We start from the raw sequence: 55319 nt of genomic DNA on the forward strand, positions 1-55319 counted from the left end.
TAGAAGTTCCTTCGGGGCCCGGGTGCCAGTACGGCACCCGGGCCCCTCACGCGTTCCACCAGTCCCAAGAGAGAGGTGCAGATGACGGCAGACGACTCGTACGGACGTCTCGACGACGACGACTACCCCGCCTACACCATGGGCCGGGCCGCCGAGATGATCGGCACCACCCCCGCCTTCCTCCGCGCTCTGGGAGAAGCGCGCCTGATCACCCCGCTGCGCTCCGAGGGCGGCCACCGCCGCTACTCCCGCTACCAGCTGCGCATCGCCGCCCGCGCCCGGGAACTCGTCGACCAGGGAACCCCCATCGAGGCCGCCTGTCGCATCATCGTCCTGGAGGACCAGCTCGAAGAGGCCCGGCGCATCAACGCCGAACACCGCCGCGCCGCCGAAGCGGCCGGCCCGCCGGCCGCGGCCTGAGACGGCGCCGCGCCCGCCGGATGCCGGCGGGCATCGTCTGTTCGGGCCGTTCTCGAATGTGTCGTCGTTTCCTGTGGTGACAGCATGTGCGGGCGTGTACCGTCTGCGTCAGCTGTCGTGGTTCGGAAGTCCCCTTTGCCCACGCCTCGGCGTGGGCTTTTTGCTGTGCTGTGCCGCAGGAACCAGGGCGATCACCTCCGTCTCCCGCACCGTGCGGGAGACGTTCATCGACTGGAAGGCACCAGACATGGCTACCGGAACTGTGAAGTGGTTCAACGCGGAGAAGGGCTTCGGCTTCATCGCCCAGGACGGGGGCGGCCCGGACGTCTTCGCCCACTACTCCGCCATCAACGCCTCGGGCTTCCGCGAGCTCCAGGAAGGCCAGAGCGTCACCTTCGACGTCGCCCAGGGCCCGAAGGGCCCCCAGGCGGAGAACATCACCCCCGCCTGACCCCCTCCGGCCCCGGGAGCGAAGAACCCGGCGGCAGGGCACGGAGCGAACGCGTTCAGGACCGTGCGGACATCGGCCGCACGGTCCTGAACCGTTGTCCAGTGCCGCATCAGGCAACGTTCGCCCTGTTGTGACGCGCCGTTCGGATGCTGATCCGGACGGCGCGGTGCCGCCCGTCGGGCGCCACCGGGTCCCCCTGATCCGGTGGCCGCCTTCCTGCGCCCTACCGCCGTCCCGCCCCGTCCGCTTGCCGCTCGGCCCACCGCTCCAGTCCTTCCAGCACGCACTGGAGCCCGAAGGCCCACACCGCGTCCGGGTTGTAGGCGCCGGCGGCCTCGCCCACTCGTCCGGCGAGCGGATAGCGTTCGGCGTCGATCACCCGGGCGAGTAGCGGCCCGGCCTCGGCCCACCAGTCGTTGTCGCTCTGCCGGCTGTTCAGCTCGGCCGCGTCGGCGGCCGCCCGGGCGGTGGAGTGGACGAAGCCCAGGAGGTGGGTGAGGGCGGTGTCCCGTTCGGCGTCGGGCAGGCCGATGCCCTCGAAGGCCGCCAGCTCGTGCTCGTACTTGCCGATCACGCCGGGACCCAGGGGTGGGCGGGTGACGGACATCTCGGGGATCCAGGGGTGGCGCACCAGCAGGGCCCTGTTGTCCCGGGCGACCCGGGTGACTCGGTCCCGCCACGGCTCGTCCGGGCCGAACGGCGTCAGCTCCATCCGCCCGTACGCATCGTCCAGCATGAGGTCGAGCAGTTCGGCCTTGCCCGGGACGTAGGTGTAGACGGTCATCGGCGTCACCCCGAGCCGCTGGGCCAGGGCGCGCATGGTCAGGGCGTCCAGGCCCTCCGCGTCGGCCAGTTCGACCGCCGCGCCGACCACCGCGTCGACGGTCAGTCCTTGGCGGGGGCCGCGCCGCCCGGCCGGCGGCTCCGGCGTGCCGGCCGCGCGCCACAGCAGCTCCAGCGTGCGGACGGGGTCCCCACCCCCGCTGCGGTTCTTCGTCACAGCCCCTCCAGCCCTCGGCAATGTTGCGCCACGACTCTGTACGACGTACAGAGTACAATGTATGGAGAAAGCTCGAGAGCCGCCCCCAGCGAGGAGTTCCGTGCAGATCACCGACACCGCCATATGTCTGACCGTCGACGACGTTCCCGCCTCCGCTTCGTTTCTGACCAGGCACTTCGGCTACACCGAGGCCATGGCCGCCGACGGCTTCGCCTCCCTCGGCCACCCCGACGCGCCCCACGTGGTCTTCCACCGGCGCGGTCTCGAAGTGCTCCCCGAGGGCTTCCGCGACCGGCCCGCGGACGGGGTGATCCTCGCCTTCGTCGTGAGCGACCTGCGCAAGGAGTACGAGCGACTGCGCGCCGAAGGGGTCACCATCACCCTGGAGCCGCGCGAGGAGCCGTGGGGCGAGCGGCTGTTCATGGTCGCCGACCCCAACGGGGTCGCCATCGAGCTGGTCGAATGGGCCAAGGGGAACGGGGACGAGAGTGCGAACGCGGTCCCGTAGGGCCGGAACCTGACTCGGAGGACCAGGGTGTGTCTCTTTGGTCGATTGGTCAGTTGACCGGACGTGTCTGTCCGGTTGGTGATCACTGATGCGATGTGGGACCGGATCGAGCCGCTGATGCCGGCCGATCCGGTCCGCGGGCGGCGATGGGCAGACCACCGCCGAACCCTTGAAGCCATCGCGTGGAAGTACCGCACCTGCTCACCCTGGCGTGACCTGCCGGACGAGCTCGGCTCGTTCCGGACCGCTCACAAACGGCTGCTCAGATGGGCTGCGGACGGCACCTGGAAACGAATTCTTGCCGCGCTTCTGGCAGCGGCCGACGACGTTGACAACATTGGCTGGACCGTGTCGGTGGACTCCACCGTCTACCGAGCGCACCAGCACGCTGCCGGAGCCAGGAAAAAGGGGCTCCAGACCAGGCCGAACCCGAAGACCACGCGCTGGGACGCTCCCGAGGCGGACTGAGCACGAAAGTCCACCTTGCCAGCGACAGCCATGCGCGGCCGCTGGCCGTCCGCGTCACCGCGGGTCAGGCAGGTGACGCGCCGGCCTTTGAGGCCGTCATGGCCGACATTCGCGTTCCGCGACGTGGGCCTGGAAGGCCGAGGAGCCGACCGGATGCTGTCCTGGCCGACCGCGCGTATTCATCCCGCGCGATCAGGAACCACCTTCGCCGACGCGGAATACGTGCCGTCATCCCTCAGCCCGCCGACCAGGTCGGTCACCGCCTTCGTCGCGGCAGGGCCGGCGGCCGACCGCCCGCTTTCGACGCCGAGACGTACAAGCAGCGCAACGCGGTCGAGCGATGCATCAACCGCCTCAAACAATGGCGCGGCCTGGCCATGCGAACCGACAAGCTCGCGATCGCCTACGAGGGCGCACCCCACCTCGCAGCCATCTTGATCTGGACGCGAGCACAGGTGCGGGTCAGCGGGAGCTGTGCGCTGCCTGGAGCGTCTCCCATTCCAGGGCGGGGGACTCGTAGCCCCAGCGCTTCAGGTACCCGTCTGTCCCGTGTTCGGATAGAAGCTTCTCAATCATGGCCATGAAAGCCCCGACAAATTCCTCTGTTGGTAGCCGACCTGCCCAGACCAGTTTCGCGTCCGACCACCAGGACGAGGGTTCGTTCAAGTCCGCGAACTCCACAATCTGAACGAAGACCTCCTTCTCTGTCTGGTTGAAGAAGACTCTCGTCCCGCTTGGCTCGTCGAAGAACGTCACGAAGGTCGCACTGCACCCACGGAGTAGATCCCGGACACCGTTCATGAACGTGGCCAGGACCTCGGGTCCTACATAGGAGGCGTGCACCTTCTGTTCCGCAGCGTTCACTGACCATGACCAGGTGGCCCACCCGGACCCGCCGAGCTTCCATTGCATGCTCTGGCCGTGCGCCAAAGAAACGTCGAATGGACTGTGAACCATGCCTTCCCCCTGCGCCAGGCGGTGCTGGCCCTGGAAATCGCCGAGCCAACCAGGACTCGATTACGAGCATGACGATGCCACAGACGGATCTGGACGATGCCACAGACGGATCTGAGAGACAGGCTCTAGGCGTGCCCGACCCCGTCCTCGGTTCCCGGGTCGGGCGGCGGTCCCTTCTCGAACCGCGCCGCGTCGCGGCGCAGGCGTCGGCCCGCCTCTCCGAGTTCCTTCCGGATCCTGGTCGCCACCTCGTCCATCGACTCCTCGGGCGGTACCTGGGAGCGGCCGGATTCGTCGTCCTCGTGATGCTGCTTCGCCACGTGACGGCGGCTGCCCCGGATTCCGGCGGCCACTCTTCGGGCGGCCGCCCGATCCGGGCCGTACGAGCGGTGCGAGAGCCGCGCGGTCAGCCGTCCGTGCCGTCGGCCGCGGCGTCGTCCCTAAGGAGGCCGTCCCTGAGTTCGCCGAGGATGCGCGTGAGCAGACGCGAGACGTGCATCTGGGAGAGGCCGATCCGGTGGCCTATCTCCGCCTGGGTGAGCTCCTCGCCGAAGCGGAGCTCCAGGATGCGCCGGTCGCGGTCGTCGAGGCGGGCGAGCAGCGGTCGCAGCGCCGTCAGCGACTCGATCAGCTCGTACGAGGGTTCCGCGCTGGCCAGGTGACGGGCGCCCGCTCCGGGCGCGGCGTCCTCGTCGCCGGCGGGGATGTCCAGGGACCGGGCCGCGTAGCCGTGGGCCGCGAGCTGGCCCTCGGAGACCTCCTCCTCCGTGAGGTGCAGCCGTGCGGCCAGTTCCGCCCGGGTGGGGCGGCGTCCGAGGCCCTGTTCCAGGGCGTCGGCGGCCTTCGCGAGGTCGATCCGCAGCTCCTGGAGCCGGCGGGGGACCCGTACGGCCCAGCTGGTGTCCCGGAAGAATCGTTTCATCTCGCCGACGATGGTGGGGAGGGCGAAGGCGGAGAAGTCGACGGTGCGGTCGGGATCGAAGCGGTCGATCGCCTTGATCAGGCCGATCGTGCCGACCTGGACGATGTCCTCCACGGACTCGGCGCGGTTCCGGAACCTCCGGGCGGCGAACTTGACCAGGCTGAGGTTCAGCTCGACCAGGGTGTTGCGGACGTACGCGTACTCCGGCGTCCCCTCCTCCAGGGCCCGGAGCCGGGAGAACAGCGCGACGGACAGGGTCCGGGCGTCGTCCGTGGAGACGGCTGTCGGACACGCGGGCTCGGGCAGCCCGCCGAGCGCCGCCCGGCGGGTGGCGGCCCCCGTGGTGTCGGGGGCGGGGCCGGCGGTGGTGAGCAGGGTGTCGGAGCGTTCTCCGGCGGTGGACATGAGGGCTCCTTCGACGGGGGCGATGGGCCTGCGTCGCGGCGGGCTGACCGGCGACGGGGTCCGTCGGTCGAGCGTCCTGAGAGAAGGATGCCCCTTTTGGGGTGATTTGACACGAATACTGGGGGAACTCGCAGAAATATGGCGCGCCCGTGTCGGCGCGCAGGGAACGGGAGGAGGTGCCCGCGATGGACGAGGCCCGGCTCTCGGCGCACGAGCGGCGCGTTCTGGCGGAGATCGAGGAGCAGCTGGATCAGGACGCGTCGCTCGCGCGCCGTCTGCGCACCATGCGACGGACCCCGCGCCTGCCCGCGCCCTCGTTCACCGGGGCCCGCCGCCACCTGCCCGCCCTCGGTGTCGTGGCGCTCGGCGTCATGACCCTCACCCTGTTCGTCCTCGCGGTCGACACCGAGGTGCCGGCGCTCATCTGGGCGTTCGCCTCCGTCTGGGTGCTGACCCTGGTCACGGCGCTGCTCCTGGGCCTCCGCTGGGCGAAGCGCCGGGCGGCGGAGGCGCGGACGGGCGAGTGAGGCGACGGGCTCCGGCCCGGAACCGCGGACCGCCGCCCCGGGCGACCCGGGGCGGCGGTGGTGCGACCTTCGGGGGTCACGGGCCCTCTCACCAGCGGTACCAGCGGCCGCCCCCGCTCCTCAGCAGGAAGCCGAGCACCCACACCACGAGCAGGGCGATGGCGATCCACCAGAGCACGTCGAGGGCGAACCCCGCGCCGAACAGCACCAGAATCACGAGGAGAAGGAGAAGAAGGGGAACCATGGCTGCACCTCCGCTGCCTGCGGGGCCCGGCCGGTAGGTCTCGGCACGGGAACTCGGTACACCGCGCTTTCCCTCATCCCCGCAGAACATGCGGGGTGATATGCGAGGTTTGAGGATATTGAGGCGGGTGAGGCGCAGAGACGGCGGGGGAAACAACGATTCCGGAGAGGAAGCGCATCGTGTCGTCCGACGGAAAGCTCGACGGAAAGAACGTCCTCGTCCTCACGACGAACTACGGGACGGAACAGGACGAACTGCAGAAGCCCGTGACCGTCCTGCGGGAGCACGGCGCCCGTGTCGTCGTCGCCGCACAGAAGGACGAGTCCGTCCGGACCCTCGTCTCCGACGAGAAGCCCGGGGCGGTCGTCCAGCCGGACACGACCCTGTCGGAGGCGACGGCGGACGGGTTCGACGCCGTGATCGTGCCCGGCGGCACCCTCAACGCCGACCAGTTGCGGAGCGACGACGAGGCGCGACGTCTCGTCTCCGCCTTCGCAGAGGCCGGCAAGCCCGTGGCCTCGATCTGTCACGGACCGTGGCTCCTCGTGGACAGCGGCCTGGTCAGGGACCGCGAACTGACCTCGTACCCGTCCCTCCGTCCCGACCTGGAGAACGCGGGCGGAACCTGGGTGGACCGGGAAGTCGTGGTCGACACCTCGGCGGGCCACGCCCTGATCACCTCCCGCAACCCGAACGACCTCGACGCCTTCACCGGGGCGATCGTCGACGCCCTCGGGGGAGCCGGGAAGGCGGCGTGAAGCCCCGGTGACGCGACGGACCCGGTGACGCGACGGACCCGGTGACGCGACGGACCGGGTGACACGACAGACCCGACGACCTGGCAGGTGATGGCCATGACCACCGCACGAGACATCATGACCCCGGAGGCGACCTGCGTCCGTTCCTCCGAGACCCTCGTCGACGCCGCACGGAAGATGGCCGAGCTCGGCGTCGGGGCGCTGCCGATCTGCGGTCCCGACGAGAAGCTGAAGGGCATGCTCACCGACCGCGACATCGTCGTGAAGTGCGTCGCCAAGGGCAAGGACCCGCAGCAGTGCACGGCCGGCGAGTTCGCCCAGGACGAGATCGTCACCGTCCGCGCGGACGACACCGCCGAACAGGTGATGAGGGTGATGAGCGAGCACCGGATCCGGCGGGTCCCCGTCATCGACGAGCACGTCCTGGTCGGCATCATCGCCCAGGCCGACGTCGCCCGCGTGATGCCCGAGCACCAGGTGGGCGACCTCGTCGAGACGGTGTCCGAGGAATCCTGAGCCAGGAGGACCGACCCGGCAGCGCGGGGCCCCGCCGCCGTGCCATGGACGGCGGCGGGGCCCCGCGCCGCGCCTGCCGAATCCGCGCCCGCGGCCCGGCGCGTCCCGGTCACGCGCCCACGGTCCCGGAGCGTCCCCGGTCACGCGCCGTCGCGGCGCGGCAGCACGTCCAACAGTTCGAGGAGGTACAGGAACGCCTCCGCCATCGGTGAGCCCGTCGTCTCCTCGCGCACCCGCCCCCAGTCGATCCGTTCGCGCAGCCCCCGTGCCACCGGCAGCAGCGGGCCGAAGTCGCAGTGGTGCTCGGAGAGCGCGAGGAGACGGCAGGCCATGAGGTCGGTCGGAGCCAGCACCGGCATGTGCACCGAGTCCACCGGCAGCGTCTGGGCACGGTCGAGGAGCTCCGCCGTGACCGGCCGCCCGGCGAGCGAGAAGATCAGGTCGATCTGCTCGCCGCCCGCGCGGGCCTTGACGAGCCAGTCCTCGGGCGGGTCGACGATCCGCACGCCGCGCTCCCGCAGGGCCTCCGTCACGACCTCGGCGTCCTCGCGCAGGATCGCGAAGTCCGTGTCGTGCTGGAGCCGGACCGGGATGCCGTGCGCGTACGCGGCGACACTGCCGACCAGGGCGAACGGACGGCCGGCCGCCTTCAGCACGGCCCCGACCTCCTTCGTCGTCTCCAGGATCGCCTGCGTGTGGTCGGGCGGCAGGGCGGGGGAGGGCGCGCGGGACGCGTCCGCGGGCGCGCCGTGCGGCGAGCCGTTCCCGGAGGACGCCGTTCCACCCGCCTCCGGGCGCACGGGCGGGCCTTCCATGAGATGCATGGCCAGCTCCTCTTCTCCCAGCTGATCGCGACGGCCCTCGCGGAGGGGATCAGCGTCTACCCAACCCGGGGAACCCCATCCGCGCATGGCCGCCCACCGGACCGGGCAGGCGCCTCGCACCCCCCGACGAGAGGACACCGATGACATCCGCCCGTCGTGCCCGGCACGCCCCCCACCCCGCCCCCGTCCTCCGCCCCCGGCGCGCGGGTCTCGCTCCGGGGACCTTCACGAAGGGCCCGGCGGTCATCCACGAACGCCGGCGGACACGGCCGCCGATGGCCGGCCGGACCGTCGTCGTCACCGGCGCGAGCGCCGGCGTCGGCCGCGCCGTCGCCCGCGCCTTCGGCGCACAGGGCGCGAGCGTCGCACTGCTCGCCCGTGGCCGCCGCGGTCTGGAGGCCGCGGCCGCCGAGGTGGAGGAGGCCGGCGGGCACGCCCTCGTGGTGCCGGTGGACATGGCCCTGCCCAGCCGGGTGGAGGAGGCCGCCGACCGCGTCGAGAAGGTCCTCGGGCCCATCGACGTCTGGGTGAACTCCGCCTTCACCTCGGTCTTCGCCCGCTTCCCCGACATCACCCCCGACGAGTACGCGCGGGTCACCTCCGTGACCTACCTCGGCTTCGTCAACGGCACGCGCGCCGCCCTCCGGCGCATGCGCCCTCGCGACTCCGGCGCCGTCGTCCAGGTCGGCTCCGCGCTCGGCGAGGCCTCCGTACCCCTCCAGTCGGCCTACTGCGGCGCCAAACACGCGATCAACGGCTTCACCGCCGCCGTCCGGATGGAGCTCCGGCACGAGCGCAGCGGCGTGGCCGTCACCGTCGTCCAGCTGCCCGCGGTCAACACCCCGCAGTTCTCCTGGGTCCTGTCCCGCCTGCCGCGCCGCCCGCGCCCCGTGGCGCCGGTCTACCAGCCGGAGGTGGCGGCCCGTGCCGTGGTGTACGCGGCCCGGCACCCGCGCCGCGCGGAGTACCGGGTGGGGGCCTCGACGGCCGGGACCGTCCTCGCCCACCGGTTCGCCCCCGCCCTCCTGGACCGCTACCTCGCCCGTACCGGGTACGACGCCCAGCAGACCGACGAGCGCGCGCGGCCGGCCGCCCCGCACAACCTGTGGGAGCCCCTCGACGGCCCCGACGGCCGGGACTACGGCGCCGACGGATCCTTCGGCGGGGAGGCCGCCGGCCGCTCGCCGTACACGGTGGCGGCACGGCACCCCCTCCTGCTGTCGGCGGCCGCCGGAGCGGCGGTGGTCACGGCCCGTGCGCTGCGCACCCGGGTCGTACGGACCTGAGGGCGACGGGCCCACCGGGCCGGGGCGGCCGTGGCCGCGGCACGCGTCCCAGGTCCGCACGACCGTCGAGGAGCGGGTCCCCGACGGTCGCGCGGATCCTCACGCCCCGTTCCCGGACGGCCGCGGCAGGGGCGCGCGCAGGGCGCTCTCGCCCCGCGACCAGGCGTCCACCACCCGGCCGCCGAGCCGGTCCTCCAGGAGGGAGGTCGCGGCGATGCCGAAGGCGACGTCGTCGGCGAGGTCCGGCTCGTCCTCGAGGAGGCCGCCGACGACCTCGTGGCGGACGACCTGCTCGTGGACGGCGTCGGCCTCCACGTGCTCCTCGTAGTACCGCTCCGCGGCCGGCCCGGCCCCGGTCCTGTGCAGCGCCGCGGCGATGCGGGCGGCGGCGGGCGACGACGTCGTCTCCACCACGGCGAAGTGCCCCACGAGCGCCCCGCGCAGCCTCCGGTGCAGACCGAACATCGTCATCAGGTTCGAGGCCGCGAGGAGCTCGGCGCCGGCCACGTCCACATGGCGTCCGTACGAGGGGTCGAGGCCCAGATCGGCCATGAGCTCCGCGTAGAGCCGGGAGTGCATCCGCTCGGGCCGCCCGCAGCCGTACTCGTCGTACTCGACGGCCACCATCGCCGCCTTGGCGCGGCCGCGCAGCCGGGGGATCACCCACAGGTGCGGATCGGCCTCCCGCAGCTGGTGCACGGAGCGCAGCGCGACGTACTCGCGCAGGTGCCACGGCTCGCCCGAGGAGGCCAGGAAGTGGGAGACGCCCGTGCCGTCGACCGGTTCCACGAGGAGGGCGGCCAGCGCCTCGTCGACGCCCGCGCGCTCGCGGCAGTCGTGGCGCAGCGCGCTCTCGAAGCGGTGCTCCATGAGGGCCCGGACCCTGAGCAGGCCGGGATCCCATTCCAGGGTGTCGGGGACGCCCGCGAAGCCCTGGTAGTGGAGCTCGTAGCAGAGGTGGAGGGCGAGCTGGAGGTCCTCCCCGTACGGGGAGGAACGCGCGATGTCCGCCGCCAGGGGCAGCCGGCCGCCCTCCAGCAGCCGGCTCCGGACCATGCGGGAGAGCTCGCCGCGGGCCTCGGGGACCTCGGGCCGCGCCGTGACGGTCGTCGGGAGCAGGGTCATGACGCCTCCGCCTCCCCGTCCGCGTCCCGCGCCGGACGCGGGGCGCCCCGGGCCGCCTTCGGCGCGCCGGTGCGGCTGCGGAGGCGCGGGCGGTGGCTGGTGTCGCAGAACGGTGCCCGCAGGCTCCGTCGGCAGGTGCACAAGGCCATGACGGGCCGGTCGCAGCGGATCACCGAACCGTCCGGCATGACGATCTCCGCGGGTCCCTCCACGAGCAGCGGACCCTCGGGGAGCGGACGGAACCGGGGCGGGGACGTCCGGGGCCGGGCGCCGCCCGGGTCGTCCGGACCGCCGTCCTCCGGGACCCTCACCCTCGGGGCGCCCTCGTTCGGGGAAGCAGACATCACACACACCACCCATCAGCTCGGATTGCGTCGGTACCGCGCGACTGCCCGGCTCCACGGCTTCGAATCACGACCGGCACGCCTCGCGTCACGACCGGGACGCCCGGATCACGACGAGCTGCTCCGTACGCGTCCCCGGCGCCACCAGGCCCCGGGCGGCGAACCAGTCTGCGCGGGCCGACATCACCGGCCCGAACGGCTCGGTGCGCCGCTCGACGACACGGGCCCGCAGCCCGGCCCGCCCGAGCGCGTCGAGCGTGGGGGCGACCCCGGAGAGCGAGGACTGGACGAGCAGCAGCACCCCGGAGGGCGTCAGGAGACGGGGCACCCGCGCGCAGATCCGGTCGAGGAGCAGCCGGCCGTCGGACCCGGCGTCCCAGCTCCGGCGGGCGCCGCGCGCGGGCGGCCGGGGATCCTCGCTCGGCACGTACGGCGGGTTCACGGTGACGAGGTCGAAGCGTTCCCGTCCCACCGGCCCGTCCAGGTCGCCGCGCAACGCCCGGATCCGGCAGCCGTGCAGCAGCGCGTTGAGCCGGGAGGAGGCGACCGCGGCGCGCGAGACGTCGACGGCGGTGGCCCGCGCGCCCCGCAGGGCGGCGGCGACCGCGACGATGCCCGTGCCCGTGCATAGGTCGAGCGAGCGGACGCCGGGCCGCAGTTCCTCGCGCCGCACCTGCTCCACCAGGAGCCCGGTGTCCGCCTGGGGCGCGTACACCCCGGGGAGCCGGCACACCCGGAGGCCGGCTGGCTGCTCCTCCGCGGGGACGGGGCGGCGTACGGAGACGGGAAAAACCATGAAATCAGCTCCTCATCGTGGCGTCGGCCAGCGCGTCGACCACCGCGCTGAACCGGCCGTGTCGTCGAAAGACATCGCGCTGACGGGCGGCGCCGCCGCCGTCCACGCGGATCCGCTCCCACTGCTCGCACACCCAGTCGGTGTCACCGGCGGCGTCGAGGCCCGGCCGGGCGAGGGTGATCAGGGCGTCGAGGAGTCTCGCGGCGGGCCGCTCCCCGCCACCGACCGGGTCGAGACCGGCGCCCGCGATGCCCTGGGAGGCGGCGAGCCGGTGGGCCCTGAGCAGGACCGGGCCGGGGACCACGGGCGCGGGGACGCCGGCGTCGACGCGGGGCAGCAGGGTGGCGGCGAGCCCGCGGACCAGGATCGCGAGCAGCACGACCGTGTCGAGTTCCGCGTTGGCGTCGGCGACCCGGATCTCCAGGGTCGGCACGTGCTCCGAGGGCCGGGCGTGCCAGTACACCATGCGGTTGTCGAGGAGCGTGCCCTCCCTGACCAGCCGGGCGACGTGGGCGAGGTACTGGGGCTCGTCGAGGACCGGGGTCGGGCCGACGGTCGGCCACCTCGCGTGCTCGACGGCGCGCCAGCTCTGGTAGCCGGTGTCGTGCCGGGCGGCGTAGGGCGAGTTCCCCGCCAGTGCCTGGAGCACGGGCAGCCACGGCCGCATGTGCTGGGCGAGGGCGAGGGCGCGCTCGCGGTCCAGCGTCCCGATGTGGACGTGGCAGCCGCAGACGAGCCCGTCGTCGCGCGCGACGCCGTCCGCGCGGGTGACCAGCGAGGCGAAGCGGCGGGCCATCAGCCGGTACCGCTCGGTGTCGGTCACCGTCAGCGGTTCCTCGGGCGGCAGCACGGGCGTGCCGCAGGCGACCGTCATGCAGTGCACCTCGCGCGCGGCCGCGCCCACCGTCGCGCGCAGCCGGGAGAGCTCGTCGCGCAGGTCCCGCCGGCTCGCCGTGGCCCGTGTGCAGATCTCGACCTGCGCGTTGAAGAACTCGGTCTGCACCTGCTCGCCGAGGACTCGGCTCGCCCGCCGGATGACCTCCGGCGCCCGGTTGACCGGGGCCCGGGTCGTCCGGTCGACCAAGACGAATTCCTCCTCGACACCCATCGTCAGGATCTTCATCTCGGGCTCCTCCTCGCCTCGGCGCGCGACTACCCGCCTCCGGGCCCGCCATGCCGCCGCCCGCCCCCCGCGGCCGTCCTGGCGGGAAGCCCACACGTCACGCGTGGCCGCCCGTCCGTGCGTGGCTGCCCGTCGCGCGTGGCCGCCCGTCCGTGCGTGGCCGCTGCGGCGCCGTCCCGTCTCCGTGCGCGGCCGTTCCGGCGCGGGACCGCGCGGAACCGTGCGCGCGGCCGTTGCGGCGCGGCGCCCGGCGGGCACCCGCCCGCGCGTCAGCAGTCACGCCCCGGCACCGACCGGGGCGTGCCGGGACCGCTGCCCGACGCCGGGGGCGGCACCCGGGTCCTCGCGACCGTGCACCCCTCGGCCGCGCTGCGCGCGCCGGACCGGCGGGAGACGTACGCGGGGCCGGCCGCCGACCTCCGCACCGTCGTGGACGCCCTCGGAGCGCATGACGCCCGCTCTGTGGAGCAGATTGGTTGAAATCGTGCTGATTCGGCCCCGCGGCAGCGGGCAGTCGCGGAGTGAGGGGTACGACCGGAAGGAGGCGGACCCCATGCGAGGGAACGCCGAGGGCGGAAGGACGGCACGGGACCGAGGACTCGACGACGAGGAGTTCCGGTCGCTGATGAGAGAGGCCCGCGCCGAGGCGCGGCGCCACTTCCTGGGCCGTCCGCCCCGGGCGGAGCCCGACTTCGCCCTCCGTACCCAGCACGCCGAGTTCGGGGCGGCCGCCCACTGAGGGGCGGTCCCGGTGCCCGGCCCGCGATGCCGTGACGATGTGAAGGAGGCCGCAGCATGAGCAAGGTCGAACAGACCATCGACGTGGACGTCCCGCTGCGGGACGTGTACGACCAGTGGACGCAGTTCGAGGAGTTCCCCCGCTTCATGGAGGGCGTCGAGGAGGTCCGGCAGACCGACGCCCGGCACTGTCACTGGCGGACCAAGATCGCCGGGGTCAGGCGGGAGTTCGACACCGAGATCGTCGACCAGCTCCCGGACCAGCGCATCGCCTGGCGTGCCACGGGAGGTGACGTCCGGCAGATGGGCGTCGTCAGCTTCCAGCCGCTGGACGAGGCGCACACCCGGGTGCGGCTCGCGATGGACGTGGAGCCCGAGGGCCTGGCGGAGAAGGCCGCCGACATGATGGGAGTGCTCGACCGCCGGGTCAAGGGCGACCTCAAGCGGTTCAAGGGCTTCATCGAGGAACACGGGGACGCGACCGGCGGCTGGCGCGGCCGGATCCGCCCCGGGGACGCCGGCACCACGCCGGGCGCGGGCACCGGATCCATGGGGACGGGGCGGTCCATGGGGACCGACCGGCCGATGGGGACCGACCCCACCACGGGGGCGGATCGGCCCATGGGCACCGACCCGTCCATGGGGGACCGGCCCATGGGTCCCGACCCGTCCATGGGAGACCGGTCCATGGGCGCCGACCCGTCCATGGGGGACCGGTCCGGTGGGACCGACCCGTCCATGGGAGACCCGTCCACGGGGACCGACCCCTCCATGGAGTCCACCCACAAGGGGCCCGACGCGATGAAGGAGCCGCCCGGGCCGGTGGAGACGCCCGGACGGACGCGCCCCACCCGGGAGACGGAGTCCTGGCCGCTGCCGCCGGACGACGAGCCGGGCATGCGCTGACGACCCCCCTCCCGCACCGCCACGGAGAAGGCCGGCTCCCCGGAGCCGGCCCTTTCCCGTTTCGCCCGGTTTCGGACCCCGTGGTCGCGGCAAGTCGCCCGACATGATGCGAATCGGGTACACGATGATGACCGAACAGGCAGGCCCCCGTGAGCTGGTCGGGCACGTGGTCGAGGCGGAACGGGCCGGATTCGAGTTCTCCGTGATCTCGGACCACTCCTTCCCCTGGCTCCCCGAGCAGGGACACGCCCCGTACGCGTGGAGCGTGCTGGGCGCGGCGGCCCAGGCGACCTCCGACATCCCGCTCATGACCCTGGTGACCTGCCCGACCTTCCGCTACCACCCCGCGGTGATCGCGCAGAAGGCCGCCACCCTGCAACTCCTGTCCGAGGGCCGCTTCCGGCTGGGCCTCGGCTCGGGCGAGAACCTCAACGAGCACATCGTCGGCAGGGGCTGGCCGTCGGCGCGCGTGCGCCTCGAAATGCTGGACGAGGCGGTGGAGATCATCCGCGCCCTGTTCGACGGGGAGTACGTGACCCGTCACGGCCGCCACTTCCAGGTCGACAACGCCAAGCTCTGGGACGTCCCGCCCACGCCCCCGCCCCTCGGCATCGCCGTCTCCGGGCCGCGGTCCTGCGCGCTCGCCGGACGCCACGCCGACCTGGTGGTCGCCACGGAGCCGAAGCGCGAACTCCTCGACGCCTTCGACGCCGAGGGCGGTGCCGGAAAGCCCCGCCTCGGACAGCTGCCCCTCTGCTACGACCCCGACCGCGACGCGGCCATCGCCCGCGCCCACGAGCAGTTCCGCTGGATGCTGGGAGGCTGGCGCCTCAACGCCGAACTCCCCCTGCCGACGGGCTTCGCACAGGCCTCCCAGCACACCCGCCCGGAGGACGTGGCGAAGAGCATCCCCTGCGGGGACGACGTGGACGCCGTCGTGGAGGCGGCCCGCGCCTACGCCGAGGCGGGGTTCACCGACCTCGCCCTCGTCCAGATCGGCGGCGACCACCAACTGCCCTTCCTCCGCTGGGCGGAGTCGACGCTGCTGCCCGCCCTCCGCGACCTGTAGGGAGCCCCCATGGACCGCGCCGCGCTCTTCGACGTCGACGGAACCCTCGTGGACACCAACCACCTGCACGTGGTGGCCTGGTGGGAAGCGCTCCGGCAGGGCGGCCACCAGGTGCCGACGCACGCCGTGCACCGGGCGATCGGACTGCCCGGCGAGCAGCTCGTCGAGCACCTGCTCGGCAGCTCCCGCGACCCGTCGGACGACGACCGGCTCAGCACCGCCCACGACACCCTCTACGCCACCTTCTTCGAGCGGCTCCAGGCCTTCGACAAGGCCGGCGACCTGCTCCGCGCCCTCGCGGGCGACGGATGGAAGGTCGTCCTCGTGACCTCGGCCAAGGACAGGGAACTGAGCGCCCTGCGCCGCGCCGTCGACGCCGACGAGGCCCTCACGGACACCGCCACCTCCGACGACGTCGAGGAGGGCAAACCCGCCCCCGACCCGATCGAACACGCCCTCTCGCTCGTCGGCGTCCCCGCCGACCGGGCCGTCTTCGTCGGCGACAGCGTCTGGGACATGAAGGCCGCCCGCCGCGCCGGAGTGGTGAGCGCCGGCCTGCTGTGCGGCGGCATCCCCCGCGCCGACCTCACCGAGGCGGGCGCCGCCGCCGTGTACGCCGACCCGGCCGACCTCCTCGCCCACCTCGACACCAGCCCCTTCAAGACCGTCCCGGCCGACGGCGCCCCCTCGGGCACCGGCGAGCCGTAGGGAGATGAACGCCATGACCGGACCGAGCAACCCGGACCCGGACCCCCGCCGCACCCCGGGCGTCGAGGCCGGCGGGGGAGTTCCCGCGGGCGAGACGCCGCCGGCCGAGTCCGGGACGGGGACGGGCACCGGTCCCCACAGGCCGCCCCGGCGCGGCTGGGCGACGGGCCCGCTCCTCGTCGTGTGGGTGCTGGTCATCGCGTGCGCCCTGTTCTTCCTCGTGTACGCGATCGTCCTCGCGGCCCGTTGAGACCGCGCCGGACCACCCGGCACGACCCACCTCCCCCCCCACCCGACCGACCGACACGATCCGTCCACCCGAAAGGAACCGTTCATGGCCCGCAACGAGCCCGACCCGCAGGCGGCCCGCGGCGACGACGTGTACCAGCCCGCCCACTCCGACGCGGGCAACCGACCCAGCGGCGAACTCGACCCCGAGAACGCGATCGTCACGGATCCCCTCGACGACCCGTCCGCCCCCGGCTACTCCCCGCCGGACCACCCCCGGGGCGTCGACCGGCACGGCACCACCCAGCGGGAGCAACAGGAGGGCGAGCCGCTCGACGAACGCCTGGCCCAGGAGGTGCCCGAGGCACGGCCGCCCGCCGCCGAAGGCGCCGTACCCGCGGAGGAGGCCGCCGTCCACGTGGAGACCGGGGCGGAGAGGACCGAGGAGGAAGCCGATGAATGAGCGTACGAACGAGCCCGTGGAAGCGCGCCTGAGCGAGGAGGAGCTGAGGGAGCATCCCGCCGACGACCCGGTGCACCCGCCGTCGGAGCGACCCGGCGGGGGCCGGTCCCGCCGCGAGCGGGGCCGTCAGGACGGGGACGACGTACGGGGACGGACCACCCCCTCCCAGGCCGAGGGCGAGCGCCTCCCGGACGACGACGGGGCGTGACCACCCGCGCCGCCCGCCGGCCCGCACCGCGCCGTTTGCCCGTCGAGGCGATGGGCAGCCGCCGCAGAGGAGTCGTACGACCCGTCCCGTCCCCGGGAGGAGCACTCGTGGACACCCCCGACCGTGGCAGCAGCGAGTCCGCCCCCCGCCTCGACGACGAGCGCAGGAAGGAGGCCGGGGACCGGGCCGGGTCCGGCCGTCCCACCCGCGTGGAGGAGCGGCACGACTCCCGGCCGCCCGTCGACGAGCCCGAACAAGGCCGGGAACGGAGCAGCGACAGCCGACCGCCTTCCGCGACCGCTTCCCACCCCCTGGGGGACACCATGGACCTCGACTTCCTCAAACCACTCCTGGAACGCCCCGGCCCCTGGGCCTCCGTCTTCGTCGAGACGAGCCGGGAGACCGAGGACGCGGCGCAGATCCAGAGACTGCGTGACCGCGCCGTCGCCCGGCAGCTCGTCGACGACGGTGCGGATCCGGCCACCGTCCGCGCGGTCGCCGAACGGCTCCGCGACGAGCCGGTCTCGGGGGCTCCCCCCGGCCGAGCCCTCTTCGCCGAGGCGGGGGAGGTCGTGCTCGACCTCCCCCTGACGAGGGCTCCGGCCGGCGTCGAGGCGACCTGGTCGGGCCTCCCGCACATCGCGCCGCTCCTGCACCTGCGGGGCGACGAACCGGCCTGCCACGTGGCCCTCATCGACCGCAACGGCGCCGACCTCGAACTGCGCGGCCCCCTCGGGGTGCAGGACGTGGGCCACGCGGAGGGGAAGACGTGGCAGGGCCGCGGCCACCGCGGCCTCCCCGCCGACCGGTACGAATGGCACTACAACAACAAGGTCGAGAACGCCTGGGAGGAGACCGCCGACATCATCGCCGCCGAACTCGTCCGGCGCTGCCCGCAGGACGGCTCCCTGCTGGTCCTGGCCGGGGACGCCCGCGAGCGGAAGGCGGTGCGTGACCGGCTTCCCCAGCACCTGCGGAGCCACACCGTCGAGGTGGACCACGGCAGCCGGGCGCCCGGAGCGTCCACCGAGGCCCTCGACCGGGAGATCGAGGAGGAGCGTTCCCGGTACGCACGGGAGCGGATCCGTGGCGCCCTCGACGATTTCCGCAAGGCGCGGGGACGTCCCGGTGAGCACCGCGCGGGGTCCGTGGACGGCGCTCCCGGCCCGGCGGCCGAAGGCGTTCCGGCGGTGCTGGAGGCCGTGCGCGAGCACAGGGTGGCCACCCTGCTGCTCGGCCTCGACGCCGCCGACGCGGGCCGTTCGGTCTGGGTCGGCCCCGGCGCGTACGACATCGCCCTGGGCCGTACCGAGGCCAGGAACTGGGGGTTCGGCCGGCCGAAGGAGGCGCGTGCCGACGACGCGCTGCTGCGCGCCTGCGTGGCCGCGGACTCGGAGGTCCTCGTCGTCCCCGAGGAGGTGAGGGGCCCGGCCGGCGGCCTCGGCGCGGTCCTGCGCTGGAGCACCTGACCCCCCGGCGAAAACGGACGGCGCCGCCCCCGACGACCGAGGGGCGGCGCCGTCCTGGCGGGCCTCGCGCCGTCCGCCTTGGCCCCGCCTCGCCCCGTCCGCCCTGACCCCGCCCCGCGCGTCCTGGCGGACCCCGTCCCCGCCCGCCCCGGCGAGCGCCGACCCGGCGAGCGCCGCCCCGGCACGGGCCGTCACGCTTCTTTCCCCGCCCGGTCCGTCGGACGCCCCCCGCAAGGCCCGGCGAACGCCGCCCCCCGCCCGCCCGGCGAACTCCGTCCCCCGCAGGCTCCGGAGATGTCCTCGGCCCGCCGGGCACGAGGTACGAGGCGCTCGGTCCACCGGGCGCAGAGCGGTCCGTCCCGCCGGTCGGGCCGCCCGCCCGACTGCGGGCGTCGGCCCCGGGTAGTCGCCCCGCGGGGCGACGGCCGAGAGGAGCCATCATGTCCGCGCGTTCGTACTGGATGGAGTCGGCGCCGCCCGCCACCGCCCGACCGCCCCTGGAGGGCGACCTCGCGGCCGACGCGGTCGTGGTGGGGGCCGGGGTCGTCGGGCTGTGCACCGCCCGCGAGCTGGCCCGTGCCGGGCGCGAGGTCGTCGTCCTCGAAGCGGGCCGGATCGCGGCCGGGGTCACCGGACGCACCACCGGCAAGCTGACCTCCCTGCACGGCCTGTGCTACGAGCGCCTGCGCGCGGACCGGGGGGAGGCGGCGGCCGCGGCGTACGCCGCGGCCCAGGAGGACGCCCTGCGACAGGTGCTGCGCTTCTGCGGGGAGCGGGGCGTCGACGCGGAGGTCGAGCGCCGGCCGGCGTACACGTACACCCTCGACGAGGCGCGCGCCGGGACGATCCGGGCGGAGGCGGCGGCCGCCGCCGGGGCGGGCCTCCGGGCCACGGCGGTGACCGGCACGGATCTGCCGTACCCGGTCGCCGCGGCCGTCCGGGTCGAGGACCAGGTGCAGTTCCACCCCCGCCGCTTCCTGCTGGCCCTGGCGGACGACCTGGTCGCCCTCGGCGGCCGTCTCCACGAGGACACCCGGGTCACCGGCCTGCGGGAGGGCGTCGACTGCCGCCTCGCCCTGGAGGGCGGCGGCACGGTGCACGCCCGGGACGTCGTCCTCGCCACCCATTTCCCGCTGCGCTGCCACACCACCCTCCTCGTCCGGCTCTCCGTGCGCCGCGAGCTGGTCGTCGCGGCCCCCGTGGAGGAACGCCACGCCCCGTACGGCATGTACCTGACCGACGAGCACGGCACCCGGTCGGTGCGGACCGCCCCGCCCCGCTCGGCGAGGGGCGGCGGCTGCTGATCGTCACGGGCGAACCGTTCACCCCCGGCGTCGGGCGCGTGACCGGCCGGTACGAGCGCCTGGAGGCCTGGGCGCGCGCCCGGCTGCCGGGCTTCGCCGAGGCGCCGACGGTCCGCCGGTGGTCGGCCCAGGACGTCCACACCACCGACGGGCTTCCGTGCGTCGGCCACGAGCACCCCGACACCCAGCACGTGTACGTCGCCACCGGATTCGGCGGCTGGGGCCTCAGCAACGGCGTCGCCGCGGGCCGTCTCCTCGCCGCGCAGCTGACGGGCGGCCCGTGCCCGCCCTGGACGGAGCTCTTCGACCCGCGCCGCCGGCTCCCCGCCCGCGAACTCCCCGGGATCGCCCGTCGGCAGGCCGCCGTGGCCCGCCGCTTCGCGAGCGGTCTGCGCAGCGGCCGGCGCTGTACCCACATGGGCTGCGAACTCGGCTTCGACGAGGTCGAGCAGACCTGGGAGTGCCCCTGCCACGGCTCGCGCTTCGCCTCCGACGGCACGCTCCTCCAGGGCCCGGCCACCCGCTCCCTGGGCGGCTGAGACCTCCACGCGTACGCGCGCGTCCGGGGCCTCCGGATGGGGGACGCCGCAGCCGCGCCCCGCCCGCAGCCGCGCCCCGCCCGTCCCGCGTCCGCGGCCGGGGCCTCCGACCGCGTACTCCCCGGCCATGACCGGCCCCTTCTCCGCGTACGCGCGCGTCCGGAGCCTCCGTCCGGCCCCACGCGCACGTGCCTCCGCCCGGCCCCACGCGCACGTGCCGCCACTCGGCCGTACGCGCGCGTGCCCCCGCGTCGGCGGGGGTACCGGACGGGGCATGATCCGACTGATCGAGGACCTGACGGAGGACCGCACCGCCGCCCTGCTGCTCCAGGGGTACGCCTGGCTGCCCGACGCGCGCCGCCGGGCGGGGAACGGCGCGGCCGTCCGGACCCGGCTGCTCGGCCGGACCGCCGTCGCCCTGCACGGGCCCGAGGCGGTGCGCTTCTTCTACGACGAGCGCCATGTGCGCCGCGCCGGCGCCCTGCCGGGACCGGTGCTCGACACGCTCTTCGGCCGGGGCGCCGTCCACACCCTGGACGGCGCCGAGCACCGCGCCCGCAAGGCGCTCTTCGTCGCCCGGCTGACCGATCCGGCGGCCGTCGCCTCCCTCGTCGAGCACGCCCGGGCCGCCTGGCGGGCGGTGTTCGCCGCCCCCGCCCGGAGCGAGGTCGTGCTCTTCGACGAGGCGGCACTCGTGCTCGCGCGGGCCGTCCGCGACTGGGCCGGGCTGCCGTACGACGACACGCAGGTCCGCGACCTGGCGCGGGACTGCGTCGCCATGGTCGACGGCTTCGCCACCCCGGGCCCGCGCCATCCGCGGGCCCGCCGCGCCCGCTCCCGCCAGGAGGCCCTCCTCGCCGACGCGGTCGGGAAGGCGAGGGCGACGGCGGTGTCCGCCGAGGACACGCCGTTCGGGGCCGTCGTCCGGCACCGAGGGGCCGACGGGGCTCCGCTCGACCCGCACACCGCTGCCGTGGAGCTCCTGAACATCGCCCGTCCGACGATCGCCGTCGCCTGGTTCGTGGCGTTCGCCGGACACGCGCTGCACCGGTGGCCCGACACCCGCAAGCGCCTCCGTGAGGACGGATCCGGCGCCTACGCGACGGCCTTCGCCCACGAGGTCCGCCGCTTCTACCCCTTCGTGCCGTTCGTCGGCGGCCTCGCCGCCCGCGACCTGGAGTGGCACGGGGAGCGGATCCCGGAGGGCGCGCTCGTCCTGCTCGACGTGTACGGCCAGAACCACGACCCGGCCCTCTGGCCGGACCCGTACCGCTTCGACCCCGAGCGCTTCCTCTCCCGGCCCCCGGACCCGGACGCCCTGATCCCGCAGGGCGGCGGCGACGCCCGTACCGGCCATCGCTGCCCCGGCGAGGACGTCACCGTCGCCGTCCTCGCGGCCCTGTCGGGCGCCCTGGCCCGGCAGGAGTGGTCGGTGCCCCCGCAGGACCTGCGGATCCCCCTCCGGCGGGTCCCCACCGCACCGCGCAGCGGCTTCCGGATCGCTCTCCGGCCGGTCTGACCGGGAGGTTTGCGCGGCCGCCCTCCGGGCACCGCACCTCGCATAACGGGGCGGACGCGCCGAGCCGAGGAGGACGTCATGGCCGTGACGAGACGCCTGACGGAGGCCGAGTGGCGCGCCGTGGAGGCGGAGGCGGCGCTCCGGCCCCGGGCGCCACGTCCCCCGGAGGGCACCGGGGAGCGGCTCGACGGACAACCGGAAGGCGCCCGGGAGCGGGGCGACGGACGGTGGCAGGAGGTCCTCCGGGAGACGCGGGTCGCCCGGACCGGCGTGCGGATCCTGTCCGGCCTCCTGTTCGGCCTCGCCTTCACGGCCGGCTTCCGCGACCTGGACGGCTTCGACCGCGGCCCGTACGTCGTCACCGTCGTCCTCGCCGCCTCCTCGACCGCCGCCCTGATCGCCCCGGTCTCCCTCCACCGCTGTCCCTCCGGGCTGCGGCTGAAGGAGGAGGCGGCGAGCGCCGCCGGGCGGCTCGTGGTCTGCGGCACGGTCCTCCTCGCCCTGACCGTCGCCTGCGTCCTCCTGCTCATCCTGAACGTGGTCCTCGGCGGCGCGCCGACCGCCGGGGTCGCCGTCGGCGCCGTGACGCTGTGGTTCGCGCTCGGCCGGTACGCCACCCCCTACCGGCTGCGGCCCGGGGCGCCGGCGCGGAACCAGGACGGAGGACGACGGTGAACGGCGGCGAGAGCGAGTACCGGATCGCCCGCTTCAGGGAGCGCCTCGCGCGCGAGGACGTGGCCGAACTCGGCGTCCGCGTCGAGGTGCGCGGCGCGAGCATCCTCCTGACGGGCACCCTCCCCACGGCCGACCGCCGCGACGAGATCCTCCGCCTCGCGAGCACCGAACTGGCCGGCATTCCCGTCCACGCGGACCTCCTGGTCGCCCGCGCCGACCCTCCCGACCGTCCCGAGGAACTGTCGTGACCCCCGGCGCCGAGCGGGACGGAGCCTTCGTCAGGGTGGCCGCCGTGGGCGACATCCACCTGAGCCCGGACTGCCGGGGCCTGCTGCGTCCCTCCTTCGAGACCCTGCCGCTCTGCGCGGACGTGCTCCTCCTCGCCGGCGACCTCACCCGGCACGGCACCGTCCCGGAGGCGGAGGTCGTCGCGGAGGAGGTGCGCGACCTCGGCGTCCCGGTGGTCGCCGTGCTCGGCAACCACGACTACCACTCGGAGCGGGAGGCCGACGTCACCCGGGTCCTCACCGATGCCGGGGTCACGGTCCTGGAGGGGGACCGGGTGGTCCTGCCGGTGGCGGGCCGCAAGGTCGGCGTCGCCGGGGCGAAGGGCTTCTGCGGGGGCTTCGCGGGCCGCAGTGCCGGGGAGTTCGGCGAGCGCGAGATGAAGGACTTCGTCCGTACCGCCCGCCGCGGCGCCGAGAGCCTGCACCGGGCGCTGGCCGACATGTCGGCCGACGGCTGCGCGGCCAGGATCGCCCTCACCCACTTCGCGCCCGTCCCCGACACGCTCGCCGGCGAGCCGGTCGAGATCTATCCCTTCCTGGGCAGTTACCTCCTCGCCGAGGCCATCGACGAGGCCGGTGCCGACCTCGCGGTGCACGGCCACGCCCACCTCGGCACCGAACACGGCATGACGGCCGGCGGGGTACGCGTGCGCAACGTGGCCCAGCCCGTCATCGGCCGGGCGTTCGCGCTCTACCACCTTCCGCTCGCCGCGAGCTGAGCGGCGGTCAGCGCCCCGCGCGGTCCGGCCCCCCCGCGGGTCCCGTCAGTTGGTCGGGATTCGGTGAAACCTTGCGGCTCCCCTTACCGTCCTCTCACCAGGGAGATGATCGGAAAACGGGGAGTGGGGGATTTCCATGGGGCAGGGCAAGTACACCGCGCACATAGCCGTGGTGGCTTCGGCGGTCGGACTGAGCCTGGCGGTGTGGGGCGCCGCGGCACTGATGGACAACGAGACCGCCGTGGGGATGGGGAAGGCACCGGCCTCGCAGGGGTCCGCGGGGCAGCCGGACCGGGTGCGGCCGCAGAAGGTGCCCGAGAGCATCGCGCACGCGGCCGAGGCGGGGGGCTCGGCGGTGAACATCACCATCGACGACGGGCCCGACCCGCGCTGGACGCCGCAGATGCTGGACATCCTCAGGGAGAACGGCGTCAAGGCCGTGTTCTGCATGGTCGGTCCGATGGCCAAGGACCATCCCGACATCGTCAAGAGGGTCGTGGCGGAGGGCCACCGGCTCTGCGACCACACCGTGTCCCACGACACGACGATGGACAAGAAGTCCGTCGCGTACCAGAAGCAGGAGATCTTCGACGCGAAGAAGATGATCGAGGACGCGGCCGGGGGAGCGGAGGTCGAGTACTACCGGGCGCCGGGCGGAGCGTTCACCCCGGACAGCCGGCGGCTCGCCGCCGCGGCGGGGATGCGGCCGCTCGGCTGGAACGTGGACACGAAGGACTTCGAGCAGCCGGGCACGGCCTCGATCGTCAACACCGTCAAGAACGAGCTGTCGAACGGGCCGACGATCCTCTTCCACGACGGCGGCGGCGACCGCGGCCAGACCGTCGCGGCCCTGCGGCAGGTGCTGCCGTGGCTCAAGGAGAACGGACACACCTTCAGCTTCCCCGTCCGCACGCGCCCTTGAGCCCCGGCGCGGAGGGGCCCCCGTTCGGGCGGTGAGGACGGCGGGAACGGTGAGAGCGGGGGGCGAGCCGTGACCGGCGGCGGGCCGGTCCGTTGTGAGGGTGTGACCTCAACACGACGCATCTCCTCGATCCTCGCCGTCGCCGCCGCCTTCTCGTGCCTCGGCGCCTCCGCGGCGTCCGCCGCGACCGCCGCCGAAGCCACCGGACCTCTGGGGCCCAAGATCAATCCGATCAGCGAGCTCGACGAACTCACCATGACCGGCATCCCCGAGGAGTCCCGCGGGCGGTTCCCGGGCATCGCCGGCCAGCTGAACGGCCTCGACCGGCTGAACGAGCTGGGGCAGCTGCACCAGCTCACCGACCAGGCGGCACCGGTGGCCGGGCTGCTCCCCGTCTCCGCCTGACCGACACGACCGAACTCCTCCGAAGGTCCGGTGCCCCGACGGCACCGGGCCTTCGCCGTGCCCGCCCCCGGATCAGGGCGCGGCGGGGTTCTCCCGTACGGGGTGCCCGCTCAGGATCGAGACCCGGTTGAAGGCGTTGATGGTGATCGCGACCCAGATCACCGCCGAGATCTCCTCGTCGCCCAGCACCCGGCGGGCGCCGTCGAAGGCGCGCTCCCGGGCGAGGGAGTCGGAGGGGGCGGTGGTGGCCTCCGCGAGGGCCAGGGCGGCGCGCTCCCGGTCCGTGAAGAGCTCGGTGTCGCGCCAGGCGGGGAGCACTCCCAGACGGCGGGTCGTCTCGCCCGCGCGCAGGGCGGCCCTGGTGTGCACGTCGAGGCAGTACGCGCAGCCGTTGAGCTGGGACACGCGGAGGTTGACCAGCTCCACCAGGATGCGGTCGAGCCCCGCCTCGGCGGCCGTCGCGCGCACGGCGTCCGCCGTCTGGACCAGCGCGTGGTAGGCCTTGGGGCTCTGCTTGTCGACGTAGATCCGCCTGTCCGCCGGGACTCCTGCCGTGTCGCTCACCGTGCGCTCCTTCCGGGCCGGGCCGGCCTCGTCCGCGAACGGTGCGTGTCACCGTCGCAGGGGCTATCATCATCCATGATTGTTTAAAATGAAACTACCCGGCGGCTTTCTCGAAGGGGCCAGACATGAGCATCGCGGAGATCGAGGTACTGACCGCGCGGGACGTCCCGCTGGGCGGCCCCCGGGCGATGACCGTACGGCGCACGCTCCCGCAGCGCGCGCGGACGCTGATCGGCGCCTGGTGCTTCGCCGACCACTACGGCCCCGACGACGTCGCCGAGTCGGGCGGCATGGACGTCGCCCCGCACCCGCACATCGGACTGCAGACCGTGAGCTGGCTGTTCAGCGGCGAGATCGAGCACCGCGACAGCCTCGGCAGCCACGCGTACGTACGGCCGGGGGAGCTGAACCTCATGACCGGCGGGTACGGCATCAGCCACTCTGAGGTCTCCACCCCCCGCACCACCGTCCTGCACGGCGTCCAGCTGTGGGTGGCCCTCCCCGAGGAACACCGGAACACCGCCCGGGACTTCCAGCACCACGCCCCCGGAACGGTCCGCGTCGACGGCGCGGACGTAAGGGTCTTCCTCGGGTCGCTCGCCGGCTCGACCTCCCCGGTGCGCACCTTCACCCCGCTGCTCGGCGCCGAACTCCTCGTCGACCCGGGTGCGACCGTCACCCTCCCCGTCGACCCCGGCTTCGAACACGGCCTGCTCGTCGACACCGGGGAGATCCGCATGGCCGGAACGCTTCTGCGCCCGGCCGAACTGGGATACGCCCCCACCGGAGCCGGGACGCTCACCCTGACCAACGAGTCGGACGCCCCCGCCCGCGCGGTCCTCCTCGGCGGAACGCCGTTCGAGGAGGAGATCGTGATGTGGTGGAACTTCATCGGCCGCAGCCACGAGGACGTCGCCGAGGCCCGCGAGGAGTGGGAGAAGGTCTCCGACCGCTTCGGCGAGGTCGCCGGCTACCCCGGCGACCGCCTCCCCGCCCCCGCCCTGCCCAACGCCCGGATCGCGCCGCGCAAGAACCCCGCACACCGCTGACCCGGGTTTTCCCTGCCGAGCCGAGGTGGGGGCGGGGGATGCCCGGCCGCGTCTGCAGCTGCCGGCGCGACTGCGGGAGGGGGCGTGTCGCAGCCCCTCCCGCAGTCGCGCGGTCGGCGGGTGTGCTTCCAGGGTGTGCTCGTGTGCGAGCAGGTCCGGTCAGCTGGATGCCGGCCTCTCGCCGACTTGGATGACGGGCCGTCAGGCGCCACGGTGGCGCGGCGCAGGATGCGGCGGCGGGCCGGTCTCGGCGCCGTACGCGCCGGCGGGTGAAGCTCCGCAGTCGGCGAGCCCGTTCGGCCGGACCTCGATCACAGCGAACCGCGAGGTCATCGGGCCTTTGCCGCCGTTTCGCCAGAAGACCTCTTCGAAGACCGTGTCCGGGGTGGTGAACGAGGTCAGGGGCCGGACCGGCAGCCCGAGAGCCGGCCGGGGCGTGGAGACGTGCCCGATCCCGTCGGGGATCCCGGCTCTCCGTCGCCGTTCCTCGTCGTCCGCCCGTTCCTCGTCGTCCGCCCGTTCCTCGGGCAGGAACAACTCCCACTCCAGCGGGCAGGACGCGGTGTCGGTGGCCGCGTGCACGCTGACCGCGACCCGGCGGTTCGCCCGCTCGCCCAACGCTCCGCAGCACTGCCGGGCCACCCCCGCCGAAGCGGTGCCGGACCGGGGGAACGACACATCGTCGATCACCCGCACCTCGGGCGCGATCGCCTCGCTCAACCGCTCGACGATCCGCCGCCCCACCGGCGCTGGCCTGAGTCGGGGATCCGTCGGCAGGAGGCGGCGACTTTGTCGAGGATCTCGTCGGCTGTCTTCGTCCAGACGAAGGCTGCCTTCGTCCGGACGAACGGCCTGGGGTGGTCGTCCCAGTCGGTGAGCCAGGCCCGGATGTCGCGTTCAAGTGCCTGGACGGAGCGCTGGACACCAGGCTTGAGCTTCTTCTGGGTCAGCTCGGCGAACCGCCGCTCCACCAGGTTCAGCCAGGACGCGCTGGTCGGCGTGAAGCGCAGGTGGAACCGCGGGGGAGACAGCAGCCACCTCTTCACGCCGGGCGTCTCGTGGGTCGCGCAGGTGGCCGGGGCCAGGTGGATCTGGAGGACTGCCGGTACTTCCTTGAGCCTTTTTCAACCTCGGTTCGAGCAGGTCATGTGGAAGGTGAGGACGCCTGCACGAGGCTGGTGGTGAGGGTGGTGCGGGTGGTGCTGCATCGCAGCTTGCGCAACAGTCGCCGGGTCTTGAGTGTGGCCATGGCCTGCTCGCCCAGTGCCCGGATTTCGGCATGGGCCCGGTCGGCCGCCTGCTGACCCGTGGAGAGCTTCTCCCCTCGACCGCGATACGGCACACGGACGGTTCCGCCTGCTCCTTGGTATCCCTTGTCGGTCCAGCAGCGGATGCCGGCCTCGGCCAGAGAGCCGAGGATGTCGTGCTCGCGGACCGCACGAAGGTCGTGAACGGCTCTGGGCAGCGCAGGTGAGGCCCACAGCAGTTTCCCTGCCGGGTCGTCCAGGACTTGCACGTTCATGCCGTGCTTTTTGTGTTTGCCGGAAGGGAAGGGCTGGTCAGCAGCGATGCGGTCGATCGGTGCGCGATGAGGCGCGGAGAACGTAAATGCGTCGACAGCACCCCTCGGCATTCGGCACAGTGGCCGCCCGTGACGAGCAGTGAACTGTGGACCCGTGCGACCGCCGACCGCTACGACGCCGAGGAGGCCGAAGCGTCCTCGGCTGCCGTTCTCGGACCGACCCTCGCCTTCCTGGCCGAGCTCGCCGGAGACGGCCGGGCGCTGGAGTTCGCCATCGGAACCGGACGGGTGGGAGTCCCGCTCCGGGAACGCGGCGTGCCGGTGGTGGGCGTCGAACTGTCCGAGCACATGGCGGCGGTGCTGCGGCGCAAGGTCGACGAGGACGCCCTCCCGGTAGTCATCGGGGACATGGCCACCACCGTCGTTCCCGGCGGGTTCGCCCTGGTCTACCTCGTCTACAACACCATCACGAACCTGCTCACGCAGGACGAGCAGGTCGAGTGCTTCCGCAACGCCGCACGGCATCTGGAGCCCGGAGGGCGGTTCGTCATCGAGCTGGGTGTGCCGCCGCTGCGGCTCCTGCCGCCCGGCCAGGTCGCGGTGCCGTTCGACGTCTCCCAGCGGCATCTCGGCTTCGACACCTTCGACCTGGTCGAGCAGATGCTCGTCTCGCACCACTTCACCCGCGACGGCGACGACGGCCGCTACCGCCGCGAGAACTCCCGGCACCGGTACGCCTGGCCGGCCGAGCTCGACCTGATGGCACGGATCGCCGGGCTCGAACTGGAACGTCGCGTTGCGGACTGGGACGGGTCTCCGTTCACCCAGGACTCCGCGAAGCACGTCTCCGTGTGGCGCAAGCCGGCCTGAGGCCGGCCAGCGGGCCGTCGACGTCGGCCGTGCCTGTCTTGAACTTCCCTCGGGAGTTCAGGCGGCGCCGGCAGGTCAGCCACCTTGTCCGGGGTTCGGCGTTCGCCGAACCGGAGCGACGTACCGAGGGCGATGACGGCCGCGATCAGGAAGCAGGCCGGTACGGCCGGGAAGGGTCCGCCCCGGCTCGGCCCGTGGCGTCGGGGCAGGACACGGCAGGCCCCTGTGGATCGGTCACGCGACCGGCTTGCCGGGCTGGTCGTGGGTGGCGCAGTGGATCCCGCCGCCGCCCGTGGCGATGGTGTCGATGTTCAACTGCACGATCTCCCGCTTGGGGAACTGCTCCTGCAGGATGCCCCGCGCCCGGTCGTCGGCCTTCCTGTCGCCGAACTTGGGCATGTACAGCGCGTCGTTGCCGATGTAGAAGTTGGCGTACGTCGACAGGAAGTCGTCGGTGTAGCCGGTGACCAGGTCGGGGTCGGGCTGCGGGAGGTCGATGATCTCGAAGTCGCGGCCCCGCGCGTCGGTCGCCTCGCCCAGCACGGACATGGCCTGGTCCGAGGAACGCGACCAGGAGTCGGCGGGCATCCCCGGGAACGCCCGGTCGAGCAGGATCACCCCGGGCGCCGTGAACCGCACGAGGCTGTCGACATGGGCGTCGGTGATGTCCTCGCCGCGCACGCCCTTCAGCCAGATCACCTTCTCCATGCCGAGCAGCTCCTTGAGCTCGGCCTCGATCCGGTCGCGGGACTTGCCCCGGTTGCGGTTGTCGTTGACGATCGAGCTCTCGGTGATCAGGAGGGTCCCCTCGCCGTCCGTCTCGAAGGAGCCGCCCTCGGCGACGAGAGGTGCCTGGACGCGGGGGATCCCGTACTTCCGCAGCAGGAGCCGGCCGACCCGGGCGTCGTTGTCGTGCGTCTGCTTGCCGCCCCAGCCGTTGAAGTTGAAGTCGACCCCTTCGACCTTCCCGCCCTCCTCGACGAAGACGGGGACGGTGTCGCGGGCCCACAGGTCGTCGACCGGGAGCGGGATGACCTCGACACCGGATCCGCAGGCCTTCTGGGCGCCGGCGAGCTGTTCCGGCCGGGCCATCATCACGACGTACTCGTACTCCGAGACGGCCCGTGCGACCCGTGCGATGTCCTGTCGCACGTAGGGGAGGTCGTCCTCCCAGACGGACTCCAGCGCGGGCCACGACATGAAGGTGCGGGCGTGGCTCTCCCACTCGGCGGGCATCCGGCGCTCCGCGTCCGTCGGTGCGTCCTGCCCCGCGGTGGAGGAGCCCGCCGAGGGGCCGGGGTCGCCGGGGCCGCAGGCCGAGGCGCCGAAGGCGAGGGCGCCGGCTCCGGCGAGAACGCGCAGGGCCGAGCGGCGGGAGGGGAGAGTGGACATGGGGTCTCCGATCGTGGGCTTGCGGGACCAGGGATCCGGCGGAGGGAGGGGCGTCAGCGAGGGGAGAAACGCGTGGATCGCGGCCCGTGCCCGTGAACAGGGTGCACGTGCTGCTCCGGGAATCGCCGGTACCGCAAGGATGCACACGGCTTTCGTGTCGCCCACTGTGACACTGGCTGAATATTCAGTCAAATTCCTTGCCGGGGGAGGGCGCCGTGGTGTCGCACGGAGTGGCCCTTGCCGCAGACGCCGGGCACTCGCCCTCAGTCCCTCAGCCGCTCGAGTTCCACGGTGACCGCCTCCTTCGCCAGCTCGCGGGCGTGGGCCAGTGGCAGGGCGCCGCTCAGCCATCGCGTGCTGAGCCCTTCGAGGAGGGCGGTCAGCCGCTCGGCGGATGCCGTGAGGGCCGGGGCGGGCGCGGTGGGCCGGATGCGGCCCAGGAGGTCCGCGACATCGTGGATCCAGGTCAGGGTGGCCCTGGCCAGGTCTCCGCGCAGCTCGGGTTCGAAGACCGCGCTGGCGCGCAGTTCGCCCCACGCCGTGCTGTTCTCGCGGACTTCGGGCAGGTCCTGGAACTCGAGGAGCAGGGACCGTTCCAGCTCTCGACGGGCGTCGTGCGCGCCGCCGTCCTCGTCGTCGGACGTGTAGCGGTCGGCCCGGTCGCTGATGAACTCCAGCGTGTGGCGCAGGACGCCGGCGCGGTCCTTGAAGTGGTAGTAGATCAGCGCGGTGGAGACCCCGGCCTCGGTCGCCAGCTCTTCCATGCGCAGCCCGCGCACCCCTCGCCTGGCTATGACTCGGGCGGCACCTTCCAGGATGGCCCTTCGGCGGTCCGTCGACATGCGATCCCCCTCTTGAGTGGTCTGAACCAGCAGTGTCACATATTGACTGAATCTTTAGTTAGAGGCACGATGCGCCAGTTGTGTCAGCCGTCCGGCGTCAGTCACTCCGCACCGTCGAAAGAGCCCCCGCATGTCCGCTCAGCTTCCTGCCGCACAGCCCGCCCATGCGGCGCTGTCGGCCGACGACCCCCGTGAGATCGGCGGCTATCGCCTCCAGGCCAGGCTGGGATCGGGCGGCATGGGCGTGGTGTACCTGGCCCATACGCCCGGCGGTCGGCCCATCGCGCTGAAGGTGGTGCGGGAGGAGTTCGCGGGCGACCCCGAGTTCCGCCTGCGGTTCGCCCGGGAAGTGGCCAGCGCCGAGCGCATCCACGGCTTGTTCACCGCGCAGGTGGTGGCCTCGGGCGTGGACGCCCCGACCCCGTGGCTCGCCACCGCCTACGTCCCCGGGCCGTCCCTGCACCAGGTGGTCCAGCGGCACGGTCCGCTCCCGGTGCGTACGGCGCTGCTCCTCGCGGCCGGCATCGCCGAGGCCCTTCAGGCGATCCATCGGGCCGGCGTCGTCCATCGCGACCTCAAGCCCGCCAACGTGTTGATCGCCGAGGACGGACCCCGCGTCATCGACTTCGGCATCGCCCGCGCGGCCGACGCCACCGCTCTGACCGGTACGGGGCTGAGCATCGGTACCGCGGCGTTCATGGCACCCGAGCAGGCGCTGGGCCGGCCCGTGTCCCCGGCCACCGACGTCTTCGCGCTCGGCGCGCTCATCGCGTACGTGGCGGGCGGCGAAGCCCCCTTCGGCGCGGGGCCCGATTCGGCCGCGCTGTACCGGGTGGTCCACGAACCGGCCGATCTCACCCGGGTGCCGCCCGAACTGCGGGATCTGCTCGTTCGGTGTCTGGCCAAGCGTCCGGAGGACCGCCCCACCACCGCGGAACTGATGGCGGCCGTCCACGCGCATCCTCTGGTGGGGCCCCATCCGGAGTTCGCCGAGGGCTGGCTGCCGCAGCCGATCGCCGGCGAGGTGGCGGGGCGGGCCGTACGGACCGGGCCGGAGGCGTCCGTGCCGGGGCGGTCCGCATCGATTCATGCGCAGCCCACCCTCGCGGCTCCGGCATCGCCCCAGGTCCCGGCGGCGCCGCCCTCGCGCAGGGCGCCGAAGCGCGGGCGCCGTCGGACCGTGGCAGTGCCGGCGGTGCTCGCGCTCTTCGCACTGGCCGGTGGCGCCGTTTACGCGCTCGCCTCCCCGCAGGCGCCGGACGGCCGCGCCGACGGCCCGGACCCGGCGTCCTCCCCGGCCGTCTACGTCCCCGTCGGCAAGAGCGTCGAGCTGACCTCGCCGGATGCCACGTACGAGTTCGACCTGAAGGCGGGGAAGGTCGTCCCCTCGGACACCGCCGCCTGGTACCTGGCGCGCGACCGCTCCGAGTTCGTGCTCCCGGAGGACAGTGACGCCTTCGTCGCCGCCGGCGACGATCTCGGCCCCGCCGACTGCGTCCGGGGGATCGACACGGAACCGGTCACCAGAGTCGCCTTCGCGGACGTGGCCGACGAGCGCCCCTTCTGTATCCGCGGCGCCGACGGCCAGGACCTCGTCGTCGTGCGCCTGATCGAGGCGCACGACGACGGCGGGCCCGTCACGGCGGAGTTCGACCACTATCGCCGGGCCCGGTAGGCCCGGCTCGCCCTCGAAGCCGTCCGCACTGCTCCAAGGGCTGCGAACTCGCGGGCCTGATCCTCTCAAGATAATTGACTGAATTTTCAGTCTGCGACAGCATGCGGGGAACATCTCTTCCCCTCAGGTAGGAGTCTCATGGACACGCCCACGACCTCCCGGCGCCGACTGCTCCGGCTCGGCGCGGCGGCGCTGCCGCTCGCGGCCCTCGGTTCGGCACTGCCCACGGTGGCCCGCGCGGCCACCGGCCCTTCGGATGCCGTGCTGCGGATGCCCGCGGAGACCGACCGCCACGTACGGACCTTCATGGCCTGGCCCGCGCTGTCGTCCGTCTGGTCCACCCGGCTCGACGGCGTCCGCCGCGACATCGCACGAGTCGCCGACGCGATCTCCCGGTACGAACCCGTCGTGGTGCTCGCCCGGCCCGAGCAGGCGTCCGACGCCCGGTACGCCTGCGGAGCCGGGGCCTACCACGGCATCGAGGTCCTCGAAATATCCAACGACGACCTGTGGATCCGGGACTTCGGTCCCACCTTCGTCGTCGCCCCCGGCGCCGTCGCGGGCGTGGACACCCACTTCAACGGCTGGGGCAAGGCCGGCACGTCGTACGCACAGCCCTACGCCAATGACGCGGTCGCGGCCGAGACCCTGCTCGGTCAGTACGGTGTCCAGCGCGTGCGGGCCGGATTCGTCGGGGAGGGCGGTTCGCTGGAGACCGACGGCCAGGGCACCCTGCTGGCCACCGTCAGCTCGCTCGTCAACGCCAACCGCAACCCGGGCATGAACCAGGACCAGGTCGAGCAGGCGATGAAGTCGGCGCTGGGCATCGACAAGGTGATCTGGGTACCGGGACTCGCCGGCCAGGACATCACCGACTGCCACATCGACTGTCTGGCCCGCTTCGTCGCACCGGGACAGGTCATCCTGGACCGGCCCGGTCCCGGTACCGACAGCAAGTGGGTCGCCGTCTACGACGAGACCAAGCGGATCCTGCTCGGTGCGACCGACGCGCAGGGCCGCCGGCTGACCGTCACCGAGCTCCCCGGGCCGGACCGCCGTGCCATCCGCGGCAGGGGCACCGACTTCCTGTCCAGTTACACCAACTACTACACCGCGAACGGCGCCGTCCTCGTGCCCCAGTTCGGCGACGGGGATGCCGACGGCAGGGCCTACGCCATCCTGCAGGCCGCGTATCCAGGCCGGAACGTCGTCCAGCTGAACATCGACAACATCGCGAGCGGTGGCGGCGGAATCCACTGCGCCACCCAGTCCCAGCCGGTCGTCCCCCCGGTCCTCTGACCGGGGCGCCGAACCGGCAGGACGACACCGGACGCCCTGACGGCGCACCGGTCGCCCTGACGGCGCACCGGTCGCCGCCTCGCGGCGGCGACCGGACGTCCGGGGGGAGCGGCGGGTGGCGGGAGCTTCCCCGGATCGGCGATCCCGTCGTCCGTACACAGGCGCCGGCCTCGGCCCGGCCGCTCGTCAGGGCCTTGACTCCGCCGCCGGAAGGGGCCCGGTAAGGTTCGGGCCATGGCGTCTCGCAGCACTCAGATCCTCGAAGCCGCCGCCCGGGTGATCGCCCGGCGCGGAGTCCGCGGCCTGCGCGTGGAGGAGCTCGCCGCCGAGGCGGGCGTGTCCACGGCGCTCATCTACTACCACTTCAAGGACCGCGCCGGGATCCTGAGCAAGACGCTGGAGTTCATCAACGACCGCGCCGAGCGCTACACGACCCACCGCGACCCCGACGCCGAACCGCTCAGCCCGCGCGAGGAACTGGACCAGACGCTCCTCCTCGAACTCCAGGACTCGACCGAGGTCCGGGAGAACAGCACCGCCTGGGGCGAGTTGCGGGCCAGCGCCGTCTTCGACGACCTCCTGCGCGAGGACCTGGCGAGGGCCACCCTCGTCTGGGTCCAGGAGGTGGCGGCCCTCCTCGGGCAGGTCCGGCCGATGGCGCCGGCCGTCGCCCTCACGGCGTCCGCCGAGCGGCTCACGGCCCTCCTGGAGGGCCTCAGCACGCGCTGGCTCAGTGGCACGCTCCAGATCGCCCACGCCAGGACCCTGATGAGCGAGGCCATCGAGACCGAGGTCGAACGACTCGGCCGCTGACCCCCGCGCGAGACGCTTCCGCCCCCGGGCCCAGGTCCGGGGGCGTTCGTCTGCCCATGTTGTTGACTGATATTTCAGTCAGTGTCACAGTGGGATGCCTCTCCCACTCCGAACTTTCCGAAAGGAACAGGGACATGCACGTGCACAGCCCCATGGGTCAGGAGGCGACATGCCTCTGACCCCCACCGAGCGGGACCGGCTGCTGCTCTTCACGGCCGCCCAGCTCGCCCGGACGCGCCTGGAGCGCGGACTGCGGCTCAACGTGCCGGAGGCGACCGCGCTGATCGCCGACACGGTCTGCGAGGCCGCGCGTGACGGCCTGCGCCTGGCCGAGGCCCTCGACCGCGGCCGCGGTGTCCTCGGACCGGACGATGTGCTTCCCGGCGTCACCGACATCGTGACCGAGATCCAGGTCGAGGCGGTGTTCGACGACGGCACGCGGCTGGCCGTCATCAGCGCCCCGTTCGGCGACGTGGAGCACGACGAGGGCGCCCCGGGGGCCGTGTTGCCCCACACCGACGTACTGCCGGAGCCCGCGCCGGAGATCGTCCTCCGGATCCGCAACGCGGCGACGGTCCCGGTCAGCGTGACCTCCCACTTCCACTTCTTCGAGGCCAATCCCCGCCTGGACTTCGACCGGGCCGCCGCGTACGGCATGCGGCTCGCCGCTCCCGCCGGATCGTCGACCCGGTTCGACCCCGGTGCCGTCGTGGAGGTCGGACTCGTACCGATGGGCGGGGAGCGGATCGCGATCGGATTCGCGGGGCTGGTCGACGGGCCGCTGGACGCGCCCGGCGCCAAGGCCGAAGCCCTGAAGCGTGCCGCCGCCCGCGGCTACCTGGGAGCGGGAGGGGCAGGACGATGAGCAGGCCCACCAGGCACAGCGACCACTGCGCACCCGGCGAGAGCCGGCACATCGACCCGCACGAGTACGCCGCGGTGCACGGCCCCCGCGCCGGGGACCGCGTCCGTCTCGGCGACTCCGGGCTCGTCGTACGGGTGGAGTCGGACGCGCAGGCGTACGGCGACGAGTTCCTGGCCGGCTTCGGCAAGACCGCCCGCGACGGACTCCACCTGAAGGCCGCCGCCGTCCGCGAGACCTGCGACGTCGTCATCAGCAACGTCCTGGTCATCGACGCCGTGCAGGGCATCCGGAAGGTGTCGATCGGCATCCGCGAGGGCCGGATCCACGCCATCGGGCGGGCCGGCAACCCCGACACCCTCGACGGGGTCGACGTCGTCGTCGGCACCGGCACCACGATGATCCCGGGCGAGGGGCTCATCGCCACCGCCGGAGCCGTCGACACCCACGTCCACCTCCTCTCCCCGCGGATCATGGAGGCGTCCCTCGCCAGCGGCGTCACCACGATCATCGGCCAGGAGATCGGCCCGAGCTGGGGCGTCGGCGTCAACTCCCCCTGGGCCCTGAAGGTCGGGTTCGACGCCTTCGACGCCTGGCCGGTCAACATCGGCTTCCTCGCCCGCGGCTCCTCCTCGGACCCGGCGCCGCTGGTGGAGGCGCTCGCCGAGGGCGGGGCGTCGGGCTTCAAGGTCCACGAGGACATGGGCGCCCACACCCGGGCCCTGGACACCGCGCTGCGGGTCGCCGAGGAGCACGACGTCCAGGTCGCCCTGCACTCCGACGGCCTGAACGAGTGCCTGTCGGTCGAGGACACCCTCGCCGTGCTCGAAGGCCGTACGATCCACGCCTTCCACATCGAGGGCTGCGGCGGCGGACACGTCCCCAACGTCCTGAAGATGGCGGGCGTGCCGAACGTCATCGGCTCCTCCACCAACCCCACGCTCCCCTTCGGCCGCGACGCCGTCGCCGAGCACTACGGGATGATCGTCTCCGTCCACGCGCTCAAGACGGACCTGCCCGGCGACGCGGCAATGGCCCGCGACCGGATCAGGGCCGGGACGATGGGCGCGGAGGACGTCCTGCACGACCTCGGCGCGATCGGGATCACCTCCTCCGACGCGCAGGGGATGGGGCGCGCGGGGGAGACCGTCCGGCGGACCTTCGCCATGGCGGGCAAGATGAAGGCCGAACTGGGCGTCCTGGAGGGCGACGGCGCGCACGACGACAACGCGCGCGTGCTGCGCTACATGGCCAAGCTCACCATCAACCCGGCGATCGCCCACGGCCTCGCCCACGAGATCGGTTCGATCGAGGTCGGGAAGATGGCCGACATCGTCCTCTGGCGGCCGCCGTTCTTCGGCGCCAAACCGCAGATGGTCCTCAAGGCCGGTTTCCCGGCCTACGGCGTCACGGGCGATCCGAACGCCGCCACCGACACCTGCGAACCGCTCGTCCTGGGCCCCTTGTTCGGCGCGCACGGCGCTGCTCCGGCCGAGCTCTCCGTCGCGTTCGTCGCCCGGGCCGCCGTCGACCTCGGCTCCGACGCGATGCCCACCCGGCGCCGCCGGGTCGCCGTGCGCGGCACCCGCGGCATCGGCCCCGCCGACCTGCGGCTCAACTCCCGCGTCGGCCAGGTGGACGTCGACCCCCGCAGCGGTCTCGTCACCCTCGACGGCGTTCCGATGCGCTCCGAGCCGACCCGGCAGGTGTCGCTGAGCCGGCTGTACTTCCTCTGACACGGCCCTTTTGGCCGAACCCCCAAAGGCACGCCTCTCCTCTTGACTGAATTTTCAGTCGGGAGGATGCTGGTGCCCACCGCGTACCCGTCCCGAGCTTCCGCCAGGCTGAGCCGGCCACCGCCGACGGGTACTTCTGGCGAGACGAAGAGAGACCCGTGATGACTGCATTCCGTATGCCTGCCGAGTGGTCCGCACACGAGGGGTGCCTGATGGCGTGGCCCGTCCGGGAGGACCTGTGGGGCGGCGTGCTGGACGACGTCAAGGAGGAGTACGCGAACGTCGCCCGCGCGATCAACGCGTTCGAGCCCGTGACCATGGTCGCGCCGCCCGGCCACGGCGAGGAGGCCCGCACGCGGTGCGGTGACGGGATCGCCGTGGTGGAGATGCGGCAGGACGACTCGTGGTTCCGCGACTCGGCCCCGCTCTTCGTGCTCGACGCCGACGGCAACCGTGCCGGAGTGGACTTCCGCTTCAACGCCTGGGGCCGCAAGCACAGCCCGTACGACTCCGACGACCGGGTCGGCGGCCTCCTCCTGGAGCACCTCGGCGTCGAGCGCATCGCCTCCGACATGATCCTGGAGGGCGGGGCGATCACGGTCGACGGCGAAGGCACCCTGATCACCACCGAGCAGTGCCTGCTCCACCCCAACCGGAACCCCGGGATGAACCGGGACGAGATCGAGACGGAACTGAAATCCCAGCTCGGCGTCGACAAGGTCGTCTGGCTTCCGTACGGCGGTCTCCTGGACACCGAGACCGACGGGCACGTCGACGGCGTCTGCGCCTTCGCCGCTCCCGGCAGGGTCGTCGTCTCCCTGCCCGCCGACCTCGCACACCCCGATCACGCCCGGATGCGCGCCAACCGCGCGGTCCTCGAGAACACCACCGACGCCCAGGGCCGCCCCTTCGAGATCATCGACGTCCCGCAGACCGCGTTCGTCGAGGTGGCCGGCGGCGAGGTCGAGGTGTCCTACCTGAACTACTACGTGGCCAACGGCGGCGTCGTCGTCCCGGTGGCCGGCGTACCCCAGGACGACGAAGCGCTCGCGGTGATCGCGGACGCGTACCCGGGCCGGAAGGTCGTCGGGGTGCGGGCGCCCGCGATCGCCTACGGCGGCGGCGGGGTCCACTGCATCACGCAGCAGGTCCCCGCGGTCCCCGCCACCGCCTGAGCCGCGGACGGACCGCTCCCGGAGAGCCGCTCCAGCGGCCCTCCGGTCCCCGCACCCCGCACGGAAACCACGGAAAGAGAGCGCCACGATGAGCACACCCCCGCCCCCCGGCAGCAGACGCCCCCGCCGCAGGCGCGGACGGTTGGCGGTGACGACGGCCGTCCTCACCTCCCTCGCGGCCCTCGCGGCCTGCTCCGGTCCTCCGAAGGGCTCCGGCGTCACCGGTGCCGAGGTGAAGCTCTCCGCCTCGACGCCCCCGGCCCGCGGCGAGATCGACTCCTTCACCTGGGCCGTCTACGCCGAGCCGCCCACCCTCGACTACACGGTCGCGTTCGACTATCCGCAGAACACGATCCTGTCCAACGTGTGCGAGAGCCTGATGCGCTGGACACCGGGGCTCACCGTGCAGCCCGGCCTGGCCCGGAAGGCCTCGAACCCCGATCCCGGCACCTGGGTCTACGACCTGCGCGCGGGCGTCCGCTTCCACGACGGCAAGGTGATGACCGCCGACGACGTGGTCTACAGCCTCGGCCGGCAGCGGGACCCGAAGAACGCCGCCGCCTGGGCCCAGGTCTTCCAGAACGTCACCTCCATGACGAAGACCGGCCCGCTCCAGGTCACCGTCAAGCTCAAGAAGCCCGACTCCCAGTTCCCCCAGTACATGGCGACCGCCGCGGGAGTCGTCGCCTCCAAGGCCGGCGTCGAGGCCGCCGGCAAGGACTACGGCACCACCGGAGACCTCGCCTGCACCGGCCCGTTCAAGCTCGGCACGTGGAACAAGGGCCAGTCGATCGAGCTGAAGCGCTTCGACGGCTACTGGGGCACGAAGGCCAAGGCGAAGAAGGCCGTCTTCCGGATCCTGACCGACCCCTCGGCCCGCACCAACGCCATGCTCAGCGGCGAGATCGACGGCGGCTACCTGATCCCCACCGAGAGCTACGACCGCCTCAGGAACAGCGGCGTCGGCACCCTCTGGTTCGGCGAGGGCCTCAGCACGGTCAACGTCAACGTCACCGACATGACGGGCCCGCTCGGCGATCTCCGGGTCCGCAAGGCGCTCTCCCTGGCCCTGGACCGGTCCGGGTTCGTCAAGGCCGGACTCGGCGGCGCCGGTACCGCCACCACCTCCCTCACCACCCGTGCCGCCTGGGCCGGAGCCTCGGAGCAGACCCGGCAGGCCGCCTTCGACGGGCTGCCGCCGACCACCCAGGACATCGAGAAGGCCAGGGCGCTGATCAAGGAGGCCGGCGCCACGGGCAAGACCCTGACCGTCGCCACCAGCTCCATCGGCCAGGACGTCTCGCTCCTCGCCACCGCGATCCAGGCCGCCGGCACGCAGATAGGGCTGAAGGTCGACCTCAGGACGATCGCCCCCAACGCCTTCACCGCGCTGTTCACCGACCCGAAGGCGCGCGAGGGCATCGACATGTTCCCGCTCACCTACTACGACTCGATCACCGACCCGCTGGACCTGCTGCAGAACTTCAAGACCGGCGCCTACATGAACTTCGCCGACTACAGCGACAAGGGCTACGACGCGCTCGTCGACCAGGCCACCGGCGTGTACGAGCCGGAGCAGCGGATGAAGATCGAGGCGGAGATGCAGAAGCGGGTGGCCGAGCAGCTGCCGTGGATCCCGGTCGCCGAGTGGCCCACCGCGGTCTTCCTCAACAAGAGGATCACCGGAGCCCCCACCACCATCTCGTACATGTACCAGCCGTGGGCCGCCGGCGTGGGGGCCGCGCAGTGAGCTTCACGAGATTCGCCGCACGGCGCCTCGCGGAGATGACGGTCACCCTGCTGTGCGCGTCGTTCGTGGTCTTCGGCGCCATGTACCTGGCACCGGGCAGTCCCGCGAGCTTCCTGCTCTCGGGCCGCTCGGCCTCACCCGAGGCCCTCGCCGCGATCAACGCCCAGTACCACCTCGACGACCCCTTCCTCGTCCGGTACCTCCGCTGGCTCGGCGACATCGTCCACGGGGACTTCGGCCGGTCCATCACCTACCGCACGGACGTCTCCCGGCTCCTCGCCGACCGCCTCCCCACCACGCTGCTCCTCGTGGTGATGGCACTGGTCGTGGTCGCCGTGATCGGCCTGGCACTGGGATGGGTCGCCGCCGTACGCGGTGGTGGCACCGACTCGGCCATCCTGGTCGGGACCACGTTCGCCGTCGGCACCCCCTCCTTCGTCGCGGCCGTCCTGCTCCAGGGACTCTTCGCCGTCGACCTCGGCTGGTTCCCCAGCAGCGGTTCCGGCGACGGCTTCCTCGACCGGATCCGGCACCTCACCCTGCCCGCGATCGCGCTCGCCCTGTACCTGATCGGCATGCTCGCGCGGGTCACCCGCTCGGCCATGCTCGAAGCCCTCGACAGCGAGCACGTCACCGTGGCCCGCAGCCGGGGCGTCCCCGAACGCCAGGTCATCCGCCGGCACGTCTTCCGGAACTCGCTGGGAACCGTCCTGACCACCGGCGGCCTCATCGTCTCGACGCTGCTGGTCTGCACGATCCTCGTGGAGACCGCCTTCAGCATCGGCGGCATCGGCCAGCTCCTCGAACTGTCCACCTCGACCAAGGACTTCCCGACGGTCCAGGCCATCTCCCTGATCATCGTCGCCCTGTTCATGAGCGTGAACCTCATCGTCGACCTCCTGCTGCCGCTGGTCGACCCGCGGATCACCCTCGGATCGAGGAGCTCCTCCCTATGACCGCCGTCCTGACCCGCAGGCCCGGACTCGCGAAGATCCGCACCGCCCGGTCCCCGCTGTACCTGATCTGCCTCGGCCTCGTCGCCCTCGTCACCGCCGCCGCGCTCCTCGCGCCGTGGCTAGCGCCGTACGACCCCAACGCCGTCGACCTCGGCAACGCGCTGGCCGGACCTTCCCCGGAGCATCTGCTCGGGGTCGACGCCGCCGGCCGCGACACCTTCTCCCGGCTGCTCCTCGGCGCCCGCACCTCGCTCCTGGGACCCCTCGGGGTCGTGGTCTTCTCCACCCTCGCCGGAATCGCGATCGGCATGGCCGCGGGCTGGCGGGGCGGCTGGCTCGACTCCGTCCTCTCGCGCAGCACCGAACTCGTCTTCGCCTTCCCCGGCATGCTGCTCGCGATCCTCATCATCTCGATCCACGGCGAGGGGCTCCTCGCCCCGGTCATCGCGCTCTCCCTCGCCTACCTGCCGTACGTCAGCAGGCTCACCCGCTCCCTCGTCCTGGCCGAACGCGAACGGCCCTACGTCAGCGCCTACCGGGTCCAGGGGCACTCGGCCCTCCAGATCGGCCTGCGTCACATCCTGCCCACCATCGCCCCCGTCGTCCTCGCCCAGTCCACCATCAACTTCGGCTACGCACTGATGGACCTCGCCGGCCTGTCCTTCCTCGGCCTCGGCGTACCCGCGCTCACCCCCGACTGGGGCCGCATGGTCTTCGACGGCCAGACCGCCGTCCAGCAGGGCTATCCGCTCTCCGCGGTCCTGCCCAGCGTGTTCATCGTGCTCACCGTCGTCGCCTTCAACGTCGTCGGAGAGCGCTGGGCCGACCGCGTCGCCAGGAGGGACCGATGACCTCCACGTACACGCTCGACGTCCAAGGGCTGCGGATCACCCTGCCCGGCACGGCCCGTCCCGTCCTCGACGGCGTCGACCTCCACGTCGCCGCCGGCGAGACCGTCGCCCTCGTCGGCGAGTCCGGCTCCGGCAAGACCCTCACCTCGCGCAGCGCCCTGAACCTGCTGCCGCCCGGCGCCGCCGTCGAAGGCGCCGTCCGCGTCCGAGGCGAGGACGTGCTCACCATGGGCGCCGACCGGCTGCGTGCCCTGCGCACCGGCACCGTGTCCATGATCTTCCAGGACCCCCGCGCCGCCCTCAACCCCCTGCACCGCATCGGCGACTTCCTCACCGAGAGCGTGACCCTCACCGGGAGCATGAGCGGGGCGGACGCCACCGCCCGCGCCGTCGAACTCCTCCGGGCGGTCGGCCTCGACGACTCCGCCCTGCGCAAGTACCCCGGCCAGGTCTCCGGCGGCATGCTGCAACGCGTCATGATCGCCGCCGCCCTGATGGGCGACCCCGCCCTCGTCCTCGCCGACGAGCCCACCACCGCACTCGACGTCACCACCCAGGCCGAGGTCATCGCCCTCCTGGCCGAACTCCGCGCACGCTTCGGCACCGGCCTGCTCTTCGTCACCCACGACCTCGACCTCGCCGCCGCCATCAGCGACCGCGTGTACGTCATGTACGCCGGCCGCATCGCGGAGAGCGGCCCGGCCGAAGCCCTCTTCGCGGCTCCCCGGCACCCCTACACCGCGGCCCTGCTCGCCTCCACCCCCCGCCTGGAAGCCCCTCGGGGCAGGCTCGTCGCCATCGACGGCCGGCCCCCCGACCTCCGGCAGGAACTCGTCGGCTGCCCGTTCGCCGCCCGCTGCCACCTGGCCACCGAGATCTGCGGCCGACAGGCCCCCGAACCGCGGCCCGCCCCCGGCCTGCCGCACCACCAGGCCGCCTGTCACCACGGCGACCGCCTCGAAGGGAGCCCCGTCGATGCCTGACGACGTCCTGGAGGCCGTCGGCCTCCACCGCGCCTACGGGAGCGTCCGCGCCGTCGACGACGTGTCCTTCACCCTCCCCGAGGGCGGATCCCTGGGCGTCGTCGGCGAATCGGGCTCCGGCAAGACCACCACCGCCCGGATCGTCGTCGGCCTGGAACGGGCGGACGCCGGAGACGTCCTCGTACGAGGAAAGGCCCGCGACGCACGCGGCCGCGGCCGGGCCCGGCGCCTGGCACGTGCCCGCGAGGTACAGATGGTCTTCCAGGACCCGTACCTCTCCCTCGACCCGCGGACCAGCGTCGAACAGGTCCTGCGCGAGACCCTGCGCCTGCACTTCCCCGACGCCGACCACGACCGCCGCGTCCGCGAGCTCCTCGACCAGGTCGGTCTGGGCACCCGCGCCGCCGACGCACGGCCCCGGCAGCTCTCCGGCGGCCAGCGCCAGCGCGTCGCCATCGCCCGCGCCCTCGCCGTGGAACCGGCCGTCCTCGTCCTGGACGAGGCCGTCGCCGCCCTCGACGTCTCCGTCCAGGCACAGATCCTCAACCTGCTCGCGGACATCCGCGAGGAGACCCGGATCGCTTACCTGTTCATCACCCACGACCTCGGCGTGGTCCGGTGCGTCACCGACGACGTCGTCGTCATGCGCCGGGGCCGCGTCGTCGAGGCGGGCCCGACCACCGAGGTGCTCGCCGCACCCCGGCACCCGTACACCCGGCTCCTGCTGGAGTCCGTGCCCCGCCCCGGCTGGGACCCCGAGGCGATCGCCGCCGCCCGCCGAGCGCTCTGACCGCACAAATACATGGACACGGGAGGTCCACCATGAACCATCACGCTGTCGCCCGCCACGCGGGGCCCGGCCTGAACAGACGCCGGTTCCTCGCGGCGGCCGGCCTGACCGCCGCCGGCGCCGCCCTCGCGACGACCGTCCAGAGCCGCGCCGGAGCCGCCCCGGCCGCCGGCGCCTTCAGGGTCCCGGCCGAGGACGTCCGCCACACCCGTACGTGGATGGCATGGCCGGACAGCACCTCGATCTGGGGCAACAAACTGAGCGGCGTACAGGCCGACATCGCGCTGATCGCCCGTACGGTCGCGAAGTACGAACAGGTCGTCCTGTGCGCCAACCCCGGCAGCGCCGCCAAGGCCCGCACGATGTGCGGTCCCACGGTCACCGTCATCGGCTCGATCCCGGTCGACGACTGCTGGATGCGCGACACGGGACCGGTCTTCCGTACCGACGGCTACGGCGGCCTCGACACCGTCGGCCTCAACTTCAACGGCTGGGGCGGCAAGCAGACCCATTCCAGGGACGCCCTCGTCGCCGAACGGATCGCCGCGCACGTGGGCGTGCCGTTCACCTACGCCGACCTGGTCGGCGAGGGCGGTGCCATCGAACAGGACGGCGCCGGCACCCTCATGGCCACCCGCAGCAGCCTCGTGAACCGCAACCGCAACCCCGGGATGTCGGAGCGCGAGCTGGAGCGGGCGATGTGCGAGGCGTACGGCGCGTCCAAGGTCATCTGGTTCGACGGCGTCCGCGGCCAGGACATCACCGACGACCACGTCGACGCCACCTCCCGCTTCCTCTCACCCGGCGAGGCCCTGGTCCAGATGCCGATCGCCGCCGACGACGACGCCTACGCCCGTGACGCGCGCCGGCAGTACGACACCCTCTCGGTCTCGACGACCTCCACCGGCCGCGCGATGGACGTGATGCGGCTCCAGGGGCCGGACTACAACAAGATCCGCTCCGCCGACCGGGACTTCCTCGCCTCGTACGCCAACTTCTACCTCTGCAACGACGCCGTCGTCTCCGCCCGGTTCGGCGACAGGAGGGCGGACGAGGCCGCACGGGCGACCCTGACCCGCCTGTACCCGGACCGGCGCATCGAGCAGCTCGACATCGACCGCCTCGGTACGGGCGGCGGCGGCATCCACTGCGTCACCCAGCAGCAGCCGGTCGCCTGAGGGGCCGAAGAGAATCCGTACCGGAAGGCCCTGCCCCGGCCATTGACTGAAATTTAAGTCAATCCCTAAGGTGAGCACACCGCACCGCACCGCCCAGCACCGCACCGCCCAGCACCGCACGGCGCCGGAGTCCCACGCGGCGCTGTGCGGACTCATGGACACACCCCCTGAACAGGAGTCCACATGGGGCCAGTTGTCTCGCAGACGCACGACTCCGCACCGCAGGCGGGCATCGAACGGCACTCGATCGACTGGGTGCCCCTCTCGGAACGGCACGGCGAACCGTCGAACGTCGGCGCCATCTGGTTCGTCGGCAGCCTCAACCTCACCGGCCTGGCGACCGGCGTCGTGACGCTCTCCATGGGGGCCTCGCTCGTCTGGACGGTGGTCGCCACCGTCCTCGGCTCGCTCTTCGGAACGTTCTTCATGGCCTTCCACTCGGCGCAGGGCCTTCAGCTGGGACTGCCCCAACTGGTCCAGTCACGCCCCCAGTTCGGCTACATGGGTGCCGCGCTCACCGTATGGGTCTTCGCCCTGGTCAACTACGTGGCCTTCAACACCTCCGACGCCCTGCTGTCCGGCCAGGCCATGAACCTGCTCACGGGGATCCCCAACGGGTTCGGCTATCTCCTCGCCGCCGCCGTGGCGACGGTGATCGCACTGTTCGGATACGAATGGATCCACCGGCTCAACAAGTGGCTCACCTGGCCCTTCGTCGTGATCACCGCGACGATCACCGCATCCGCCCTCTTCGGCGGAGGACTGCCGGACGGCGTCTGGAACGCGGGCCCGTTCGAACTCGCCCCCTTCATGCTCGTGTTCGTCTTCGTCGCCGGCTTCCAGCTGGGCTGGGCGCCGTACGTCTCGGACTACTCGCGCTACCTCGGACCCGACGTCCCGGTCCGCAGCACCTTCTGGTGGACCTACCTGCCCAGCGCGGTCTCCGGGATCTGGGTGTTCGTCCTCGGTGCGCTGGTCTCGGCCGGCGCCCCCGAGGGCACCGACCCGGTCACCGCCCTGCGGCTCGCGGCCGACCGGCTGTTCGACGGATTCGGCACGGTCGCGGTCGTCGTCCTCCTCGTCGGGCTGCTCTCCGTCATGGCGATCAACCAGTACGGCGGCAGCCTCACCATGATCTCGATCGTGGACTCGTTCCGGCCGGTCAGACCGACGCGGGCGATCCGGGTCGCGACGATCGGGATCATGCTGGTGGCCGTCGGGACGGTCTCCACCCTGGTCGGCATCGACCGGTTCAACTGGTTCTTCGCCAACGTGGTGGTGGTCCTGACGTACCTGTTCATCCCGTGGACGGCCATCAACCTGGTCGACTTCTTCTTCGTCCGGCGCGGCCAGTACGTCGTCAAGGAGATCTTCAACCCGAACGGCATCTACGGCCGATGGGGCTGGCGCGGAAACCTCGCCTACGTGATCGGCCTGGCCTGCATGGCCCCCTTCATGGTCATCACCGGTCTCTTCGTCGGGCCCGCCGCGGAGTTCCTCGGCGGGGTCGACTGCTCGGTCTTCGTCGGCCTGCCGGTATCGGGGGTCCTCTACCGGGTCTTCGCCCGAAGCCTCGATCTGACCACCGAACGCCGGATGGTCCGGGAGGAGGGACTGCTGGAACCGCTCCACTGAGCACCCCGCGCTCGCACGTACGGAACCTTTCGGGAGAAGGAGCACCACGTGAAGTCAGAGCACGACGGCGAACGCCCCGGCATCAGCCGCAGAACCCTCCTGGCCCGGACCGGAGCGGCTGCCGCCGCCCTGGCGGCGGGGCCGGTCGTCGGAGGCGTCCAGCCGGCCATGGCCGCGTCCTGGCGCGTTCCCGGTGAAGACGCCCCGCACAAGCGGACCTGGATGGCCTGGCCGTCCAGCTACACGATCTGGGGCAACCTGCTGTCCAAGATCCAGGCGGACATCGCCAAGCTCGCCAAGGAGGTCGCCGCGTACGAGCCGGTGATCATGTGCGCGGACGGCTCCTCGGCCGCCTCGCAGGCCAGGACGGCATGCGGTTCCACCGTCACGGTGATCAGCTCCGTCCCGGTGTCGGACTGCTGGATGCGGGACACCGGCCCGCTGTTCCGCGTCGACGGGGCCGGCGGCCTCGACTCGTTCGGCCTGAACTTCAACGCCTGGGGCGAGAACGCCACGACCTTCTACGGCCTCCCCTACTCCGCCTACGACAAGGACCGCCTGGTGGCAGGCCGGGTCGCCTCCTACGCGGGCGTCCCCTTCGCCAAGGCGTCCGTGGTCGGGGAGGGCGGCGGCATCGAGTACGACGGCGACGGCACCCTGATGGCGACCGAGAGCTGCTGGCTCAACAGCAACCGCAACCCCGGCAAGTCCCGCAGCCGGATCGAGGCGGAACTGCTGTCCCGCTTCGGCGCCACGAAGATGATCTGGCTCCCGGGCGTCACGGGCCAGGACGTCACCGACGGCCACATCGACGGCACCGCCCGGTACATCAGGCCCGGCGTGGTGATGGTCCAACTGGCCGGTGCCGTACGCCCCGACGCCTGGACCGCCAACGCCCAGGCCGTACGCGACGTCCTGGTGAACGCGACCGACGCCAGGGGCCGCCGTCTCCAGGTCCTCACCATCGAAGGCCCCGACACCCTGCCCCGCATCCCGGCGGGCAAGCGCGCGGACTTCCTCAGCTCCTACATGAACTGGACGGTGACCAACCAGGCGATCATCACCACCCAGTTCGGCGACACCGCCAAGGACGAGGCGGCCAGGGCGGCGATCTCCGCCGCCTACGGCCGCCGCGTCGTCCAGCTCGACCTGGACAACCTCTACGGCAACGGCGGCGGCGGAGCCCACTGCGTCACCATGCAGGAACCCAACCGCTGAGCACGAGGCGCCGACCCGGCCGGTGAGCAACCGGCCCGGGTCTCGCTTCCGAGGCCCGGGCCGTCCCCGCCGCCGACGGTCCGGCCCACGACCGGGCTGCCGCCGTCGGATCGGTTGCGCGGCGGAAGCAGGAAAGGCGTGTACAGGATCCACGCGTTTCCTGCTTCCGCCGCGCTGTCACCATTCGGCCAGGGCCCCGTCCCGCCGGCGCCAGATCGGGTTGCGCCAGCGGTGGCCCGTCGCGGCGGCCCGCTCGACGGCCTTCTCGTCGACTTCGATGCCGAGGCCGGGCTCCGTGAGCAGGCCCACGTGTCCGTCCTCGTACCGGAAGACCGAGGGGTCGACGAGGTAGTCGAGCAGGTCGGAGCCGGTGTTGTAGTGGATGCCGAGGCTCTGCTCCTGGATGAGCAGGTTGGGGGAGGCGAAGCCGACCTGGAGGCAGGAGGCGAGCGCGATCGGTCCCAGCGGGCAGTGCGGGGCGAGGGAGACGTCGTACGCCTCGGCCATCGCGGCGATCCTGCGGACCTCCGAGATGCCGCCGGCGTGCGAGAGGTCGGGCTGGGCGACGGCCACGCCCGAACCGAGGACCTTCTTGAAGTCCCAGCGCGAGTAGAGGCGTTCGCCCGTCGCGATGGGGATGCTGGTGGAGCGGACGACATCGCCGATGTGCTCGCTCAGTTCTGGTACGAGCGGTTCCTCGACGAAGAACGGCAGGTACGGCTCGAGGAGCGGCAGGACCCGGCGGGCCATGGGAATGGTGAGGCGGCCGTGGAAGTCCACGGCGATGTCGAACTCGTCGCCGACGGCCTCGCGGAGGGAGGCGACGCGGTCGACGATGCCCTGCACGGCCTTGGGCGTGTCGATGAACTCCAGCTGGGGCGAGGCGTTCATCTTGATCGCGGTGAAGCCCTCGGCCCTGCGGGCCAGGGCCTGCTCCACGACCTCGTCGGGGCGGTCTCCGCCGATCCAGCTGTACACGCGGGCGCGGTCGCGGACGTTGCCGCCGAGGAGCTGCCAGACGGGGACGCCGAGGGCCTTGCCGGTGATGTCCCAGAGGGCCTGGTCGATGCCGGCCACGGCGCTGGAGAGGACCGGGCCGCCACGGTAGAAGCCGCCCTTGGTGAGGACCTGCCAGTGGTCCTCGATGCGCAGGGGGTCCTGCCCGATCAGGTAGTCGGAGAGCTCCTCGACGGCGGCGGCGACGGTGTGGGCGCGGCCCTCGACGACGGGCTCTCCCCAGCCGGTGACGCCCTCGTCGGTCTCGATCTTCAGGAAGCACCAGCGGGGGGCGACGAGGTAGGTGCGCAGGGCGGTGATCTTCACTTCGACTCCTTCTTGACGGACCAGCCGCCGTCGACGAGCAGGTCGGTGCCGGTGATGTACGAGGCGTCCGCGGACGCCAGGAAGGCGACCGCGGAGGCCACTTCGTCCGCCGCCCCGAGCCTGTCGAGCGCGGTGGCGCGGGCGGACATCCGCTGGTCCTCCTCGCTCACCCCCTCCCAGACGTCGGTGAGGATGGGGCCGGGCAGGACGGAGTTGAACCGGACATCGGGCCCGTACTCGACGGCCAGCTGGCGGATCAGCGCGCAGATGCCGCCCTTCGCGGCCGCGTAGGCGGGGTTGCCGGGCAGGCCGAAGTTGGCGTGCACGCTGGAGGTCGCGACGAAGCAGCCCTTCGTGGACCGCAGGTCGTCCAGAAAAGTGCGGGCGGCGAGGTAGAGGGCCTTGAGGTTGACCGAGATCTCCCGGTCCCAGGCGTCTCCGGTCAATTCGTGCGCGGCGCCGGGGAGATGGATGAAGGCGTTGTTGTGCACGACGTCGGCAGGGCCCGCGATCTCGTGCGTCCGGTCGCGCAGCCGCTCCCAGCCCTCCGGGGAGGAGACGTCGCAGTGGACGTAGGCGGCGCGCGCGCCACCGGCCACGATGCGCTCGACGACGGCCTCCCCGGCCGCGTCGGCGATGTCGGCGAGGATGACGGTGGCGCCTTCGGAGGCCAGCCTCAGCGCGGTGGCCGCGCCGATGCCGCCGGCGGCGCCTGTGACCACCGCGGTCTTTCCGGTGAAGCGTTGCATGGGGGTGATTCCTGTCGTTTCAGGTCGAGTCCGGGAGGGGGCGATGCCCGCTCGCTCTCCTGGTGGATCAGCGGATGACGTCGTCGCCGGTGAGCAGGGACAGTTCCTCCCGGCGGGGGAGGCCCTCCCAATCGCCCTGGACGGACACGGCGAACGAACCGCAGGTCGCCGCGGTGAGCAGCCGTTCGGCCGGTGACGCGCCGTCGAGGTGTGCCGCCAGGTACCCGGCGACGAAGGCGTCGCCCGCGCCGATCGGGTCGACGACCGTGACCGGCACGGGTGGCTGGGCCAGGACCACTCCGTCGATCGCCGCCAGCGCGCCCTCGGCGCCGAGCTTGACGACGGCCTGCTGCGGACCGAGTGCCGTCAGCGCCTGCGCCGTTTTCTCCGGGGGGGCCTCGTCGACGAGGAGCCGCGCCTCCTCGGGCCCGGCGAAGACGAGGTCGGCCTGCCGGACGAGGAAGCCCAGTTCGTCGGCCGCTTCGTCCCTGGACCACAGCAGCGCGCGGTAGTTGACGTCGAGGGAGACGGTGACTCCGGCCTGACGGGCGATGTCCACGGCGTGGCGCACGGCGTCCCGGGCGGTCCGGCCGAGAGCGGGGGTGATGCCGGTGATGTGCAGCAGCCGTGCCGAGGAGACGAGCTGTTCGTCGACGTCGCCGGGCGCGAGGCGGGAGCCGGCGAGGCCGCGGCGGTAGTAGGCGGAGCGGGTGTGGTCGGCCGTCCGCCGTTCGCGGAGCATCAGCCCGGTGGGGAGGACCGGTTCGACGTGGACGCGGGACACGTCGACACCTTCCGCCCGCAGCCCGCGGACGATCATCGTGCCGGCGGCGTCCGCGCCGACCCTGCCGATCCACGTGGCGGAGTGGCCGAGACGGCTGACTCCGATGGCGACGGTCGCCTCGGCACCCGCGAAGGACAGGCCGGCGGGTTTCCCGGGCACGAGGGGGCCGGGGGTGCTCGCCGCGACCACGGCCATGGACTCGCCCAGGGTCACCAGGGCGGTCATCCGCGTGCTCCCGTCACGAGATCGACGAGCCGGGCCGTGCGGTCGGCGAGGGCGGAGAGGTCGCCGCTCTCGCAGGCGTCGCCGACGAGGGGGCTGCCCATGCCGAGGGCGGTGGCGCCTGCCCGGAGGTAGCCGGGAGCGTCGTCGAGGCCGATGCCCCCGGTGGGCACGAGGGGTATGCCGGGGAGCGGCGCACGGACGGCACGGAGGTACTCCGGGCCTCCGACGGCGGCGGGAAACAGCTTCACCATGGAGGCTCCCGCGTGCCACGCCGTCAGGATCTCCGTCGGGGTGAGAGCGCCGGGCAGCACCGGGACTCCGAGCCGGCGGGCCTCGGCGATGACCTCGGGCTGGGTGGCCGGGGTGATGAGGTACGCGGCGCCCGCGGCCACCGCCGCCTCGGCCTCGCGCGGGGTGGTGACCGTGCCGGCGCCGAGCGTGAGGCCGTCGGGCAGGTCCTGGGTGTACTCGCGCAGGGCGGCGAGGACCCCGGGGGTGGTGAGCGTGAACTCGATCGCGCGGATGCCGCCCCGGCGCAGGGTGTCGGCGACTTCGGGGAACCGGTCGGCGGAACTGGAGCGCAGGATCGCCACGACGGGCATGGCGGCGAGCGCGGCGGAGAGGGTGGTGGTCATGTCGTTTCCTGGGGGACGAGATCGTCGAACGGCACGGCCGGAAGCCCGGCGATGCCCGGACGGCAGACGAACAGCCGTCCGGCGTGGCGTTCTTCGTTCAGCTGTTGCTGGGTCAGTTCTTCGGTCGCCGTCGTGATCACGAGGGTGTCGAGGGCGGGGCCGGCGAAGGCGACGCTGGACACGTGCGAGGTGCCGACGTGCACGACGGTGTGGCAGGTGCCGTCGGGCGCGAAGGCGCGAACCTGGCCCCCTCCCCAGACCGCGACCCACACGTTGCCCTCGCGGTCGACGGTCAGGCCGTCCGGGAAGCCGCCTTCGATCGGGGCGAAGGGCCGGCGACCGCTGGGAGTGCCGGTGGCGAGGTCGTAGTCGAACACGTCGACACGGCCGGTCGGGCTGTCGGCGTAGTACATCAGGGAGCCGTCGGGACTCCAGCCGAGACCGTTGGAGATGGTCACGGAATCGAGCAGCACCCGCAGGCCGTCCGGGCCGAGCTGGTAGAGGGAGCCCGCTCCCTCGGTCGCGTCGTACGCCATGGTGCCGGCGACAAGGCGCCCGCGGGGGTCGCACGCGGCGTCGTTGAACCGTCGTCGTATGCCGTCCGGGGGGAGGGACAGGGCGGCGATCTCCTCGAATCGGCCGCTGTCGCCGATCCTCGTGACGGACGTGGACACCGGGGCGATCAGCGCACCGCTGCGGCTCGGCAGGACGGCGCCGACCGGACCGCCGGGGGCGAGCGTGATGTGCGGCAGTACGTCGGGCAGACCGCTGCCGTCCGCGAAAGGGACCAGGCTGCCGCGGTGGATGAGGCCGGCGGTGATGTCGACCCACAACAGCTCGTGTACGGCGGGATCCCACACCGGGCCCTCGCAGAGTCTGCCGGGATCCGGGCTGCAGGGACGGGCCCTCAAGTGGCGCATATGAAGTCTCCTTGCTCGTTGTTAACGTAACCATCCGTTGAAACCTTTGTAAATAGCCCCTTGAGTCCTTCGAAGCGTCGTCGGCAGTGCCGGCGGTGAGTCCATGCCCGCCCGGACCCGGGCGACCGTGCCCGCCGCTGCGCGCAGGTGCGGCGCGCCCTTGCCCGGTGCGTGGCGGGCCGCGTCCCGGGCGCCGTCGAGGGGAGTCGGGCGCGTCGACGCCCCGGGGTGGGGCCGTGTGCGGTGGCGCGCCCGGGGCTGTTGAATCCGGCGGACACCAGAGTACTGTTTGCGCAAACACCGATGGGGCCGCCCCGGGGCCGGGCCCCGGTCCGTCGAGTGGGGCCTGTGACCCGGCGGCCGCGTGGCGCGCGACGGGCGGGCGCCCTGGCCGGCTTCGGGTGGGCGGCGCCGCCAAGTCCTGCCCGAGGGCCCTTCGGGCTGCCCTCGGAGCTAGTCAAACAAATTTCAACATCTTGACGGGCGGGTGGACGATTGCCCGCGTAGTAAGCGATTGGCGTGGTCAGAGCTTTGTGGTGCGCCTCGGTAACGGCGACGTATCGATCCGAAACCTCCCGGACGCTCTGTTGACTTTTGATGGAAATGGCGATTTTCTGTGGTGCATCGAGTTGACGGACGACTGACTGCGGCGACCTCGACACCCCGGAAGCACCCAGTCACCCGCTCTCGCGCCGTCGTTGGACAGGACCGGAACCGTCGTTCCCTCCCCCTCACCACGACCCTCCGCGAACCACCTGATTCAGCGCCTCACCGGTCGGCCGTGTGCGGCCCGTTCGAGCAAGGGGAATGACATGTTCACTGAACACAACCGGCGGCCAGTGGCCGTGGCCGTCCTGGGCCTGGCCTCCGTCCTCGCCCTGACCTCCTGCTCCAGCGGCCGGCAGGCGGCCGGCCCGGCGGGCGGGGACGTCGCCGAGGTCGACGGCAAGATGTCCCTGACCTACCTCCAGAAGCAGGGCGACCAGGAGTACTTCGTCGGTGAGGCGGCCGGCGCCAAGGCCAAGGCGGACGAGCTCGGCATCGACCTGAAGGTCGTCAACCTCGGCACCGACGCCAACAAGACCATCAGCGAGGCCCAGTCGGCGATCTCGCAGAAGAGCAACGGCCTGATCGTCGTCGTCCCCGACCCGGCCGTCGGGCCCCAGGTCGCCCAGATCGCCAAGGACGCCAAGGTCGCCCTGCTCACCTCCGACGACCAGATCTGCACGACCGGACCGGACCCGTCCTCCTGTGCCGCCGACGCCCTGGTGCCCCGGATCGGCTTCAGCGGTGCCCAGATGGGCGGCGAGGTCGGCAAGCGCGCCGCCGCGGAGTTCAAGAAGGCCGGCTGGAACCCGGCGGAGACCCGCACCATCTCCGCCTGGAAGCAGGACGTGACCGTCTGCACCGACCGCGTCAAGGCGTCCAAGGAAGCCTTCGCCGCGAACTCCGGCGCCGAGGTGCAGAACATCGACGTCCCCACGGACAACAGCCCCACCGGCGCACAGGACAAGATCGCGGCCACGATCACCGCCAACCCGAGCGTCAAGCACTGGGTGGTCTGGGGCTGCAACGACGAGAACGTCCAGGGCGGGGTGACCGCACTGGAGAACGCCGGCTTCAAGGCCGACGACGTGATCGGCGTGGGCCTCGGCGCCTACCTGGCCTGCAAGAACTGGAGCTCCGGCAAGCCGTCCGGAATGAAGGCCGCGCTCTTCATCAACGGCAAGGACGTCGGCGCCCTGGCCGTGCAGACGATGTACGACAAGCTCAAGAACGGCAAGGCCTTCCCCAAGGAGGCCTTCGCCCCGACCACGATGGTCGACGCCTCCACCTGGAAGTCCGCCGGAGTCACCTGCGGCTGAGCCGCAGTCCCTCGGCGCCGGTGCGGCGACCCGTCCCGCTCGCCGCACCGGCTCCTCCCGCCGCCCGGCACTCCGTCGGCCCCTCCCCGTCCCTCCAGTCCGTGAGGCCAGCATGACCACACCCGGCACCCGCCCCCCCACGCCGACGGCCCCAGGCACCGGTGTCGCCGTCGAGAACGTCGTCAAGCGCTTCGGGGCCGTCCAGGCCCTGGGCGGCGTCACCCTGACCTTCCCCCCGGGGCAGGTCACCGCCCTCATGGGCGAGAACGGCGCGGGCAAGTCCACGCTGCTGAAGATCCTCACCGGCGACCACCAGCCCACCGAGGGACGCGTCCTCCTCGACGGTGCTCCGGTCTCGTTCGCCTCGCCGCAGGACGCGCGCAAGGCCGGGATCCGCATCATCCCGCAGGAGCCGGAGATCATCCCGCACGTCTCCGTCGCGGAGAACGTCTACGCCGGATCCCTTCCCCGCAAGGCCGGCCGACGCCTCGACCGCGCCGAACTGCGCCGCAGGATCCATGCGGACCTGACACGGCTCGGCTTCGAGAAGGTCATCGATCCCGACCAGATCGGCTCCGAACTGACTCCCGCACAGCGCCAGTTGGTGGAGATCCTGCGCGCCCTCACCGGCGATGCCAAGGTCATCGCCTTCGACGAGCCGACCTCCTCGCTCGCGGAGAACGAGGCCGAGGCCCTGTTCGCCCTGATCGGCCGGCTGCGTGCCCAGGGCATCGCGATCATCTACGTCTCCCACCGCATGAAGGAGATCTTCCGGCTCGCCGACCGGATCGCGGTGCTCCGCGACGGCGCCTCCGCCGGCGTCCT

At 72.5% G+C, this 55319-nt stretch carries 57 protein-coding genes and 6 pseudogenes (1 of these 63 running past the window's edge); 42 read left to right on the forward strand and 21 right to left on the reverse strand.

The features are described 5' to 3' along the window. The first annotated feature begins 81 nt into the window (after positions 1-81). Both IE180_RS20090 and IE180_RS20095 read left to right on the forward strand, forming a co-directional pair. The gene (locus IE180_RS20090) at positions 82-420 is read left to right on the forward strand and encodes a helix-turn-helix domain-containing protein (RefSeq protein ID WP_190158295.1); all 339 of its coding nucleotides are present in this window, start codon (positions 82-84) and stop codon (positions 418-420) included. Between the two features lie 247 nt (positions 421-667). After that, positions 668-871, forward strand: coding sequence for a cold-shock protein (locus tag IE180_RS20095; RefSeq protein ID WP_190158296.1), 204 nt, complete (start codon positions 668-670; stop codon positions 869-871). Positions 872-1094: 223 nt separating this feature from the next. Here the strand turns inward: IE180_RS20095 and IE180_RS20100 are convergent, their stop codons facing one another. Continuing rightward, positions 1095-1871 carry a TetR/AcrR family transcriptional regulator gene (locus IE180_RS20100; RefSeq protein WP_190158297.1) on the reverse strand — a complete coding sequence of 259 codons (777 nt, stop codon included), beginning with the start codon at positions 1869-1871 and terminating at the stop codon, positions 1095-1097. 100 nt (positions 1872-1971) lie between these two features. On the opposite strand from IE180_RS20100, the gene IE180_RS20105 reads away from it, so the two are divergent. After that, positions 1972-2379, forward strand: coding sequence for a VOC family protein (locus tag IE180_RS20105; RefSeq protein ID WP_190158298.1), 408 nt, complete (start codon positions 1972-1974; stop codon positions 2377-2379). Between the two features lie 93 nt (positions 2380-2472). After that, positions 2473-3296: pseudogene (locus IE180_RS20110) on the forward strand (IS5 family transposase); the annotation flags it as partial. A gap of 13 nt (positions 3297-3309) precedes the next feature. Here the strand turns inward: IE180_RS20110 and IE180_RS20115 are convergent. The 3 genes from IE180_RS20115 to IE180_RS20125 all read right to left on the reverse strand — a co-directional run bounded on the left by IE180_RS20115 (position 3310) and on the right by IE180_RS20125 (position 5131). Next, a complete protein-coding gene (locus IE180_RS20115) occupies positions 3310-3759 on the reverse strand; it encodes a hypothetical protein (RefSeq protein ID WP_190158519.1) in 450 nt (149 codons plus the stop codon). 170 nt (positions 3760-3929) lie between these two features. Further along, positions 3930-4124, reverse strand: coding sequence for a hypothetical protein (locus tag IE180_RS20120; protein ID WP_190158299.1), 195 nt, complete (start codon positions 4122-4124; stop codon positions 3930-3932). A gap of 86 nt (positions 4125-4210) precedes the next feature. Next, positions 4211-5131 carry a SigB/SigF/SigG family RNA polymerase sigma factor gene (locus tag IE180_RS20125; protein WP_190158300.1) on the reverse strand — a complete coding sequence of 307 codons (921 nt, stop codon included), beginning with the start codon at positions 5129-5131 and terminating at the stop codon, positions 4211-4213. A gap of 149 nt (positions 5132-5280) precedes the next feature. Between IE180_RS20125 and IE180_RS20130 the strand changes: the two genes are divergently transcribed. After that, complete coding sequence (locus IE180_RS20130) at positions 5281-5658, forward strand: DUF3040 domain-containing protein (protein ID WP_190158301.1); 378 nt, start codon at positions 5281-5283, stop codon at positions 5656-5658. An 88-nt stretch (positions 5659-5746) separates the two neighbouring features. On the opposite strand, the gene IE180_RS20135 is transcribed toward IE180_RS20130, so the two are convergent. Beyond that, positions 5747-5902, reverse strand: coding sequence for a hydrophobic protein (locus IE180_RS20135; RefSeq protein ID WP_190158302.1), 156 nt, complete (start codon positions 5900-5902; stop codon positions 5747-5749). 179 nt (positions 5903-6081) lie between these two features. On the opposite strand from IE180_RS20135, the gene IE180_RS20140 reads away from it, so the two are divergent. Together IE180_RS20140 and IE180_RS20145 are read left to right on the forward strand one after the other, a co-directional pair. Continuing rightward, a complete protein-coding gene (locus tag IE180_RS20140; RefSeq protein ID WP_190158303.1) occupies positions 6082-6660 on the forward strand; it encodes a type 1 glutamine amidotransferase domain-containing protein in 579 nt (192 codons plus the stop codon). 96 nt (positions 6661-6756) lie between these two features. Then, the gene (locus IE180_RS20145; protein ID WP_190158304.1) at positions 6757-7176 is read left to right on the forward strand and encodes a CBS domain-containing protein; all 420 of its coding nucleotides are present in this window, start codon (positions 6757-6759) and stop codon (positions 7174-7176) included. 140 nt (positions 7177-7316) lie between these two features. Here IE180_RS20145 and IE180_RS20150 read toward each other — a convergent pair whose 3' ends face one another. Next, the gene (locus IE180_RS20150) at positions 7317-8000 is read right to left on the reverse strand and encodes a nucleotidyltransferase family protein (RefSeq protein ID WP_190158305.1); all 684 of its coding nucleotides are present in this window, start codon (positions 7998-8000) and stop codon (positions 7317-7319) included. 275 nt (positions 8001-8275) lie between these two features. Here IE180_RS20150 and IE180_RS20155 point away from each other — a divergent pair, with 275 nt between their 5' ends. Beyond that, positions 8276-9286 carry an SDR family oxidoreductase gene (locus IE180_RS20155; RefSeq protein WP_190158505.1) on the forward strand — a complete coding sequence of 337 codons (1011 nt, stop codon included), beginning with the start codon at positions 8276-8278 and terminating at the stop codon, positions 9284-9286. A gap of 99 nt (positions 9287-9385) precedes the next feature. On the opposite strand, the gene IE180_RS20160 is transcribed toward IE180_RS20155, so the two are convergent. From IE180_RS20160 to IE180_RS20175, 4 genes are all read right to left on the reverse strand, one after another. Continuing rightward, on the reverse strand, positions 9386-10411 hold the full coding sequence (locus IE180_RS20160) for an iron-containing redox enzyme family protein (RefSeq protein WP_190158306.1): 1026 nt from the start codon (positions 10409-10411) through the stop codon (positions 9386-9388). After that, positions 10408-10755, reverse strand: a complete 348-nt coding sequence (locus tag IE180_RS37385; protein WP_190158307.1) for a CDGSH iron-sulfur domain-containing protein — start codon at positions 10753-10755, stop codon at positions 10408-10410. Before IE180_RS37385 ends, IE180_RS20160 begins: the two co-directional genes overlap by 4 nt. Positions 10756-10843: 88 nt before the next feature. After that, on the reverse strand, positions 10844-11551 hold the full coding sequence (locus IE180_RS20170) for a HemK2/MTQ2 family protein methyltransferase (protein ID WP_190158308.1): 708 nt from the start codon (positions 11549-11551) through the stop codon (positions 10844-10846). A 4-nt stretch (positions 11552-11555) separates the two neighbouring features. Then, the gene (locus IE180_RS20175) at positions 11556-12674 is read right to left on the reverse strand and encodes a carboxylate-amine ligase (protein ID WP_190158309.1); all 1119 of its coding nucleotides are present in this window, start codon (positions 12672-12674) and stop codon (positions 11556-11558) included. A 300-nt stretch (positions 12675-12974) separates the two neighbouring features. Here IE180_RS20175 and IE180_RS20180 point away from each other — a divergent pair, with 300 nt between their 5' ends. The 16 genes and pseudogenes from IE180_RS20180 (at position 12975) to IE180_RS20255 (ending at position 24833) form a co-directional block, all read left to right on the forward strand. Further along, the gene (locus IE180_RS20180; RefSeq protein WP_190158520.1) at positions 12975-13154 is read left to right on the forward strand and encodes a uracil-DNA glycosylase family protein; all 180 of its coding nucleotides are present in this window, start codon (positions 12975-12977) and stop codon (positions 13152-13154) included. Positions 13155-13227: 73 nt separating this feature from the next. Beyond that, complete coding sequence (locus tag IE180_RS20185; protein WP_190158310.1) at positions 13228-13413, forward strand: hypothetical protein; 186 nt, start codon at positions 13228-13230, stop codon at positions 13411-13413. A 56-nt stretch (positions 13414-13469) separates the two neighbouring features. Next, positions 13470-13940 (forward strand): annotated as a pseudogene (locus tag IE180_RS20190) (SRPBCC family protein); the annotation flags it as partial. A gap of 481 nt (positions 13941-14421) precedes the next feature. Next, positions 14422-15387 (forward strand): LLM class F420-dependent oxidoreductase, encoded by a 966-nt coding sequence (locus tag IE180_RS20195; protein WP_190158311.1) that lies wholly within the window; start codon positions 14422-14424, stop codon positions 15385-15387. Between the two features lie 9 nt (positions 15388-15396). Next, a complete protein-coding gene (locus IE180_RS20200) occupies positions 15397-16095 on the forward strand; it encodes an HAD family hydrolase (protein WP_190158312.1) in 699 nt (232 codons plus the stop codon). Positions 16096-16108: 13 nt separating this feature from the next. After that, entirely contained in the window at positions 16109-16345 is a 237-nt protein-coding gene (locus IE180_RS20205) for a DUF6480 family protein (RefSeq protein ID WP_190158313.1), read from the forward strand. Positions 16346-16429: 84 nt separating this feature from the next. Beyond that, the gene (locus tag IE180_RS20210; RefSeq protein WP_190158314.1) at positions 16430-16786 is read left to right on the forward strand and encodes a hypothetical protein; all 357 of its coding nucleotides are present in this window, start codon (positions 16430-16432) and stop codon (positions 16784-16786) included. After that, the gene (locus IE180_RS20215) at positions 16779-16994 is read left to right on the forward strand and encodes a hypothetical protein (protein ID WP_190158315.1); all 216 of its coding nucleotides are present in this window, start codon (positions 16779-16781) and stop codon (positions 16992-16994) included. The genes IE180_RS20210 and IE180_RS20215 overlap by 8 nt, the downstream gene beginning before the upstream one ends. A 107-nt stretch (positions 16995-17101) precedes the next feature. Continuing rightward, positions 17102-18463: a baeRF2 domain-containing protein gene (locus tag IE180_RS20220; protein WP_229860668.1), complete on the forward strand. Its 1362-nt coding sequence runs from the start codon at positions 17102-17104 to the stop codon at positions 18461-18463. Between the two features lie 440 nt (positions 18464-18903). Continuing rightward, a pseudogene (locus IE180_RS20225) lies at positions 18904-20297 on the forward strand (FAD-dependent oxidoreductase); the annotation flags it as partial. A gap of 283 nt (positions 20298-20580) precedes the next feature. After that, complete coding sequence (locus tag IE180_RS20230) at positions 20581-21825, forward strand: cytochrome P450 (protein ID WP_190158316.1); 1245 nt, start codon at positions 20581-20583, stop codon at positions 21823-21825. 78 nt (positions 21826-21903) lie between these two features. Beyond that, a complete protein-coding gene (locus IE180_RS20235) occupies positions 21904-22500 on the forward strand; it encodes a DUF6328 family protein (RefSeq protein WP_190158317.1) in 597 nt (198 codons plus the stop codon). After that, a complete protein-coding gene (locus tag IE180_RS20240) occupies positions 22497-22748 on the forward strand; it encodes a hypothetical protein (RefSeq protein WP_190158318.1) in 252 nt (83 codons plus the stop codon). Before IE180_RS20235 ends, IE180_RS20240 begins: the two co-directional genes overlap by 4 nt. Beyond that, positions 22745-23506 (forward strand): metallophosphoesterase family protein, encoded by a 762-nt coding sequence (locus tag IE180_RS20245; RefSeq protein ID WP_190158319.1) that lies wholly within the window; start codon positions 22745-22747, stop codon positions 23504-23506. The genes IE180_RS20240 and IE180_RS20245 overlap by 4 nt, the downstream gene beginning before the upstream one ends. Before the next feature lie 136 nt (positions 23507-23642). Then, positions 23643-24428 carry a polysaccharide deacetylase family protein gene (locus IE180_RS20250; protein ID WP_190158320.1) on the forward strand — a complete coding sequence of 262 codons (786 nt, stop codon included), beginning with the start codon at positions 23643-23645 and terminating at the stop codon, positions 24426-24428. A gap of 102 nt (positions 24429-24530) precedes the next feature. Then, positions 24531-24833 carry a hypothetical protein gene (locus tag IE180_RS20255; RefSeq protein WP_190158321.1) on the forward strand — a complete coding sequence of 101 codons (303 nt, stop codon included), beginning with the start codon at positions 24531-24533 and terminating at the stop codon, positions 24831-24833. Positions 24834-24905: 72 nt separating this feature from the next. Here the strand turns inward: IE180_RS20255 and IE180_RS20260 are convergent, their stop codons facing one another. After that, complete coding sequence (locus IE180_RS20260; protein WP_190158322.1) at positions 24906-25397, reverse strand: carboxymuconolactone decarboxylase family protein; 492 nt, start codon at positions 25395-25397, stop codon at positions 24906-24908. A 125-nt stretch (positions 25398-25522) separates the two neighbouring features. Between IE180_RS20260 and IE180_RS20265 the strand changes: the two genes are divergently transcribed. Beyond that, on the forward strand, positions 25523-26446 hold the full coding sequence (locus IE180_RS20265) for a pirin family protein (RefSeq protein ID WP_190158323.1): 924 nt from the start codon (positions 25523-25525) through the stop codon (positions 26444-26446). A 291-nt stretch (positions 26447-26737) separates the two neighbouring features. Here the strand turns inward: IE180_RS20265 and IE180_RS20270 are convergent. The 3 pseudogenes from IE180_RS20270 to IE180_RS20275 form a co-directional block, all read right to left on the reverse strand. Next, positions 26738-27223, reverse strand: a pseudogene (locus IE180_RS20270) (transposase); the annotation flags it as partial. Next, positions 27163-27558, reverse strand: a pseudogene (locus IE180_RS36570) (hypothetical protein); the annotation flags it as partial. The pseudogenes IE180_RS36570 and IE180_RS20270, both read right to left, overlap by 61 nt. A 12-nt stretch (positions 27559-27570) precedes the next feature. Then, positions 27571-28028: pseudogene (locus IE180_RS20275) on the reverse strand (transposase family protein); the annotation flags it as partial. A gap of 69 nt (positions 28029-28097) precedes the next feature. On the opposite strand from IE180_RS20275, the gene IE180_RS20280 reads away from it, so the two are divergent. Then, positions 28098-28838: a class I SAM-dependent DNA methyltransferase gene (locus IE180_RS20280; protein WP_190158324.1), complete on the forward strand. Its 741-nt coding sequence runs from the start codon at positions 28098-28100 to the stop codon at positions 28836-28838. Positions 28839-29072: 234 nt separating this feature from the next. Here the strand turns inward: IE180_RS20280 and IE180_RS20285 are convergent, their stop codons facing one another. Further along, a complete protein-coding gene (locus IE180_RS20285) occupies positions 29073-30230 on the reverse strand; it encodes an agmatine deiminase family protein (protein ID WP_190158325.1) in 1158 nt (385 codons plus the stop codon). Positions 30231-30493: 263 nt separating this feature from the next. After that, entirely contained in the window at positions 30494-31072 is a 579-nt protein-coding gene (locus tag IE180_RS20290) for a TetR/AcrR family transcriptional regulator (protein WP_190158326.1), read from the reverse strand. A 130-nt stretch (positions 31073-31202) separates the two neighbouring features. On the opposite strand from IE180_RS20290, the gene IE180_RS20295 reads away from it, so the two are divergent. The 14 genes from IE180_RS20295 (at position 31203) to IE180_RS20360 (ending at position 47993) form a co-directional block, all read left to right on the forward strand. After that, a complete protein-coding gene (locus IE180_RS20295; protein WP_190158327.1) occupies positions 31203-32747 on the forward strand; it encodes a serine/threonine-protein kinase in 1545 nt (514 codons plus the stop codon). A 138-nt stretch (positions 32748-32885) separates the two neighbouring features. Beyond that, positions 32886-34046 carry an agmatine deiminase family protein gene (locus tag IE180_RS20300; RefSeq protein ID WP_190158328.1) on the forward strand — a complete coding sequence of 387 codons (1161 nt, stop codon included), beginning with the start codon at positions 32886-32888 and terminating at the stop codon, positions 34044-34046. A 234-nt stretch (positions 34047-34280) separates the two neighbouring features. Beyond that, on the forward strand, positions 34281-34859 hold the full coding sequence (locus tag IE180_RS20305) for a TetR/AcrR family transcriptional regulator (RefSeq protein ID WP_190158329.1): 579 nt from the start codon (positions 34281-34283) through the stop codon (positions 34857-34859). Positions 34860-35028: 169 nt separating this feature from the next. Continuing rightward, positions 35029-35724 carry an urease subunit gamma gene (gene ureA / locus IE180_RS20310; protein WP_190158330.1) on the forward strand — a complete coding sequence of 232 codons (696 nt, stop codon included), beginning with the start codon at positions 35029-35031 and terminating at the stop codon, positions 35722-35724. Next, positions 35721-37457, forward strand: a complete 1737-nt coding sequence (locus IE180_RS20315) for an urease subunit alpha (RefSeq protein WP_190158331.1) — start codon at positions 35721-35723, stop codon at positions 37455-37457. Before ureA ends, IE180_RS20315 begins: the two co-directional genes overlap by 4 nt. Before the next feature lie 176 nt (positions 37458-37633). Then, positions 37634-38632 (forward strand): agmatine deiminase family protein, encoded by a 999-nt coding sequence (locus tag IE180_RS20320; protein WP_268255480.1) that lies wholly within the window; start codon positions 37634-37636, stop codon positions 38630-38632. Between the two features lie 88 nt (positions 38633-38720). Next, positions 38721-40382 carry an ABC transporter substrate-binding protein gene (locus IE180_RS20325; protein ID WP_190158333.1) on the forward strand — a complete coding sequence of 554 codons (1662 nt, stop codon included), beginning with the start codon at positions 38721-38723 and terminating at the stop codon, positions 40380-40382. Then, complete coding sequence (locus tag IE180_RS20330) at positions 40379-41338, forward strand: ABC transporter permease (RefSeq protein ID WP_190158334.1); 960 nt, start codon at positions 40379-40381, stop codon at positions 41336-41338. Before IE180_RS20325 ends, IE180_RS20330 begins: the two co-directional genes overlap by 4 nt. Beyond that, on the forward strand, positions 41335-42189 hold the full coding sequence (locus tag IE180_RS20335) for an ABC transporter permease (protein ID WP_190158335.1): 855 nt from the start codon (positions 41335-41337) through the stop codon (positions 42187-42189). Before IE180_RS20330 ends, IE180_RS20335 begins: the two co-directional genes overlap by 4 nt. Beyond that, entirely contained in the window at positions 42186-43172 is a 987-nt protein-coding gene (locus tag IE180_RS20340) for an ABC transporter ATP-binding protein (protein ID WP_190158336.1), read from the forward strand. Before IE180_RS20335 ends, IE180_RS20340 begins: the two co-directional genes overlap by 4 nt. Further along, entirely contained in the window at positions 43165-43962 is a 798-nt protein-coding gene (locus IE180_RS20345) for an ABC transporter ATP-binding protein (protein WP_190158337.1), read from the forward strand. The genes IE180_RS20340 and IE180_RS20345 overlap by 8 nt, the downstream gene beginning before the upstream one ends. Positions 43963-43994: 32 nt before the next feature. Further along, on the forward strand, positions 43995-45140 hold the full coding sequence (locus tag IE180_RS20350; protein WP_190158338.1) for an agmatine deiminase family protein: 1146 nt from the start codon (positions 43995-43997) through the stop codon (positions 45138-45140). Positions 45141-45323: 183 nt separating this feature from the next. Next, a complete protein-coding gene (locus IE180_RS20355; protein WP_190158339.1) occupies positions 45324-46775 on the forward strand; it encodes a purine-cytosine permease family protein in 1452 nt (483 codons plus the stop codon). A 48-nt stretch (positions 46776-46823) separates the two neighbouring features. Further along, on the forward strand, positions 46824-47993 hold the full coding sequence (locus IE180_RS20360) for an agmatine deiminase family protein (RefSeq protein WP_190158340.1): 1170 nt from the start codon (positions 46824-46826) through the stop codon (positions 47991-47993). A gap of 177 nt (positions 47994-48170) precedes the next feature. Here IE180_RS20360 and dgoD read toward each other — a convergent pair whose 3' ends face one another. The 5 genes from dgoD to IE180_RS20385 all read right to left on the reverse strand — a co-directional run bounded on the left by dgoD (position 48171) and on the right by IE180_RS20385 (position 52629). Further along, positions 48171-49316 carry a galactonate dehydratase gene (gene dgoD / locus IE180_RS20365; protein ID WP_190158341.1) on the reverse strand — a complete coding sequence of 382 codons (1146 nt, stop codon included), beginning with the start codon at positions 49314-49316 and terminating at the stop codon, positions 48171-48173. After that, positions 49313-50065, reverse strand: a complete 753-nt coding sequence (locus IE180_RS20370) for an SDR family NAD(P)-dependent oxidoreductase (RefSeq protein ID WP_190158342.1) — start codon at positions 50063-50065, stop codon at positions 49313-49315. The genes dgoD and IE180_RS20370 overlap by 4 nt, the downstream gene beginning before the upstream one ends. A 67-nt stretch (positions 50066-50132) precedes the next feature. Then, positions 50133-51074 carry a sugar kinase gene (locus IE180_RS20375; RefSeq protein WP_190158343.1) on the reverse strand — a complete coding sequence of 314 codons (942 nt, stop codon included), beginning with the start codon at positions 51072-51074 and terminating at the stop codon, positions 50133-50135. Continuing rightward, entirely contained in the window at positions 51071-51709 is a 639-nt protein-coding gene (locus IE180_RS20380; RefSeq protein ID WP_190158344.1) for a bifunctional 4-hydroxy-2-oxoglutarate aldolase/2-dehydro-3-deoxy-phosphogluconate aldolase, read from the reverse strand. Before IE180_RS20380 ends, IE180_RS20375 begins: the two co-directional genes overlap by 4 nt. Continuing rightward, entirely contained in the window at positions 51706-52629 is a 924-nt protein-coding gene (locus tag IE180_RS20385; RefSeq protein WP_190158345.1) for an SMP-30/gluconolactonase/LRE family protein, read from the reverse strand. The genes IE180_RS20380 and IE180_RS20385 overlap by 4 nt, the downstream gene beginning before the upstream one ends. A gap of 812 nt (positions 52630-53441) precedes the next feature. On the opposite strand from IE180_RS20385, the gene IE180_RS20390 reads away from it, so the two are divergent. Both IE180_RS20390 and IE180_RS20395 read left to right on the forward strand, forming a co-directional pair. Then, entirely contained in the window at positions 53442-54494 is a 1053-nt protein-coding gene (locus IE180_RS20390) for a substrate-binding domain-containing protein (protein ID WP_190158346.1), read from the forward strand. A gap of 112 nt (positions 54495-54606) precedes the next feature. Continuing rightward, positions 54607-55319, forward strand: the start of a protein-coding gene (locus IE180_RS20395) for a sugar ABC transporter ATP-binding protein (RefSeq protein ID WP_190158347.1). It continues 892 nt past the right edge of the window; the window shows 713 of its 1605 coding nt (coding positions 1-713); the start codon lies at positions 54607-54609; the stop codon falls past the right edge of the window.

This window comes from Streptomyces litmocidini (assembly GCF_014649755.1).
Lineage (GTDB): Bacteria > Actinomycetota > Actinomycetes > Streptomycetales > Streptomycetaceae > Streptomyces > Streptomyces litmocidini.

Coding starts and splice junctions, on each gene's coding strand:
- IE180_RS20090 (WP_190158295.1), top strand. CDS start 82: ATGACGGCAGACGACTCGTACGGACGTCTCGACGACGACGACTACCCC.
- IE180_RS20095 (WP_190158296.1), top strand. CDS start 668: ATGGCTACCGGAACTGTGAAGTGGTTCAACGCGGAGAAGGGCTTCGGC.
- IE180_RS20115 (WP_190158519.1), bottom strand. CDS start 3,759: ATGCAATGGAAGCTCGGCGGGTCCGGGTGGGCCACCTGGTCATGGTCA.
- IE180_RS20125 (WP_190158300.1), bottom strand. CDS start 5,131: ATGTCCACCGCCGGAGAACGCTCCGACACCCTGCTCACCACCGCCGGC.
- IE180_RS20135 (WP_190158302.1), bottom strand. CDS start 5,902: ATGGTTCCCCTTCTTCTCCTTCTCCTCGTGATTCTGGTGCTGTTCGGC.
- IE180_RS20145 (WP_190158304.1), top strand. CDS start 6,757: ATGACCACCGCACGAGACATCATGACCCCGGAGGCGACCTGCGTCCGT.
- IE180_RS20150 (WP_190158305.1), bottom strand. CDS start 8,000: ATGCATCTCATGGAAGGCCCGCCCGTGCGCCCGGAGGCGGGTGGAACG.
- IE180_RS20155 (WP_190158505.1), top strand. CDS start 8,276: ATGGCCGGCCGGACCGTCGTCGTCACCGGCGCGAGCGCCGGCGTCGGC.
- IE180_RS20160 (WP_190158306.1), bottom strand. CDS start 10,411: ATGACCCTGCTCCCGACGACCGTCACGGCGCGGCCCGAGGTCCCCGAG.
- IE180_RS37385 (WP_190158307.1), bottom strand. CDS start 10,755: ATGTCTGCTTCCCCGAACGAGGGCGCCCCGAGGGTGAGGGTCCCGGAG.
- IE180_RS20170 (WP_190158308.1), bottom strand. CDS start 11,551: ATGGTTTTTCCCGTCTCCGTACGCCGCCCCGTCCCCGCGGAGGAGCAG.
- IE180_RS20175 (WP_190158309.1), bottom strand. CDS start 12,674: ATGAAGATCCTGACGATGGGTGTCGAGGAGGAATTCGTCTTGGTCGAC.
- IE180_RS20185 (WP_190158310.1), top strand. CDS start 13,228: ATGCGAGGGAACGCCGAGGGCGGAAGGACGGCACGGGACCGAGGACTC.
- IE180_RS20195 (WP_190158311.1), top strand. CDS start 14,422: ATGATGCGAATCGGGTACACGATGATGACCGAACAGGCAGGCCCCCGT.
- IE180_RS20200 (WP_190158312.1), top strand. CDS start 15,397: ATGGACCGCGCCGCGCTCTTCGACGTCGACGGAACCCTCGTGGACACC.
- IE180_RS20205 (WP_190158313.1), top strand. CDS start 16,109: ATGACCGGACCGAGCAACCCGGACCCGGACCCCCGCCGCACCCCGGGC.
- IE180_RS20210 (WP_190158314.1), top strand. CDS start 16,430: ATGGCCCGCAACGAGCCCGACCCGCAGGCGGCCCGCGGCGACGACGTG.
- IE180_RS20215 (WP_190158315.1), top strand. CDS start 16,779: ATGAATGAGCGTACGAACGAGCCCGTGGAAGCGCGCCTGAGCGAGGAG.
- IE180_RS20230 (WP_190158316.1), top strand. CDS start 20,581: ATGATCCGACTGATCGAGGACCTGACGGAGGACCGCACCGCCGCCCTG.
- IE180_RS20235 (WP_190158317.1), top strand. CDS start 21,904: ATGGCCGTGACGAGACGCCTGACGGAGGCCGAGTGGCGCGCCGTGGAG.
- IE180_RS20250 (WP_190158320.1), top strand. CDS start 23,643: ATGGGGCAGGGCAAGTACACCGCGCACATAGCCGTGGTGGCTTCGGCG.
- IE180_RS20265 (WP_190158323.1), top strand. CDS start 25,523: ATGAGCATCGCGGAGATCGAGGTACTGACCGCGCGGGACGTCCCGCTG.
- IE180_RS20285 (WP_190158325.1), bottom strand. CDS start 30,230: ATGTCCACTCTCCCCTCCCGCCGCTCGGCCCTGCGCGTTCTCGCCGGA.
- IE180_RS20290 (WP_190158326.1), bottom strand. CDS start 31,072: ATGTCGACGGACCGCCGAAGGGCCATCCTGGAAGGTGCCGCCCGAGTC.
- IE180_RS20295 (WP_190158327.1), top strand. CDS start 31,203: ATGTCCGCTCAGCTTCCTGCCGCACAGCCCGCCCATGCGGCGCTGTCG.
- IE180_RS20300 (WP_190158328.1), top strand. CDS start 32,886: ATGGACACGCCCACGACCTCCCGGCGCCGACTGCTCCGGCTCGGCGCG.
- IE180_RS20305 (WP_190158329.1), top strand. CDS start 34,281: ATGGCGTCTCGCAGCACTCAGATCCTCGAAGCCGCCGCCCGGGTGATC.
- ureA (WP_190158330.1), top strand. CDS start 35,029: ATGCCTCTGACCCCCACCGAGCGGGACCGGCTGCTGCTCTTCACGGCC.
- IE180_RS20315 (WP_190158331.1), top strand. CDS start 35,721: ATGAGCAGGCCCACCAGGCACAGCGACCACTGCGCACCCGGCGAGAGC.
- IE180_RS20320 (WP_268255480.1), top strand. CDS start 37,634: ATGCCTGCCGAGTGGTCCGCACACGAGGGGTGCCTGATGGCGTGGCCC.
- IE180_RS20325 (WP_190158333.1), top strand. CDS start 38,721: ATGAGCACACCCCCGCCCCCCGGCAGCAGACGCCCCCGCCGCAGGCGC.
- IE180_RS20335 (WP_190158335.1), top strand. CDS start 41,335: ATGACCGCCGTCCTGACCCGCAGGCCCGGACTCGCGAAGATCCGCACC.
- IE180_RS20340 (WP_190158336.1), top strand. CDS start 42,186: ATGACCTCCACGTACACGCTCGACGTCCAAGGGCTGCGGATCACCCTG.
- IE180_RS20345 (WP_190158337.1), top strand. CDS start 43,165: ATGCCTGACGACGTCCTGGAGGCCGTCGGCCTCCACCGCGCCTACGGG.
- IE180_RS20350 (WP_190158338.1), top strand. CDS start 43,995: ATGAACCATCACGCTGTCGCCCGCCACGCGGGGCCCGGCCTGAACAGA.
- IE180_RS20355 (WP_190158339.1), top strand. CDS start 45,324: ATGGGGCCAGTTGTCTCGCAGACGCACGACTCCGCACCGCAGGCGGGC.
- IE180_RS20370 (WP_190158342.1), bottom strand. CDS start 50,065: ATGCAACGCTTCACCGGAAAGACCGCGGTGGTCACAGGCGCCGCCGGC.
- IE180_RS20375 (WP_190158343.1), bottom strand. CDS start 51,074: ATGACCGCCCTGGTGACCCTGGGCGAGTCCATGGCCGTGGTCGCGGCG.
- IE180_RS20380 (WP_190158344.1), bottom strand. CDS start 51,709: ATGACCACCACCCTCTCCGCCGCGCTCGCCGCCATGCCCGTCGTGGCG.
- IE180_RS20385 (WP_190158345.1), bottom strand. CDS start 52,629: ATGCGCCACTTGAGGGCCCGTCCCTGCAGCCCGGATCCCGGCAGACTC.
- IE180_RS20390 (WP_190158346.1), top strand. CDS start 53,442: ATGTTCACTGAACACAACCGGCGGCCAGTGGCCGTGGCCGTCCTGGGC.